This is a genomic window from Bradyrhizobium elkanii WSM2783 (assembly GCF_000472865.1).
Taxonomy (GTDB): Bacteria; Pseudomonadota; Alphaproteobacteria; order Rhizobiales; family Xanthobacteraceae; genus Bradyrhizobium; species Bradyrhizobium elkanii_A.
In genome coordinates this window covers 111,674-168,825 of sequence record NZ_AXAP01000009.1, presented here as the reverse complement: position 1 = coordinate 168,825, position 57,152 = coordinate 111,674, and the positions used below count along the sequence as shown (strand labels likewise).

General features: G+C 63.1%; 55 protein-coding genes and 1 tRNA gene (1 of these 56 cut by a window edge). 13 read left to right on the top strand and 43 right to left on the bottom strand.

All coding sequences use genetic code 11. The annotated features are described in order from the left end of the window. Positions 1–338: 338 nt before the first annotated feature. The 5 genes from YY7_RS0111425 to YY7_RS0111405 form a co-directional block, all read right to left on the bottom strand. The gene (locus YY7_RS0111425) at positions 339–1,208 is read right to left on the bottom strand and encodes a class II fructose-bisphosphate aldolase (RefSeq protein ID WP_028163346.1); all 870 of its coding nucleotides are present in this window, start codon (positions 1,206–1,208) and stop codon (positions 339–341) included. Between the two features lie 256 nt (positions 1,209–1,464). After that, the gene (locus tag YY7_RS0111420; protein WP_051396663.1) at positions 1,465–2,868 is read right to left on the bottom strand and encodes an adenylate/guanylate cyclase domain-containing protein; all 1,404 of its coding nucleotides are present in this window, start codon (positions 2,866–2,868) and stop codon (positions 1,465–1,467) included. A 507-nt stretch (positions 2,869–3,375) separates the two neighbouring features. Next, positions 3,376–4,287: a DMT family transporter gene (locus tag YY7_RS0111415; RefSeq protein WP_028163344.1), complete on the bottom strand. Its 912-nt coding sequence runs from the start codon at positions 4,285–4,287 to the stop codon at positions 3,376–3,378. 249 nt (positions 4,288–4,536) lie between these two features. Beyond that, on the bottom strand, positions 4,537–5,595 hold the full coding sequence (locus YY7_RS0111410; protein WP_028163343.1) for a phosphotransferase family protein: 1,059 nt from the start codon (positions 5,593–5,595) through the stop codon (positions 4,537–4,539). A 49-nt stretch (positions 5,596–5,644) separates the two neighbouring features. After that, the gene (locus YY7_RS0111405) at positions 5,645–6,877 is read right to left on the bottom strand and encodes an acyl-CoA dehydrogenase family protein (protein WP_028163342.1); all 1,233 of its coding nucleotides are present in this window, start codon (positions 6,875–6,877) and stop codon (positions 5,645–5,647) included. A 303-nt stretch (positions 6,878–7,180) separates the two neighbouring features. On the opposite strand from YY7_RS0111405, the gene YY7_RS0111400 reads away from it, so the two are divergent. Next, complete coding sequence (locus tag YY7_RS0111400) at positions 7,181–7,852, top strand: TetR/AcrR family transcriptional regulator (RefSeq protein ID WP_028163341.1); 672 nt, start codon at positions 7,181–7,183, stop codon at positions 7,850–7,852. 10 nt (positions 7,853–7,862) lie between these two features. Here YY7_RS0111400 and YY7_RS60235 read toward each other — a convergent pair whose 3' ends face one another. The 5 genes from YY7_RS60235 to YY7_RS0111375 form a co-directional block, all read right to left on the bottom strand. Beyond that, the gene (locus YY7_RS60235; protein ID WP_155255130.1) at positions 7,863–8,249 is read right to left on the bottom strand and encodes a hypothetical protein; all 387 of its coding nucleotides are present in this window, start codon (positions 8,247–8,249) and stop codon (positions 7,863–7,865) included. Between the two features lie 239 nt (positions 8,250–8,488). Beyond that, positions 8,489–9,718: a CaiB/BaiF CoA transferase family protein gene (locus YY7_RS0111390; protein ID WP_028163339.1), complete on the bottom strand. Its 1,230-nt coding sequence runs from the start codon at positions 9,716–9,718 to the stop codon at positions 8,489–8,491. A 308-nt stretch (positions 9,719–10,026) separates the two neighbouring features. Next, on the bottom strand, positions 10,027–10,989 hold the full coding sequence (locus tag YY7_RS0111385; protein WP_028163338.1) for a Bug family tripartite tricarboxylate transporter substrate binding protein: 963 nt from the start codon (positions 10,987–10,989) through the stop codon (positions 10,027–10,029). 38 nt (positions 10,990–11,027) lie between these two features. Further along, positions 11,028–11,477, bottom strand: coding sequence for a MaoC family dehydratase (locus tag YY7_RS0111380; RefSeq protein ID WP_028163337.1), 450 nt, complete (start codon positions 11,475–11,477; stop codon positions 11,028–11,030). A 13-nt stretch (positions 11,478–11,490) separates the two neighbouring features. After that, entirely contained in the window at positions 11,491–11,982 is a 492-nt protein-coding gene (locus YY7_RS0111375; RefSeq protein ID WP_028163336.1) for a MaoC family dehydratase, read from the bottom strand. Positions 11,983–12,086: 104 nt separating this feature from the next. On the opposite strand from YY7_RS0111375, the gene YY7_RS0111370 reads away from it, so the two are divergent. Beyond that, positions 12,087–12,857 carry an IclR family transcriptional regulator domain-containing protein gene (locus YY7_RS0111370; protein WP_028163335.1) on the top strand — a complete coding sequence of 257 codons (771 nt, stop codon included), beginning with the start codon at positions 12,087–12,089 and terminating at the stop codon, positions 12,855–12,857. 55 nt (positions 12,858–12,912) lie between these two features. Here the strand turns inward: YY7_RS0111370 and YY7_RS0111365 are convergent, their stop codons facing one another. From YY7_RS0111365 to YY7_RS0111325, 8 genes are all read right to left on the bottom strand, one after another. Next, positions 12,913–14,235, bottom strand: a complete 1,323-nt coding sequence (locus YY7_RS0111365; protein WP_028163334.1) for a glycosyltransferase — start codon at positions 14,233–14,235, stop codon at positions 12,913–12,915. Between the two features lie 213 nt (positions 14,236–14,448). Then, positions 14,449–15,771, bottom strand: coding sequence for a glycosyltransferase (locus tag YY7_RS0111355; RefSeq protein WP_028163333.1), 1,323 nt, complete (start codon positions 15,769–15,771; stop codon positions 14,449–14,451). Positions 15,772–15,927: 156 nt separating this feature from the next. Further along, positions 15,928–19,077 carry a multidrug efflux RND transporter permease subunit gene (locus tag YY7_RS0111350; protein ID WP_028163332.1) on the bottom strand — a complete coding sequence of 1,050 codons (3,150 nt, stop codon included), beginning with the start codon at positions 19,075–19,077 and terminating at the stop codon, positions 15,928–15,930. A 4-nt stretch (positions 19,078–19,081) separates the two neighbouring features. Beyond that, positions 19,082–20,278 carry an efflux RND transporter periplasmic adaptor subunit gene (locus tag YY7_RS51390; RefSeq protein WP_035689855.1) on the bottom strand — a complete coding sequence of 399 codons (1,197 nt, stop codon included), beginning with the start codon at positions 20,276–20,278 and terminating at the stop codon, positions 19,082–19,084. Positions 20,279–20,317: 39 nt separating this feature from the next. Beyond that, positions 20,318–20,875, bottom strand: coding sequence for a TetR/AcrR family transcriptional regulator (locus tag YY7_RS0111340; protein WP_028163331.1), 558 nt, complete (start codon positions 20,873–20,875; stop codon positions 20,318–20,320). A 264-nt stretch (positions 20,876–21,139) separates the two neighbouring features. Then, positions 21,140–21,400 carry a hypothetical protein gene (locus tag YY7_RS51385; RefSeq protein WP_080663670.1) on the bottom strand — a complete coding sequence of 87 codons (261 nt, stop codon included), beginning with the start codon at positions 21,398–21,400 and terminating at the stop codon, positions 21,140–21,142. A 51-nt stretch (positions 21,401–21,451) separates the two neighbouring features. Then, positions 21,452–21,679, bottom strand: coding sequence for a hypothetical protein (locus tag YY7_RS0111330; protein WP_028163330.1), 228 nt, complete (start codon positions 21,677–21,679; stop codon positions 21,452–21,454). 151 nt (positions 21,680–21,830) lie between these two features. Then, positions 21,831–22,787, bottom strand: a complete 957-nt coding sequence (locus YY7_RS0111325) for a helix-turn-helix transcriptional regulator (protein ID WP_028163329.1) — start codon at positions 22,785–22,787, stop codon at positions 21,831–21,833. Between the two features lie 307 nt (positions 22,788–23,094). Between YY7_RS0111325 and YY7_RS0111320 the strand changes: the two genes are divergently transcribed. Then, complete coding sequence (locus tag YY7_RS0111320) at positions 23,095–24,789, top strand: tetratricopeptide repeat protein (RefSeq protein ID WP_028163328.1); 1,695 nt, start codon at positions 23,095–23,097, stop codon at positions 24,787–24,789. A gap of 352 nt (positions 24,790–25,141) precedes the next feature. Continuing rightward, a tRNA-Gly gene (locus YY7_RS0111315) sits at positions 25,142–25,215 on the top strand. 541 nt (positions 25,216–25,756) lie between these two features. Here the strand turns inward: YY7_RS0111315 and YY7_RS0111310 are convergent. Continuing rightward, entirely contained in the window at positions 25,757–26,506 is a 750-nt protein-coding gene (locus tag YY7_RS0111310) for a hypothetical protein (protein ID WP_028163327.1), read from the bottom strand. Between the two features lie 199 nt (positions 26,507–26,705). Here YY7_RS0111310 and YY7_RS0111305 point away from each other — a divergent pair, with 199 nt between their 5' ends. Continuing rightward, entirely contained in the window at positions 26,706–27,107 is a 402-nt protein-coding gene (locus YY7_RS0111305; protein WP_028163326.1) for a YciI family protein, read from the top strand. Here YY7_RS0111305 and YY7_RS0111300 read toward each other — a convergent pair. Then, entirely contained in the window at positions 27,104–28,102 is a 999-nt protein-coding gene (locus YY7_RS0111300; protein WP_245287256.1) for a helix-turn-helix domain-containing protein, read from the bottom strand. The genes YY7_RS0111305 and YY7_RS0111300 overlap by 4 nt on opposite strands. 507 nt (positions 28,103–28,609) lie before the next feature. On the opposite strand from YY7_RS0111300, the gene YY7_RS0111290 reads away from it, so the two are divergent. Together YY7_RS0111290 and YY7_RS0111285 are read left to right on the top strand one after the other, a co-directional pair. Continuing rightward, complete coding sequence (locus YY7_RS0111290; RefSeq protein WP_245287255.1) at positions 28,610–28,999, top strand: hypothetical protein; 390 nt, start codon at positions 28,610–28,612, stop codon at positions 28,997–28,999. Positions 29,000–29,158: 159 nt separating this feature from the next. Further along, the gene (locus tag YY7_RS0111285) at positions 29,159–29,527 is read left to right on the top strand and encodes a BA14K family protein (RefSeq protein ID WP_028163322.1); all 369 of its coding nucleotides are present in this window, start codon (positions 29,159–29,161) and stop codon (positions 29,525–29,527) included. A gap of 167 nt (positions 29,528–29,694) precedes the next feature. Here the strand turns inward: YY7_RS0111285 and YY7_RS0111280 are convergent, their stop codons facing one another. The 3 genes from YY7_RS0111280 to YY7_RS0111270 are packed head-to-tail and all read right to left on the bottom strand — an operon-like array spanning position 29,695 to position 30,662. Further along, the gene (locus tag YY7_RS0111280; protein WP_130225636.1) at positions 29,695–29,919 is read right to left on the bottom strand and encodes a hypothetical protein; all 225 of its coding nucleotides are present in this window, start codon (positions 29,917–29,919) and stop codon (positions 29,695–29,697) included. 11 nt (positions 29,920–29,930) lie between these two features. Beyond that, complete coding sequence (locus tag YY7_RS51380) at positions 29,931–30,335, bottom strand: cupin domain-containing protein (RefSeq protein ID WP_035689852.1); 405 nt, start codon at positions 30,333–30,335, stop codon at positions 29,931–29,933. Between the two features lie 3 nt (positions 30,336–30,338). After that, positions 30,339–30,662: an ectoine synthase gene (locus YY7_RS0111270; protein WP_196237252.1), complete on the bottom strand. Its 324-nt coding sequence runs from the start codon at positions 30,660–30,662 to the stop codon at positions 30,339–30,341. Between the two features lie 182 nt (positions 30,663–30,844). Here YY7_RS0111270 and YY7_RS56470 point away from each other — a divergent pair, with 182 nt between their 5' ends. Beyond that, positions 30,845–31,465 (top strand): helix-turn-helix domain-containing protein, encoded by a 621-nt coding sequence (locus tag YY7_RS56470; RefSeq protein WP_028163319.1) that lies wholly within the window; start codon positions 30,845–30,847, stop codon positions 31,463–31,465. Positions 31,466–31,475: 10 nt separating this feature from the next. On the opposite strand, the gene YY7_RS0111260 is transcribed toward YY7_RS56470, so the two are convergent. The 5 genes from YY7_RS0111260 to YY7_RS0111240 form a co-directional block, all read right to left on the bottom strand. Beyond that, the gene (locus YY7_RS0111260; RefSeq protein WP_028163318.1) at positions 31,476–33,752 is read right to left on the bottom strand and encodes a xanthine dehydrogenase family protein molybdopterin-binding subunit; all 2,277 of its coding nucleotides are present in this window, start codon (positions 33,750–33,752) and stop codon (positions 31,476–31,478) included. Next, entirely contained in the window at positions 33,749–34,237 is a 489-nt protein-coding gene (locus YY7_RS0111255; protein ID WP_028163317.1) for a (2Fe-2S)-binding protein, read from the bottom strand. Before YY7_RS0111255 ends, YY7_RS0111260 begins: the two co-directional genes overlap by 4 nt. Then, entirely contained in the window at positions 34,230–36,545 is a 2,316-nt protein-coding gene (locus YY7_RS0111250) for a xanthine dehydrogenase family protein molybdopterin-binding subunit (RefSeq protein WP_051396661.1), read from the bottom strand. Before YY7_RS0111250 ends, YY7_RS0111255 begins: the two co-directional genes overlap by 8 nt. Next, complete coding sequence (locus tag YY7_RS0111245) at positions 36,542–37,405, bottom strand: FAD binding domain-containing protein (RefSeq protein ID WP_028163315.1); 864 nt, start codon at positions 37,403–37,405, stop codon at positions 36,542–36,544. The genes YY7_RS0111250 and YY7_RS0111245 overlap by 4 nt, the downstream gene beginning before the upstream one ends. Positions 37,406–37,572: 167 nt before the next feature. Beyond that, entirely contained in the window at positions 37,573–38,247 is a 675-nt protein-coding gene (locus tag YY7_RS0111240; RefSeq protein WP_028163314.1) for a cysteine hydrolase family protein, read from the bottom strand. Between the two features lie 399 nt (positions 38,248–38,646). Here YY7_RS0111240 and YY7_RS0111235 point away from each other — a divergent pair, with 399 nt between their 5' ends. Genes YY7_RS0111235 through YY7_RS0111220 form a run of 4 tightly spaced genes read left to right on the top strand, consistent with a single transcriptional unit; the run spans position 38,647 to position 43,290 of the window. Then, positions 38,647–39,726, top strand: coding sequence for a BMP family ABC transporter substrate-binding protein (locus YY7_RS0111235; protein WP_028163313.1), 1,080 nt, complete (start codon positions 38,647–38,649; stop codon positions 39,724–39,726). 16 nt (positions 39,727–39,742) lie between these two features. Next, positions 39,743–41,245: an ABC transporter ATP-binding protein gene (locus YY7_RS0111230; RefSeq protein ID WP_035689849.1), complete on the top strand. Its 1,503-nt coding sequence runs from the start codon at positions 39,743–39,745 to the stop codon at positions 41,243–41,245. Between the two features lie 22 nt (positions 41,246–41,267). After that, positions 41,268–42,344 carry an ABC transporter permease gene (locus YY7_RS0111225; protein ID WP_210164691.1) on the top strand — a complete coding sequence of 359 codons (1,077 nt, stop codon included), beginning with the start codon at positions 41,268–41,270 and terminating at the stop codon, positions 42,342–42,344. A 10-nt stretch (positions 42,345–42,354) separates the two neighbouring features. Further along, positions 42,355–43,290 (top strand): ABC transporter permease, encoded by a 936-nt coding sequence (locus YY7_RS0111220; protein WP_210164690.1) that lies wholly within the window; start codon positions 42,355–42,357, stop codon positions 43,288–43,290. A 107-nt stretch (positions 43,291–43,397) separates the two neighbouring features. On the opposite strand, the gene cutA is transcribed toward YY7_RS0111220, so the two are convergent. The 5 genes from cutA to YY7_RS0111195 form a co-directional block, all read right to left on the bottom strand. Then, positions 43,398–45,791: an aerobic carbon-monoxide dehydrogenase large subunit gene (gene cutA / locus YY7_RS0111215; RefSeq protein ID WP_028163309.1), complete on the bottom strand. Its 2,394-nt coding sequence runs from the start codon at positions 45,789–45,791 to the stop codon at positions 43,398–43,400. Then, on the bottom strand, positions 45,791–46,318 hold the full coding sequence (locus tag YY7_RS0111210) for a (2Fe-2S)-binding protein (RefSeq protein ID WP_245287254.1): 528 nt from the start codon (positions 46,316–46,318) through the stop codon (positions 45,791–45,793). The genes cutA and YY7_RS0111210 overlap by 1 nt, the downstream gene beginning before the upstream one ends. Further along, positions 46,318–47,196 (bottom strand): FAD binding domain-containing protein, encoded by an 879-nt coding sequence (locus YY7_RS0111205; RefSeq protein ID WP_028163307.1) that lies wholly within the window; start codon positions 47,194–47,196, stop codon positions 46,318–46,320. The genes YY7_RS0111210 and YY7_RS0111205 overlap by 1 nt, the downstream gene beginning before the upstream one ends. 138 nt (positions 47,197–47,334) lie before the next feature. Beyond that, positions 47,335–48,099, bottom strand: a complete 765-nt coding sequence (locus tag YY7_RS51370) for an alpha/beta fold hydrolase (protein WP_051396660.1) — start codon at positions 48,097–48,099, stop codon at positions 47,335–47,337. A gap of 12 nt (positions 48,100–48,111) precedes the next feature. Further along, positions 48,112–49,119, bottom strand: a complete 1,008-nt coding sequence (locus tag YY7_RS0111195; protein ID WP_080663669.1) for an isopenicillin N synthase family dioxygenase — start codon at positions 49,117–49,119, stop codon at positions 48,112–48,114. 315 nt (positions 49,120–49,434) lie between these two features. On the opposite strand from YY7_RS0111195, the gene YY7_RS0111190 reads away from it, so the two are divergent. Further along, complete coding sequence (locus tag YY7_RS0111190) at positions 49,435–49,812, top strand: BA14K family protein (protein WP_035689847.1); 378 nt, start codon at positions 49,435–49,437, stop codon at positions 49,810–49,812. Between the two features lie 68 nt (positions 49,813–49,880). On the opposite strand, the gene YY7_RS0111185 is transcribed toward YY7_RS0111190, so the two are convergent. From YY7_RS0111185 to YY7_RS0111140, 10 genes are all read right to left on the bottom strand, one after another. Continuing rightward, positions 49,881–50,093 carry a hypothetical protein gene (locus YY7_RS0111185; RefSeq protein ID WP_028163304.1) on the bottom strand — a complete coding sequence of 71 codons (213 nt, stop codon included), beginning with the start codon at positions 50,091–50,093 and terminating at the stop codon, positions 49,881–49,883. A gap of 206 nt (positions 50,094–50,299) precedes the next feature. Then, on the bottom strand, positions 50,300–50,467 hold the full coding sequence (locus YY7_RS61835; protein ID WP_196237251.1) for a hypothetical protein: 168 nt from the start codon (positions 50,465–50,467) through the stop codon (positions 50,300–50,302). A 118-nt stretch (positions 50,468–50,585) separates the two neighbouring features. Beyond that, the gene (locus YY7_RS60230; RefSeq protein WP_155255129.1) at positions 50,586–50,759 is read right to left on the bottom strand and encodes a hypothetical protein; all 174 of its coding nucleotides are present in this window, start codon (positions 50,757–50,759) and stop codon (positions 50,586–50,588) included. Positions 50,760–50,825: 66 nt separating this feature from the next. Beyond that, on the bottom strand, positions 50,826–51,272 hold the full coding sequence (locus tag YY7_RS0111170) for a host attachment protein (RefSeq protein WP_028163303.1): 447 nt from the start codon (positions 51,270–51,272) through the stop codon (positions 50,826–50,828). Between the two features lie 201 nt (positions 51,273–51,473). Further along, positions 51,474–51,665: a hypothetical protein gene (locus YY7_RS63025; RefSeq protein ID WP_028163302.1), complete on the bottom strand. Its 192-nt coding sequence runs from the start codon at positions 51,663–51,665 to the stop codon at positions 51,474–51,476. 70 nt (positions 51,666–51,735) lie between these two features. Further along, a complete protein-coding gene (locus YY7_RS0111160; RefSeq protein ID WP_028163301.1) occupies positions 51,736–52,686 on the bottom strand; it encodes a c-type cytochrome in 951 nt (316 codons plus the stop codon). 160 nt (positions 52,687–52,846) lie between these two features. Then, a complete protein-coding gene (locus YY7_RS0111155) occupies positions 52,847–54,124 on the bottom strand; it encodes a cystathionine gamma-synthase family protein (RefSeq protein ID WP_028163300.1) in 1,278 nt (425 codons plus the stop codon). Positions 54,125–54,288: 164 nt separating this feature from the next. Continuing rightward, positions 54,289–55,059, bottom strand: a complete 771-nt coding sequence (locus YY7_RS0111150; RefSeq protein ID WP_028163299.1) for an SDR family NAD(P)-dependent oxidoreductase — start codon at positions 55,057–55,059, stop codon at positions 54,289–54,291. Positions 55,060–55,108: 49 nt separating this feature from the next. Beyond that, on the bottom strand, positions 55,109–56,602 hold the full coding sequence (locus tag YY7_RS0111145; protein WP_035689895.1) for an aldehyde dehydrogenase: 1,494 nt from the start codon (positions 56,600–56,602) through the stop codon (positions 55,109–55,111). A 116-nt stretch (positions 56,603–56,718) separates the two neighbouring features. Further along, positions 56,719–57,152, bottom strand: partial view of an ABC transporter substrate-binding protein gene (locus tag YY7_RS0111140; protein ID WP_035689842.1) — the 3' portion only. It continues 787 nt past the right edge of the window; 434 of the gene's 1,221 nt are visible here — the last part of the coding sequence; its start codon lies beyond the right edge, outside the window; the stop codon is at positions 56,719–56,721.

The window sequence follows — 57,152 nt, the reverse complement described above, 5'->3', positions numbered from 1 at the left end:
CGTCCACCGCATCTCACCGCAACGTTCGTGACGATCGCGACCCGCCCCTCATCCGCCGTGAGACGCGCGGAGTTAAATCACTGATTTGCCCGACGGCGAAAGCGGAATGTTTTTCGCGCGATGGCTGGACACCCCAAATCAGCTTGAGATCATTCGACAAATTGGATTCCACGCGCGCCAGATTCCCGGGATCGCTTCGGATCTCCCTGCACCGACGCGAAGCAAGATCGCGACTTTGATTTGCCCGTCGGGCACTGGGCAAGCGACAAGCACCGATGCCAACCGGAGAACTTGAATGCGTTTCCCGTCCACCGTTCGGGCGGCGCAGCACACGACGGCTACTTATCGCCGTTGAATAGGCTCAAGCGTGAGCGAGCTACGTTTTTCACCGATCCCACTGCGAACGGCAGGATCTTATAAGGGACCACTTCGTGGGGCTGTTGGGCCAACCCCTCCTCCAAGCCGCGTCTCCAGGCCACCCGCAATTCAGTATTGATGTGGATGATATTGATCCCCGCGGCGATTGCCTTCCGCAAGTCTTCGTCGTCGGTTCCCGATCCGCCATGCAGGGTAAGCGGCACTCGGGCCGCGCTCTTGATCTCGGCGATTCTCTGGATATCCAGCCGCTTCCGTGTTTGTCCCTGCACCATGCTCTTTAGCATCCCATGCATGTTGCCCACGGCCGGAGCGAGGATGTCGACCGCTGTAGAGTCGACAAACTGTTTCGCTTCTGCAGGAGAGGTTAAGCCCCTCGACAAGTCGGGGGCTTCTTCATGTATCTCAGAACCGGTTCCAATGTCGCCGATCTCTCCCTCGACAAGGACGTCGGGATTGATTGCTTTGAGAGCTTCGACCGCTTCTTTTGTTTGCCGTACATTCTGCTCGAATGGCAGCGCGGAAAGATCGAAGACGATAGCGTCAAATCCGGCCCTGACCGCTTCGACGGCCTTTGCCAGGGAATGCGTATGATCTGCGTTAAGGAATATTGGGCAGTCGCATTCCTCACGCAACCTCCGCACCAGAGCCGCAATTTCCGCGAGTCCGAAAAACTCCCGCTCGCCCTCGGATACACCGACCACCACCGGGACCTTAAGTTCCTGCCCGGCTGCCGACACCGCCTTCAATAGAACCCAATCGCCGACGTTGAAATGGCCGATCGCGACACCGTCTTTCTGATTCTGCTCCAAAGCATCCCGCAAGCGTTGCATCGAGAGCCTCCTCATAGAAGTTGCTGCGTAGTGCTCTGCACCATACTCGCATAGCTGGGTCTCCTCTTGCCTCTCTCGACGCGAAGTCACGGGCATTTGAACGCAGGGGCGCTCAATCCATTTCGGCCGGTTACGCTGGGCCGGAAGCAGCCAGCTGTTTTCTGGGCTGATCAACATCGATCTCGTGGGATAGCAGTCTGGCTTCATGCGACCGAGGCTCCGCACGCGCCAAGCCTGTTGCGATCACCGCGATCTATCACTCCTCCGCGCGTGCCTGCGTCCAGACCGCGATCGGCTGCTCGAGCCCGCGGATGGTCTGCGGGACCTGGGCCATCAGTGGACGAAACACCGCTTCTGCACTGTCGAGTTCGATCCTGGCCTGCCTGACGAGATCGTCACTCGCTACCAGCGCGCAGCCGAGCGCGCGGGTCAAGGCTTCGAGCCGGCTGGCGGCGTTCACGGTCGAACCGATTACCGCGAATTCGAGACAAGTCACTCCGATGTCGCCGAGCACGACCGGCCCATAATGCAGGCCAAAACTGACGCGGATCGGAATCTCGCCGGCCGTTTTGCGCTGGTTGTTCCATCGATCCGCTGCCGCCATCATCGCCTGCGCGCAGCGTAGCGCGTTAATGGCGTCAGCCTTTCCGACAAACGGCGTGCCGAAGGTCGCCATCAGCCCGTCGCCGAGATATTTGTCCAGCGTGCCGCTGTGACGGAAAACCTCCTGCTCCATCAGTGCGTGGAATTCGCGCAAGGTGCGCACGACCTCGTCCGGCGCGCGCGCGTCGGCAAAGGCCGTGAAGCCGACGATGTCGACGAACAGCACCGCGACGTTTTGCGTGCGCACCTGCTTCAGTGGCTCGTCATGCCCTGACAATTCCTCGACTACGTTCGGCGAGAAGTAGCGCGCGAGATTGCCGCGTTCGCGCTCCACCGCGGCATGCCGGATCAGGAGATCATTGCTGCGGCGCACCGCCACGGCGAGCGTCACCGCGACGATCATGAACACGACGATCTCCTGGATGCGCTCGCCGAACACGATCGAGTTGGGCGAGATCAGTTGAAACAGCCTGTGATCGCTGCCGATCGCCGCGGCGATGCGGGCGGTCAGCGCGGGATCGCGATCAGGCTGCCACCACACCCAGGCAATGCCGATGATCCAGAGGGCGGAGGTCCATGTTCCGACCGCGATGACCGTTCGCCAGGAATAGGCCAGCGTCGCGCCCGATAGAATCACGAAAAAATAGATGAAGTTGCCGAAATGGAGTTGCATCGCCGCCGGCCAGTGCCCGGAGCCGAAGGGATTCGGCCCCACGATGACGAACGTCAGCAGCGCGAGGTCGCAGAACAGCAACGCGAGCTCCGGCCTCGACACGCCGACCCGCCCAACCTTGACCTGAGCCCAGCCGATCAGCGCGAACAGGCCCAGCAGCGCCACATAATATAGCTGCTCCCACGCCGGGTTGATAATCGGCAACAGGCAGGCGATTACGGCGAGCGCGACATAGCGCGCCCGCACCGCGAGCCGCAGGCCCTCCCGCTTAGCCGCCGCGAGCGCGGCCTGCGCAAACTGAACGGTGTCAGTTTCGGTGTTGCGCCGACTGCGCGCACGGAGCAACGCGGCGGGCAAGTCGAGGCGCTCGACAAGCGTAGTCACGGGCGGTCTCCTTCGAGCGGGCGGCTGCAGCACAATTACGGACGCAATCAACAATCAGTCTAGTGATACATGAGTTTCAGGTCATCAGCTAAGGCTGAAGACCGACTCGCGAGAACGGATATCCGCAATATGCTCGGTAACCGTATCAACCAGGCATCGCGGGAGGTGCGTTCCGGGTCAGCACGCGACCTCGACGAGAGACGCGCGGAGTTAGATCACTGATTTGCCCGACCGCGACAGCGGAATGTTTTTTGCGCGAGAGCTGGACATGTTTCTGCTGATTTGCCCGTCCCGTTGATTTGTCACACCCAAAGTCATTGCGAGCGCAGCGAAGCAATCCATAGCGCACCAAGTGGAGGGCTGGATTGCTTCGCTGCGCTCGCAATGACGGGGCTGTCATTCCGGGGCATCGCGAAGCGATGAGCCCGGAATCCATCCAGCCGCGGGTGCGGGTGGAGAAATGGATTCCGGGTTCGCGCTTCGCGCGCCCCGGAATGACGGCGGTTGTCACAATCCATCCGGCGGCGGGCCGGATGCGCCTGCGGCCACCGGGCGTTTGCGTTTGTGCTCGCGGTGGAAGGCGTAGAGCCCTGAGAGCACGATGATCGATGCGCCCGCGATCATCATGGCGTCGGGCACATCGCCGAAGATGAGATAGCCGAGCAGCATGGCCCATAGCAGCGCGAGATAGCGGAACGGCGCCACGGCGGAGATATCGCCGGTGCGCAGCGCCACGATGACGCACTGGTAGCCGATCAGGACAAGGACCGCAGCCATCGCCAGGAGGCCGAGCGCACCGGCGGATGGCGGGGTCCAACCGCCGAGCGGGACGAGGATGACGGCGCCGGTTGCGGTCACCGTGACTGTTGTCAGCAGCGTGACGAACAGCGATGGAATCTGCGCCGGTATCTGCCTGGTCGCGAGATCGCGCAGCGCGCAGAAGACCACCGAGATCAAGGCGAGCAGCGCGAACTGGTTGAAGCCCTCGGCGCCTGGCCGAACGATGATGAGAACGCCGACAAAGCCGGCGATGATCGCAAGCCAGCGCCGCCAGCCGACGGGCTCGCCGAATGCCAGCGCGGCGCCCAGCGTGACCAGCAGCGGCAGCGCCTGGAGGATCGCGGAGATATTCGCGAGCGGCAGATGCGAGAGTGCCGCAAGGTACGAGACCGTTCCCCCGACTTCGCCTGTTACCCGCAGCGCGACCGGCCCTACCAGGAGCGTCCGAAACGACCGCAGCGCGCCCCGATGGAATGCCAGCGCCGCGATCAGCGTAATAGCAACGATGCCCCGCACCAGCATCACTTGGCCGAAGTTCATCTCCGCTGACACGACCTTGGTGATCGCATCGTTGATCGTGAAGCCCGCCGTGGCCACCGCCATGAACAGGCTTCCGCGGACGTTGGGGGAAAGCGCCAAGGGAAAGAGCCAATTGGCTAATGGATGATGGGACTAAATCGAATCGGTGCCGCGTCGGAGGTCCCTACCTCTCCCCAGTGGGGAGAGGTCGAATTGCGCAGCAATTCGGGTGAGGGGATCTTGCTTTATCGAAGGACCGCAACCCCTCACCCGGCGCTGCGCGCCGACCTCTCCCTATGGGAGAGGTGAAGCGAAGCGCCTCTATTCAACGTGGCGTGGTCCGAAGGGATCGCACCACACTATCTTCTCTCACGTCGCGCCCGCCTTTTGCGCGTATTCCCAGGATGCCTTGGACAGCGGCACCGTGCGCTTGGCGGATTCGATGGCCTTCGCGTTCGCGGCGGTGCCGTCGCGGATGCGGCCGGCGATACCCTGCGTGATGCCCGCGAGGCGGAACAGGTTGTAGGCGAAGTACCAGTTGAGATCAGGCACCGCCATGTTGGTGACGTTGCAATAGATCTGCGCGGCCTCTTCCATGCTCGGAATGTTCAGCGCCTTGAGATCGGCGTCAGCAAGCCCCGACATGGTCCATTGCATCAACAGATAAGTGAAGTCGGCCATGGGATCGCCGAGCGTCGACAATTCCCAATCGAGCACCGCCAAGACGCGCGGCTCGGTCGGATGGAAGATCATGTTGTCGAGGCGGTAATCGCCGTGAACGATCGAGACCCGTTCCTGCTGCGGCACCGTCTTCGGCAGCCACTCGGCCACCTTCTCGAATTCTTCGATGTGCTGCGTCTCGGACGCGCGGTACTGCTTGGTCCAGCGATCGATCTGGCGCGCGAAATAATTGCCGGGCTTGCCGAAATCGCCAAGCCCGATCGCTTCGGGATTGAAGACGTGGAGTTTCGCCAGCGTCTCGATCTTGCTGGTGAAGATCTTGCGCCGATCCTCCGGCTGCTGGCTCGGCAACGTCGGATCCCAGAACACCCTGCCCTCTTCAAAGGACATGATGTAGAAGGTGGCGCCGATCACGGAATCGTCGGTGCAGAGCGCGTAGGCCTTGGCGACCGGAAAGCCCTGCTTGCCGAGCGCGGCGATCACGCGGAACTCGCGATCGACCGCGTGCGCGGACGGCAACAATTTACCGAACGGCTTGCGCCGCATCACGTAGGCGCGACCGGGCGTCTCGAGCTTGTAGGTCGGATTGGACTGACCACCCTTGAATTGCAGGACTTTCAGCGGTCCCTGAAAGCCGTCGACATGCTCCTGCATCCAGCGGGCAAGGCTCGCCTCGTCGATGCGATGCCGTTCCTCGACTTCCCGGGTCCCGGAAAATTCTTCGTCCTTCCTGACGCCGTCCGCCACGATGACGCTCCCTCACTCTTTTTGGGGAGCGCCATCGCGACGCTCCCGGTCAGTGTGTAGTGTTTGCATACTTCCGAAGTTCAAGTCTGGCAATGGCGCGGTTATGCACCTCGTCCGGACCGTCGGCCAGCCGCAGCGTGCGGATGCCCGCGTAGTCCTTCGCCAGCCCCGCATCATCGGACACGCCGCCGCCGCCATAGGCCTGGATCGCCTCGTCGATGATCTTCAGCGCCATGTTCGGCGCCGCAACCTTGATCATGGCGATCTCGAGCTGCGCGGTCTTGTTGCCGACCTTGTCCATCATGTCGGCGGCCTTGAGGCACAAGAGGCGCGTCATCTCGATATTGGTGCGGGCTTCGCCGATGCGCTGCTCCCACACCGAGTGCTCGATGATCTTCTTGCCGAAGGCGGTGCGCGACATCAGCCGCTTCACCATCTTCTCCAGCGCCTCCTCGGCCTTGCCGATGGTGCGCATGCAATGATGGATGCGGCCCGGGCCGAGGCGGCCCTGCGCGATCTCGAAGCCGCGGCCTTCGCCGAGCAAGAGGTTCGACGCCGGCACGCGCACGTTTTCGAGCAGCACCTGGGCGTGGCCGTGCGGCGCGTCATCGAAGCCGAACACCGGCAGCATCTTCTCGACCTTGATGCCGGGGGTGTCGAGCGGCACCAGGATCTGCGACTGCTGCTGGTGCCGGGCCGCCGAAGGATCGGTCTTGCCCATCAGGATCGCGATCTTGCAGCGGGGATCGCCGACGCCCGACGACCACCATTTGCGGCCGTTGATCACATAGTGATCGCCGTCGCGCTCGATGCGGGTCTCGATGTTGGTGGCATCGGACGAAGCCACCGCGGGCTCCGTCATCAGGAAGGCGGAGCGGATCTCGCCGTCGAGCAGCGGCCGCAGCCACTGCCGCTTCTGCTCCTTGCTGCCATAGCGGAACAGCACTTCCATGTTGCCGGTATCGGGCGCCGAGCAGTTGAAGACCTCGGACGCCCAGGTGATGTGGCCCATCTCCTCGGAGAGCAGCGCGTATTCGAGATTGGTCAATCCCGCGCCGTGAAATTCGTCGTCATCATGCGAGGACGGCGGCAGGAACATGTTCCAGAGACCCTCGGCCTTGGCCTTCTTCTTCAGCTCCTCGAGGATCGGGATCACCTTCCAGCGCGGCCCCTCCTCGTCCTGCTTCCTGTAGATCGGCACCGCCGGGCGAACATGCGTGGTCATGAACGACTGCACGCGGTTCAGCCATTCCCTCTGCTTGTCCGACATCGTGAAATCCATGGGACGCTCCTCGTTTCCTAGACTTTGGGCCGCACTGTCTTCCCGCCGCCCGCGCGCCGCAAGGCCCGACCGCGGACGACAACGACTGTGGTGTACCAGAACGCCATCGCGCATATCAGCGGATTGACATTTTCCAGCCTTCAAACGATAGTTTCATACAAATGTTTGAAATGCAACTCCCTCGAAGTCTCCCGTCATTCCGGGGCAGCCCGCGAGGGCTGAACCCGGAATCTGGAGATGCGCGGCGCGAGATTCCGGGTTCGCGGCTGTGCCGCGCCCCGGAATGACGGAGAGAGCAAAGCCATGGCCAGCGACCAGACCCGTACCGCCATCCTCGCCGCCGCCGAGCGGCTCTATGCCGACCGCGGCTTCGGCGACGTCACGCTGCGCGACATTGTCGCGGAGGCGAACGTCAACCTCGCCGCGGTGAACTATCACTTCGGCTCGAAGGATGAATTGATCGCGGAACTGTTCGTCACCCGCAGCATCCAGCTCAACCGCGAACGGCTCAGGCTGTTGCAGGCTGCCGAGGAAGCAGGCGATGGGCGCGCCTCGATCGACGCGATACTGCGCGCCCTCGTCGGCCCGACCTTGCGCGGCTGTCTGGGCCCGGAGAACCAGCGCTCGACCGCGGCACGTTTCATGATACGGGTCTCGATCGAGTCAGTGCCGCCGATCCGCCGCATCCGGAACCGCGAGATCGATCATTTGCGCAAATTCATCACGGCGATGCGCCGATCGCTCCCGGGACACAGCGATGTCGAACTCTATTGGGGCCTGCACTTCGCGCTCGCCATGGCGCAGCAGACCGTGCGCGACAGCGAGCGGCTGACGAAGCTGTCGGAGGGCAAATGCGACGTCGACGACGTCGAAGGGATCATCGAGCGCGTGGTCTCGGTCGCAGCGATGGCGCTGACGACGGGTGATGCCGCGAGCAAGACGCCGGCGCGCATGCTCGCACGCGACGCGCGCTAGCTGCTATCAGCTAATTCAACACGGAGGCAGTCTCAGACGCGATCGGACCCGTGCCACTGGCCTGGGCCATGCCGTACGCTGCAAACGCAACCGCGGCGTTGGCCTGGATCATCACCAGATCCGGTTTCTTGTTGCCCATGAACGTGATCCGGAAATGGTAGAACGGAATCTGCTGCGCTCCGACCGTTTGATAGGCCAGCACGGCCTGAACGTCGGCGACGTTATTCCCTGCGTAGTTGGCCGCCAAAATCGAAAACCGGCAGGTGCCGTCGGGATTGTTGGTGGGACAAGTATAGTGCCAGTTATAAACCGCAGATCCTGGCGGAAAGGATTGCGCAATGGCTGGACTTGCAAGAAGCGCCGCAAGTAAAGGTAAAGCGGAGCGAGCGAGCTGCATCAGTCATTCTCCCCTCACAATTACAGATACAAAGGCGGCTTATTAGATACCCTTCGACGAAATCTGTCTTTCAATTTCGCGGCACAATATGGCGTTTGCCCAGGCCAGCAACGGGCGCGCACCGCTCCCAGCGGCCGTAGCCCGGGTGGAGCGAAGCGTAACCCGGGGAAAGCCTGCGCGATGCCCGACAGATCCCGGGTTGCGCTTCGCTCCAGCCGGGCTACGCTCTGCCGTAACGCCTAAACGATCCCCTTCGCCTTCAAGCCCTCGATCCTGGCTTCGTCATAGCCGAGCTTGCCCGACAGCACTTCCTTGGTGTTCGCGCCGAGCAGCGGCGGTGCGCGGTAGTCCTTGATCGGCGTGCCTGAGAACGTCAGCGCGTTGCGGATCAGCGACAGCGAATGCTCGAAGGGGTGGTCGACCTTGACCTCCATGCCGCGCGAGCGGACATGCTCGTCGGCAAACACCTGCGCGAAATCGTTGACGGGGCCGGACGGCACGCCGGCCTTCTCCAGCTCTTCCAACCAGTAGGCGACCGGCTTCTTGAGGAACAGGCCGGCGAAGATCGCCATGATCTCCTTGCCGTGCACGACGCGGTTGTTGTTCTTGATAAAGCGCGGGTCCTTGGCTAGCTCGGGCTCGCCGAGCACGGCGCAGGTGCGTTGGAATTGCGCGTCGTTGCCGACCACCAGCATCAGTTCACCGTCGGTGCAACGGAACACGCCGGCCGGCATGCCGCCATTGCCCCAGGTGCCGCGGCGCGGCGGCGTCTTGCCGTTGACGAGATAGATCTGCGCGTAGTGCGAGAGCGAGGCGATCACGGTGTCGAACAGGCAGACGTCGACATGCTGCCCCTCCCCGCCCCTGGCATCGCGATGGTAGAGCGCGGACAGGATTCCGATCGAAGTGTTCATGCCGGTCATGTAGTCGACGATGGAGGGGCCGACTTTCATGGGGCCGGCGCCGGGCTCGCCATCCATATGGCCGGTGACGCTCATCAGCCCGCCCATCGCCTGAAAGATCGCGTCATAGCCGGCGCGCGGCGCATAGGGGCCGGTCTGGCCGAAGCCGGTCACCGAGCAATAGATGATGCGCGGGTTGATCTTCTTGATCGATTCGTAATCGAGCCCGTAGCGCTTGAGATCGCCGACCTTGTAGTTCTCCATCATCACGTCGACGCCTTTGGCGAGCTCACGGATGATCTCCTGCCCTTCCGGTTTGGCGATATTGACCGTGACCGATTTCTTGTTGCGGTTGGCGCAGAGATAGAACGAGTTGTTGTTGTTCTCCTTGCCATCGGGGTCCTCCAGATAAGGCGGACCGAAGGCGCGCGCGTCGTCGCCGGTGCCGGGACGCTCGATCTTGATCACCTCGGCGCCGAGATCGCCCAGCATCTGCGCCGACAAGGGACCCGCGAGCACACGCGTCAGGTCGAGAATCTTGATGCCCGAGAGTGGCAGAGCCGACATGAAAACTTCCTCCGCAGAAACTTATGCTCTTGTGGCGCGGGAACGTAAGGTTCGGCCGCGCTGTCGAACAGCGGATACACTATTTTCCAACGGCGAGTACTGCGCTCTCGGCATGAAGCTATCCGCCTATCTTCAGGCGACCAGCGCGATCCGCGTCCTGCGTGATAAATTTTTCGTGTATTTTCAATAGCTTGAAAGCAGAGGACGCATGCGGCGGGATCGGCTGACACAGGGCCGGGAGGCCGGCGCAGGCCTTGACGTGCGAGCAGGGTCGCCGCGGACGTGGCACGGTCTCGCCGCGGGTTTGACTATTCCGGCTGCAGATTGGCGGCCGCAACCACGCGCCCCCATTTCGTGATTTCGGCATCAACGAATTTTGCGAATTCGCTGCCGAACAGTTTGCCCGGCTCGACACCCTGGCTTGCGAACTTTTCCTTGATGGCGGGATCGGCAAGCACATCCCGGATCACGGTCACCAGCCTGCCGTAGACGGCGGATTCGCCCGCTTGCGGCATGTAGAGGCCGAACCAGGCCGTGGCCTCGAAACCCTTCAGGCCTGCTTCATCGAGCGTCGGCACGTCCGGCAGCGTCGCCGCGCGCTCCCTGCCCGTCACCGCGAGCACGCGCAGCGTTCCGGCCGCAGCTCCAGGGATCACCGTCGGCAACGTGTCGAACATGATCGGCACATGGCCGCCGATCAGATCGTTCATCGCGGGGGCCGCTCCCTTGTAGGGAACGTGCACGATATCGACGCCCGCCATCTGCTTGAACAATTCGCCCGAGAGGTGGTTGGCGCCGCCTACGCCGGAGGAAGCAAATGACAGCTTGCCCGGCTGCGCCTTCGCCATCGCGATCAATTCGCCGACGTTTTTGGCCGCGAAATCCCGACCGACCACCAATGCATTTGGCGCGGTCGCGATGACGGCGACGGCCGAGAATGCGGTGCGGGTATCGTAAGGCAAACTCTTCCGCAGGCTCGGGTTGATGACGTGATGTGTCGCGGTGAGCAAAAGCACGCTGCCGTCGGGCGGCGCCGCCGCGACCGACTGCGAGCCGATCACGCCCGATGCCCCGGCGCGGTTATCGACGATCACGGTGATGCCGTGCCTGATCTCGAGCGATTGCGCCACATAGCGCGCGAGAATGTCGGTCGTCCCTCCCGCCGGGAACGGCACGACGATCTTGATCGATCTTGGCAGATCCTGCGCCGATGCCGTAGGCGCAAGGCCAAGGAAAAGCAGCGAGCAAGCGATCGCGACCAGCCTTCTCATCGTCCTATCCTCGCGCGCATTCGCGCAAGCCGCCGGCATCAGGCTGCCGCGGTTGCGACCGGAAACTCCACCATGGCTTCGCCGATGGCGACCTGCTCGCCATTCTGGTTCTTCACCATGACATCGATGAGTACCCAGCGGGATTTGGTCGTGACCTGTTTGGATTTGATGATGCCGGTGGGCTGGATCGTATCGCCGGGCCGCACCGGCTTGAGCCAGCGGGTCTCGAGGCGACGATGAATAGCGCTCGGCGGCGTTGCCCAATCGGTCAGCATGCGCGTGAGCAGGCCGAAATTGTTCATGCCATGCATGATGATGCCGCCGAAATTGGTCTTGCCGAAATTGCCCTTCATATATTCGTCGTCGAGGTGCAGCGGATTGTAATCGAGCGAGCCGTCGCAGAATAACCGGATCGACTCCCGCGACACCGCGAACCTCGGACCGTCGATGCCGTCGCCGGCCTTGAGCTGATCGAAACTGACTGTCATCGCTTGCCGCTCCTCACATCGGACGAATGGTCTGGCCGCGACCCGAACAGATCACGTCGCCATGCTGATTGAAGAAGACATTGTCGTGCACCACGAACAGCCGCTCGCGCCGGATGAACTTGTCGAGCGCGCGCGCCTGCAACGTGATGGTGTCACCCGGCCGTGCCGGAATGTTGTAGCTCCACGACTGCCCGGCATTCACTGTGCCCGGGCTGCGCATCCAGTCGTCGGTGGGCGTGCAGGCGAACATCAAGAGGATGTGGATCGAAGGCGGTGCGACCAGGCCGCCATAAGGGCCGGCCTTCGCCGCGGCCTCGTCGAGATAGAGCGGATTGGTCTCGCCGACGGCCTTGCAGAACAGAGCGATCGCCTCCTGTGTCAGCTTGTACGGCAAGGTCTTGCGCGGCTCGCCGGGCACAATCTCGTCCCAGACCTTGCGCGATGTCGCGTCCTTCCAGAAATCGGTCTCGAAGTCCGCGCTTTGCGCGCTTGAGGCTTGCGCCATCCGCTCCACTCCCCTATTGTTCGCCTAGCGAACTGTTCGTTCGTTATACGAACCATCCCTAAACCACCCGGCCGAACCTGGCAAGGGCCAACCACGCATGCGCCATGAGCAAGGACAGTGATGAATTCGTGCGCTCGATCGCGCGCGGCTTCTCGATCGTCGAAGCGCTCGGAAAACCTCCGGGCCGCCACACCCTCGCCGAAGCCGCGCAGATCGCCGGCCTCAGCCGGGCGACCGCGCGACGGATATTGGCGACCCTCGTCACGCTGAACTATTGCGCGTCCGACGGCCGCTATTTCTCGCTCAAGCCACGGGCATTGGGACTGGGCCTGTCGTATCTCAACGCGCTGCCCTATTGGGGCTACGCCCAGCGCGCGCTGGAGGATTTGCGCAACGAGATCGGCGAATCCTGCGCGCTGGCGGTGCTCGACGAACGCGAGATCGTCTATGCGCTGCGGCTGCCTGCGCGGCGGATTCTGTCCACCAATCTCGGCATCGGCAGTCGCCTGCCCGCGCATCTCGTCTCGCTCGGCCGGGTGCTGCTCGCAGCGCTTCCACCGGAGAAACGCGCCGCCTATCTTGCGAGCGGCGACTTCAAGCCGGTGACACCGCGCACGGAGACCGATCCGCAGCGGATCAGCGCGATCCTCGGCCGCGTCGAGAAAGAAGGCTATGCCTGGGTCGAAGGCGAACTTGACCCGGCCATCTGCGGCATCGCGGTGCCGCTCCGCGACCAGATCGGCGCAGTCGTGGCCGCCATCAGCATCAACATGATCTCGGGCACGATGAGCGAGGCCGCCGCCAAGAAGAAATACCTGATCCCGCTGAAGAAGACCGCGCAGGACATTCGCAGCCAGATGGTTTCCGCGCGGTAGCGAGGGATCAACGATTGGCGTTGATCCCTCGCGGCGATATCGAACGGATGCGAAGTTAGGCCGCCGCGGCGTTGCGGCGCGCGGGCGCTTTTTTCCCCGTCGCCGCTTCGTTGATGATGCGAACGATCAGCGATCGCGTATCCCGCTTGGCGAACTCATCGGCCAACGAGGAGGCCCGCATGCGGTAGCCTGGCTTCTCGAGCACCGTCCGAACCGCCTCGCGCAGGACCCGCGGATCCGGCTGATTGGTCGCCAGGTTGATACCGACGCCGGACCACGCGACGCGCGCGTTCACATCGGCCTTGTCTTCGGTCAGCCCGGCGCTGACGATCGGAATTCCATAGCTCATGGCCTGATTGACGCTGCCGTAGCCGCCATTGGTGACGAACACATCCGCCTTGCGCAGGATCCACTCGAACGGCAGGTAGCTGGCGACGCGGGCATTGGACGGAATCGGGCCGGGAATCGTATCGACCGGACGACCGCCGGTGGTCGCCACCACCAGCAGATCCGGCTCGTTCGCAAGGGCCTGGAGCGTCGGCGCGACGAGAAGACCGAAATTGTGATTGGCGACCGTCCCCTGCGTGACCAGCACCACCTTGCGCGAGCCATCGAGGTCGGCGGCCCACGGCGGCACCGGCGCCTGGTTCGGGATGATCGGAGGCGTACCCACGAAATGAACCGTGGGCGGGAGCTTGCGCGGGAACTCGAAGCTCGGCACCGACAATTGCAGATAGGCATCGGCGAGCGCGACAACGGATTCGAACATCGGCATGGACAGCGGCCCCACGCCAAACTTCGCCAATACACCGTTCAGGCGCTCCGCCACGGGCTCGTTGACGATCCCGTCGAATTCCTGCGCGATGACGGCATACTTGTCGCGGTCAGCCTGGGTGGCAGCGGGCGGCAGCCCAAGAAACAGTGGCGCGCCATCATCGCGGGTCCAGTGCAGGATCGAAGTCCCGCAGAGAACGACGGGAGGCCGGTTTGCCCGCTGACCGAGCAGCATCGGAAGCACGCCGAAGATCATGTCATCGCCCACGACGACGTCGGGCCGGACGTCGCGCAACGCGAGCTGCAATCCGGCATGTTGCGCCGGTATGGCGTCCACGAACAGCCGTTCCATGGCGATGCGAAGCCATTGCGGTCCCGGCGCGATAGTCTTGAGCTCGGGAACGACCTCATCCATCACGCGCAGATCGAAGTCGGCACCGGCGGGAAGCGCCCGGAAGCCGGCACCGATGGCCTCTACCCGCGGCCGCAGCACGCTGCCGGTCAGGAATGTAACCTCGTGTTGCTCGTCGATGAGGCCGCGGGCGACTGCAAGCAGCGGATTGAGATGGCCGGTTGCAGGCGTCGAAGCGATGAGAACTTTCATTGTGATCCTCCAGCATGAACATCGGCGCGGAAGACCATCTCGCCTTGAGAAGGCCCGGCCGGCTCAAGGAGGACTCTGGCGAAGCATCGCTACGCTTCGACTTCGAACGGCGAGAGAATGGTTACGGCTGAAATAGGATTGAGTCAGCGGAGGGCAACTCACGTCGCATTCGCGAGCGCCCCCCGAGCGATATCGAACGGATGCGGCGCGAGGTTACGCAGCCGCCGCCTTGCGGCGCGCAGGCGCTTTGCTTCCGGTCGCCGCTTCGTTGATGATGCGGACGATCAGCGATCGCGTATCGCGCTTGTCGAACTCAGCGGCCATCGACGCGGCCCGCGTGCGGTAGCCCGGCTGTTCGAGCACGGCCCGGACCGCCTCGCGCACGGCCTTCGGCTCCGGCTGATTGGTCGCCAAATTGATACCGACGCCGGACCACGCGATGCGTGCATTCACATCGGCCTTGTCCTCGGTCAGCCCGGCGCCCACGATCGGAATTCCATAGCTCATGGCCTGATTGACGCTGCCATAGCCGCCATTGGTGACGAGTACATCCGCCTTGCGCAGGATCCACTCGAATGGCAGGTAGCTGGCGACGCGGGCATTGGAGGGAATCGCGCCGGGGATCGTGTCGACGGGACGACCGCCGGTGGTCACCACCACCAGCAGATCCGGCTCGTCGGCAAGGGCTTTGAGCGTCGGCGCGACGAGAAGCCCGAAATCGAAATTGGCGAACGTTCCCTGCGTGACCAGCACCACCTTGCGCGAGCGGTCGAGTTCACCGGCCCATGACGGCACCGGCGCCTGGTTCGGAATGATCGGGGGCGTACCGACGAAATGGACCGTGGGCGGCAGCTTGCGCGGAAACTCGAAGCTCGGCACCGACAGTTGCAGGTAGGCGTCCGCCAACACGACGACGGACTCGAAGAGAGGCATCGACAGCAGCCCAGCGCCCAGTCCGGCCAAGAGCTCATTTATGCGGCGCGTCGCGGGCTCGTTGACCACGCTGTCATACTCCTTGGCGATGACGGCATAGCTGTCACGATCGGCCTGTGTGGCTGCAGGTGGCAGTCCAAGGAAGAGAGGCGCACCGTCCTCACGAGTGGCGTGCAGGATCGAGGTTCCGCATAGCACCACGGGAGGACGGCTTGCGCGCGGACCGAGCAGCATCGGAAGCACACCAAAGAACATGTCGTCGGCCACGACGACATCGGCCTGGATTTCGTCCACGAGCTGCTGCAACCCGGCAAGTTGCGCCGGCATGGTGTCGACAAAAAAGCGCTGAAGGGCGATGCTCAACCATTGCAGCCCCGGCTCGACATTCTTGAGCTCCGGCACGGCCGCATCCATGTCCCGAAGATCGAGGTCGGCGTCGGCAGGAAGCGCCCGGAATCTTGCACCGATGGCCTCCACTCGCGGCTGCAACATGCTGCCGGTCAGGAATGTAACGTCGTGTCGTTCGTCGATAAGGCCGTGGGCCACGGCCAGCAGCGGATTGAGATGGCCGGTTGCGGGCGTGCAGGCGATGAGAACTTTCATGTGATCCTCCAGCGTGAACGATCGGCACGGTGGGACCTTCTCGCCTCGAGAAGGCCCGGCCGACTCACGGAGGACTTTGGCGAAGCGTCGCTACGCTTCGGCTTCGAACGGCGACCGAATGGTTACGGCTGAAATGAAGTTGCACCGCGCTGACCGCTACGCTTCGGAAGGCTTCGCAAGTGGAGCTTCGGCTGCCGCTTCATCGTTCGCGGCCGGCCTTCTGGTCCGCAGCAGGCGCAGAACGAACACGAAGAAGGCCGGGACGAAGAAGATCGCGAGAATCGTCGCGGAGATCATGCCACCGAGAACGCCGGTGCCGATGGCGTTCTGGCTGGCCGCGCTGGCGCCTGATGCGATGGCGAGCGGCACCACGCCGAGCGTGAAGGCGAGCGACGTCATGATGATCGGCCGGAAGCGGACGCGAGCGGCGTCGACCGCGGCATCAGCCAGCGATCTGCCTTCCGCGTAGTAGTCCTTGGCGAACTCGACGATCAGGATGGCGTTCTTCGCCGACAGGCCGATGATCGCGATCAGCCCGACCTTGAAGTAGAGGTCGTTTGGCATTCCCCGGAGCATCACGGCCAGGACGCAGCCGATCACGCCGAGCGGCACGACGAGCATGACCGAGAGCGGGATCGACCAGCTTTCATAGAGGCCGGCGAGCAGCAGGAAGACGAAGAGGATGCTGAGGCCGAACAGAATCGGCGCCTGCGAACCCGATTTGATCTCTTCCAGCGACTGACCGGTCCATTCGGAGCCGATGCCGTTCGGCAGCTCCGAAGCGAGGCGCTCCATCTCGGCGATCGCCGCGCCCGACGAATTGCCTGGAGCCGGCTCGCCGGCGATGCGCACCGTGGGGTAGCCGTTGTAGCCAACGATCTGCGGCGATCCCTTCTGCCACTGGGCCATGGCAAACGAGGACAGCGGCACCATGCCGCCGCCCGCATTGCGGACGTTGAGCTTCAAGAGATCCTCCACCCGCAGGCGGCCGTGATCCCGCGCCTGGATGATGACCCGCTGCATACGGCCGGCGTTCGGAAAGTCGTTGATGTAGGACGATCCGAGGTTGGCCGTGATCGTGTTGTTGATGTCGGCGAAGGTCACGCCGAAGGTGTTGGCCTTCTCGCGATCAATAACAAGAAGAACCTGCGCCGCATCCGACAACCCTTCAATGCGAAGGCCCGCGAGCACCGGGCTCTTGCCGGCCTTCTCCATCAGCTCGGCCGCCGCGTCCGTGAGCGCCGCCTGACCGAGGCCATTGCGATCCTGAAGACGGAAGGCGAAGCCGCCTGTCGTGCCGAAGCCGTCGATCGGCGGCGGCGAAAGCGCGAAGCTGGTGGCGTCCTTCAGCGCAAACAATTGCCCGTTGGCGCGATCGGCGATCGCCTGGGCGGATTGGCCCGCGCTGCGCTCGCTCCAGTCCTTGAGGGTGACGAACATCAAGGCGGCATTGGCGCCGTTGCCCGAGAAGCTGAAGCCCTGAATGGCCACGATATCGCGCACGGCAGGCTCGGTCTTGAAAATCTCCTCGATCTGCTTGATCGACGCCAGTGTCCGGTTGGCGCTGGCTTCGGGCGGGCCCTGGATATCAACGACCAGAAAGCCCTGATCCTCGTTCGGGAGGAAGGCGGTGGGGAGGCTGACGAAGAAGTAACCGAGGCCAACGACGAGGGCGAGATAGATCACCATCATGCGCCCGGCGCGCCGTACGATGCCGCCGGCAGCGTCGGTGTAGCGATCGGTCAATGCTTCGAATTTGCGATTGAACCAGCCACCAATCCCCTTCTTCTCATGATGACCAGGCTTGATCGGTTTGAGGAAGGTCGCGCAAAGCGCCGGGGTCAGCGACAGCGCCAGAAATGCCGAGAACAGGATCGAAACCACCATGGTCAGGCTGAACTGGCGATAGATGATGCCTGTCGAACCAGGGAAGAACGCCATCGGGATGAAGACGGAAGAAAGAACGAGCGTGATCCCGAGGATGGCGCCCGTGATCTGTTTCATGGCCTTCCTGGTGGCGTCCTTCGGTGAAAGCCCCTCCTCCGCCATGATGCGCTCGACGTTCTCGACGACGACGATGGCGTCATCGACGAGGATGCCGATCGCCAGCACCATCGCGAACATGGTCAGGACGTTGATCGAAAAGCCCGCCGCCAGCATGACCGCGCCGGTGCCGAGCAATGCGATCGGCACCACCAGCGTCGGGATCAGCGTGTAGCGGAAGTTCTGCAGGAAGACGAACATCACCACGAAGACGAGCACGACCGCTTCGAGCAGCGTCTCCAGGACCTTCTTGATCGAGGCAGACACGAAGGGACTGGTGTCGTACGGCACCGAATATTTCACGCCCTGCGGGAAGAACCGCGACAATTCCTCCATCTTCGCCTGGACCGCACGCGACGTCGCGACTGCGTTGCCGGTTGCGGAAAGCTGGACGCCCACAGCGGCGCTCGGCTGACCGTTCAGGCGGCTGGAGAAGTTGTAGTTCTCCGCGCCGAGCTCGAGGCGGGCAACATCCTTGAGCCGAACCGTGCTGCCATCAGGGTTTGCCCGCAGCACGATGTTGCCGAATTCTTTGGTATTGGCGAGCTGTCCCTTGACGAGTACGGTCGCCGTCAGGTCGGTGGTGACCGGATTGGGCGATGCGCCGATCTGCCCGGCCGCGACCTGCGCGTTCTGCGCCATGATTGCGCCGTTGATGTCGGCGGCGGTCAGCCCGAGGCCGACCATCTTGTCCGGATCGATCCAGACGCGCATCGCGCGCTGAGCGGCAAACAACTGCGCGCGCCCTACTCCGCCAAGACGGCGCAGTTCGCCAAGCACGTTGCGACTGAAGTAGTCGCCGAGCGCGACTTCATCGAGCTTGCCATCGGTGGACGTGAGCGACACGATCATGAGGAAGCCGGCCGAAGCCTCTTCCACGGTCACGCCCTGCGCGGCCACCGCCGCCGGCAGTCGCGATTGAATTCGCCGCAGCCTGTTCTGCACGTCGACCGACGCCTGCTCGATGCTGGTGCCGGCTTCGAAAGATACGTTGATGCTGATCGAGCCAGACGTGTCCGACGTCGATTCGAAATACATCAATCTGGCGGCGCCATTCAGTTCCTCCTCGATCAGGCGCGTGACGCCCTGATAGATTTCCTGCGGCGAGGCCCCTGGATACGACGTCGAAATCGTCAGTTGCGGCGGCGCGACCTTGGGGTACTGCGCGACCGGCAGCAGCGGAATCGCGATGACACCGGCAATGCAGATGAACAGGGCGAAGACCCAGGCAAGGACCGGCCGCCTGATGAAAAACTGAGCCATCGGATCACCTCGCCCGGCTGGTCGGCTGGTCGGCGGAGATTTCTGCTTCCCGATCGGCAGGCTTCCATGGCTCCGGGACAACCTTGCCGCCCACCCGCACCTTCTGCACGCCATCGACGACGACGCGCTCGCCTTCCTTCAGGCCGGACTCGACGATCCATTCCGAACCGAGTGCCTGTCCAAGTTCGACGTCACGCGTCTCCGCAATCCCGCCTTCCGATACGAGGTAGACCTGCGCCTTGCCGTCGCGCGCCCGGGTCACGGCACGCTGAGGTATGGTGATGGCGCCCTCGCGAACCGCCTGCGCAATGCGCACGCGAACATACATCCCCGGTAACAGGTCGTGTTTCGGGTTCGGGAATTCGGCGCGCAGAGTGACCTGCCCGGTGGTGGAATCGACGCTGGCGCTGGCGAACAGCAATCGCCCCGCTTCGGCATAGAGACCGCCATCGTCGAAAACGAGTTCGACCCGAGCCTCTCCCGGCGCCGGGCTGGCGAGCTTGCCTTCGTCAACGGCGCGCTTGAGCGTGAGCAGGTCCTGCGCCGATTGCGTGAAGTCGACATAGACGGAATCCACCTGCTGGATCAGTGCCAGATTCTGCGTTCCATCGGCGGTGACGAGCGCGCCCTCGGTGACCAGGGCGCCGCCGATGATGCCGCTGATGGGTGCGCGAACCTCGGTGTAATCGAGATTGATCTTCGCCTCGGCGAGCGCGGCTTCGGCCAATGCGACGTCGGCATCGGCCTGGGCAAGGGTCGCAGTTGCCGCATCCAGGTTCACGCCGCTGGTGGCGTCGCGGTCGTGAAGGGTCTTCTGGCGCTCGAACTGCTGTTTCGCATTTTGCTGAACGGCCTTGGCACGCCGCAGCGAGGCTTCGGCGCTCGTCACGCGCACCTGAAAGAGCTTCGGATCGATGCGGTACAGGACGTCGCCTTCCTTGACCGGAGTGCCCTGCGTGAACACGCGCGCCTGAAGGATGCCGGAGACACGCGCGCGAACCTCGGAGATGCGCGTCGCAGCGATGCGGCCCGGAAGCTCGTTCACGACCGGAACAGGATGCGCCTTGAGTTCGATCACGCTGACCGCAGGCGGCGGCAGTTCCGCGCCTTGCTGCGCGGCAACGCCACCGATCGTTAGCGCAAGGAATGCCGCCGCTACCAGATACGTCCTCACGCGCGGCAGGGGTCTGCTGCTGTCCATGTCTTGATTTCCTTGAGTGTCAGCCAATTGTGGGCGGCATCAGCTTTCGCCGGGATAGGACGTGTAGATCGTCCTGATGCCCGCCAGGATTTCGGATCGCTCGGCTGCGTCCCACTGGTGGAAGCCGAGGAGTTCGGTGACGTAGAAGCCGGTCAGCGCCAGATAGGCCATCAGCGCCGCTTTGGGCCGCGCGCCCGCAGCCATCGCGCGCAGGTCCTTCATCGTCCAGTCGCGCATCTGCTGCTGGATCTTCTCTTCGCTCGACATCGAGGCGCTGATCGCGACCGCGATCGCCTTGTCCCGATCGTCGGGAATCCGCTCGGCGTCCGCGATCCGGCCGAACAGTTCGGGATGCGGCGTACCGGCGTTCTCCGCCACGGCCTGTTCGATGCGCTCAAGCTCCGCCTTGACGCGGCGGTCGATCAACGCCTCCAGCAGCGCGCTCTTGGACCTATGGTCGTAGACGACCCGCGACTTGCTGACGCCAGCCTCCTGGGCCACCGCATCGATCGAAAGCCCCGCGGCCCCGAGACGGACAACCACCCGCTCCGCGGCATCGAGGATATCGTCGGTCGTGATCTTGCGTGTCCTGGACAATTGGCGCCCTTCATCGGAGGCCGATCCAATACGAACGTTCGTGTTTTAATTCAAGTAACGATTTCCTGATGTCGGTTCATTTCATGAGGTATCGATTGTCGCACCGGCGGCCGAAAATGGCCGCCGCAAATCACGCAGAACCGATTGAAATGTTTGTGTATTCCATCGATCGCCTGGCGTTCTCGCGGGCACCATCTACTCGATCGGACGCCGCGATGGGCTGCGCGGGCGGGCGCGCTCGCGACGCTGTGCCACGGGCCGAAGTCAGTTCTTTTTCTTTTTGACCGGCTTTGCCGGCGGCATTTCTTTCGCGGCCTTCATCGATCGCGCATAACTGTCAGCCGCATTCTCCGCCGTGATCTGCAGCCGCCTCGCCGCCGCCGCCGCGGAGGCGAGCGTGTTCTTGGCAAGGTGCTTATGGCGGTCCCTGGTCTCCTTGTCCTTGGCCTTGGCGGCCATTCCCATGAGACGGCCATGCTGTTTCTTGGCGGCATCGGTTAGGGCCTTGACCTGCTTCTTGGCCATCGACCGAATCAGAACGTCCAAATCCCCTGCCGCCATTTCTCTTCCCTGCGCTCAGATCTCGTGCAGCTTGATACACTGGCCTTCCTTTTCGATCAATTTACGCCGCACAGCAGCGCATAACGGATTGCGAGGCGGCCGGATCGCGCGAATTCGCGAAGCGGCATCGATCGCCATTGAAAGATCTCCGATGTCCGCCGCAGGCAATAAATTTAAAAATATTTTGGTGATGAAAACCTTGATGGTCGGCAAGCAGTAAGAGCCGCTGAGCGGCTCGGCCAATTCCTCTCCGGGGAATGATCCGAAAATCCAAATGCCTGCGGGCGTTTACAGAAACGGTGGCGGGCTGTCTTCTCAATGCGCGCACGCGCTCGATTTGATGCGCAACCGCCACCGTAACTCCGCGCGGTTGCAGCGAAATCGCCACAGCCGCTCACTCGCAGTTCGCACGAACGCGCATGTCGCGCGGCGTCATGCCGTAGGAGTTTCGGAAGGCGCGATAAAATGTTGCAAGGCTATCGAAGCCACAGGCATAGGCGACATCCGCGACGGGCCGTGACGGCGCCATTGCCAGCAGTTCACCCGCTTTGCGCACCCGCAGGGCCGTCAGCGTGCGCGAGAACGAGAGCCCCGTCGGCTCGAACAGCACATGAACCTGCCGCAGCGATATTCCGAGTTCTTGCGCGACGGCCGCGGGCGACAAGCCCGGCTGGTGCAGATCGCGGACGAGAATGTCGCGCGCGGCATAGTAGAAGCCCGAGCGCAGCGCCGCGCGACACTCGGGCATGCCAGGCAAAAGACGGCCCCGCGCCAGCATGGCCAATCTTGCGACATGCGTGATCTCTGCCGACGGATCGGCGACATCAAGCGGCTCCTGCGTCAACGCATGAAACAGCGCCGAGAGTGCCCTGAAGAACGGGCTCTTCTGCAACAGCGTCGCCGCGAAAAGATCATGGGCCGGCGCGCCCAGCAGAACGTCGCCCCCCAGGGGGATCTTCAGCATCAGGAAGTCGAACCCGTCGGAACGCTCCGGCGTCCCCTCGAACGGAGTGTCGGAATGGTTGATGACGATGTCGCCGTCGGCCACACGATGCCCCCGCCCCCGGCCGACATCCATCCAGCCGGCCCCGCGCATCTGCCACGCAATGCACAGGCTGTCGGCCGGCATCCGCGCGATATCGCCCTCGGTTCGGCTGACCCGATAGGACGAGGCATGCATCCGCGAGACGACCGCTCCTCCGATATCGATCGCGGAAAACCGCCCATGAAAATCGTTGCGGCGCTCGGCCGGCAGCTCGATCGTGACACCGAACAGGCTTTTCCCGCGCACCTCGCGCCAGTGATCGAAGCGATGCTCGGGGTCGATGTCGTCGGTCGTAAAGCTGAGCACAGGGGTCTCATCGAAAAGGAATGAAAAAACGTCTTTGTCCCAAAGCGGGGCGAGATCGGTGTGCCGGGTACCCGGGGGCCCCGAACCGATCCCTTGCTTTCCGGAACACCGCCTCTCCCCGCCCCGCCCGCCGGCGCGCAGCCCCACGGAGCCGAGAAGGCGGGCCGCATTCGTCCCATGATGGCGGCCAGGCGTCCTGATGCGGCGCCCGTAGCGTTCTGAAGTTTTTCTGATATTTTCTGAATGTGCCGCCAAGGGACGGATTTTCCGCCATTTTTAGCGGGGTTGGGGCAGTTTCGGGGGCTGGGTGTTTCGTTTTGCCGGATTTGAGCTCGATCGGGAGCGCGCCGAACTGCGCGGTCCGGATGGCGAGGTGGTCAAGCTCAGGCCGAAAGCGCTTGAGATGCTGCAGCTGTTCGCCGCCAATCCGGGCCGGGTCCTCAGCAAGGAAGTGCTGATGGAGGCGGTCTGGCCGAACGTCCATGTCGGCGAAGACAGCCTGTTCCAATGCATCCGCGAGATTCGCACCGCGCTGGGCGATGACCGGCGCCAGACGATCAAGCTCGTGTCCGGCCGCGGCTACCTGTTCGCCGCCGAGGTGTCGGTTAAACCGCCAGCACCTGGCGTTCCCGTGCAGGCAAGCGCCGAGCCAATCGCAGGCGCGGAACCCGCGAGCGAGATTGCAACACCCGGGCGACTATTCGGCCTGCGCCGGCCGGTGGCTGCGGCCGCCGCAGCGGGCCTTTGCGTGATTGTCGGGTTTGCGGTGGCCGCTCCGACCTTCCGTCCCGATCTCATGTTCAAGCGGCCGCCTCCGACCATTGCGCTAACGCCGATCGTCGATGCGAGCAACGACCCCCGAGGGGCCGGCGTGGCGGCGGCTGTAACCGACCGCCTGACCGATGGCTTGGCCAGGATCGACAATATCCGCGTGGTCGCCCCTGGGGCCGTCGCAGTGGCAGCGGCGCCGACGTCCACGTCCTCGGCACAGTCGGACTTCGTGCTGAATGGCGAACTGGAGAGAGGCCCGCAATCGTGGATCTTGCGGGCACGCATGATCCAGACCAACACCGGCGAGGTCCAGGCGGTCGCTACGGCTTCGGTCGACGCCACCGAATTGGACATGCAGTTGCAGCAATCGCGGCTCGCCGCGGGAGCAGGTCATGCGCTGGCACGGCGCCTTAACGCACTTCTGGAATCCGGCGCCCATCCAGCCGCGACCGGCGACGCCAAAGTTGCGATCGAGCAAGCCACAGCCTCGATCAATCGAACGACACGCGAACGTTTTGCCGCCGCGCAGACGATGCTGGAAAAAGCGCTCGCCGCCGAGCCCGTCAATACCGAGCTGCAGATCGCGCTGGCCGCGCTTCAGTTGCGCGGGATTCAGATGACGTGGTACGCGCCGGCCGAACGTGCGGCGGCGGAGCGCAACGCCGGATCGCTGCTGGAGCGCGCGCGGCAGACGACGCCACGTTACATTCCGGTGCTGGAAGCCTATTGCCGCTTCCTGACCGCGACCAACGAGTTCGTTGAAAGTCTGGTGGCTTGCGCGAAAGCATTGAGTTTTGATCCGTGGAACGGGCTCGTTCTCTACCACATCGGCCTGGCGCAGCTTCAATTGGGGCGCTTCGAGGACGCGCTGGCAACGTTCAAGCAGGCCGATCGCTTCGACACGCCGGAAGTTTCGCGCTGGACCTGGATGCTCGGGGCGGGATGGACCGCCCTACTCATGGGCCGCAACGAGGAAGCGGTGTCCTGGCTGCAGCGGTCGATCGCCATCACGCCGGCGTCGGGACGCCCCTATATGCTGCTGGCCGTAGCCTATCAGCGCCTGGGCCAGCCGGACGAGGCAAGGACGGCGATGGCAAAGGCCATGGCGTTGAGGCCCGATTCGACGGCGCTCAACATCGGACTGCCAACTCGGAATGCCAGCCCGGCTTTTCTCGCGATGGGCGAGCAAACCATGCAGACACTGCTCGAGCTCGGGTTGCCGGAACGCTGACGAGAGCGCAAGCGTTGTCGTCGGTGTCTTTCCGTGGTCTGGCGCGACAATCCAGCAATAATAAAGACGCGGCGGAATCGCTCCCGCCGCGCCCGATTCTCGTGCTCGCTGGTCCAGGGCTGAGAGCGCCCCGATGCCAAGCTTTGGACTGCTTAGCGGGCGATCCCAGCGAGGTGACAGCGCTTGAGATAAGACACTGGATCACCTCCTTTCATTGTTGATGGGACACGCAATATAGGGAGCCGATCGGCGCCTGTTAAGGCCGCAAGGCGGACCGGCCGGAACCCGGCTGTTCGTAACGCCTCACGGTGGTTGAGGCAGCCCTTCCGGCGTGATAGTGGATCGTTCATATGCGGGTGTAGCTCAATGGTAGAGCAGCAGCCTTCCAAGCTGAATACGAGGGTTCGATTCCCTTCACCCGCTCCATCGCTCAGCACCAAAAATCACGATAAAACAACGCGTTGCATGTACTTTCGCATGCGGTCAAATCCGCAGGCGGCGTAGCTATTGGGCTTTCTGCAAACGGACCCGGAGCGGAAATCCTTGGTTCGACATTTGCCGCTTTGGCATAGCGCAGCACTCCATTTGCGATCATTTTTCCGAGGATCAGCTACGGGAGTGGACAAGCTACGGAGGCAAAAATGAAGCGATCGATTGCCTTGTCGGCGTCGCTGATTATTGGTTTCTCGGCTGCGAGCACTGGAAGCGCGAGCGCCGTAATTTACTGCCAATCCGTTGGCTATCCCGCCAATTGTGTCGTTCGGCCCGGCGTCATCGTCGCGCCAACCCGTGACCTCCGCAGAATGCCACCATCAATCAATGCCTACCCGAGCGGCATTTTAAGGCAGGACTTGTTCGACAGGAATAACCCGAACAACCTGCGATCGGATTGGCCCAGTCCACCCGCTCAACCGGCCCAGTTCTGAAAGCAGCGCCGCAGCGCCGTCGTGGCTGTACACGGCCCAGATCAGAAGCCGACATCCTCGTTCATGTAGAAGGTGTTGAGGATGGATATCCGAGGCCGATCGGTCTCAATGGGCGGCCGGCCGTGCCAGCTCATCTTTGTCAGCGAGTGATAAGCCTTCAGGACCACGAACGCATAGCCGACATTGGGCAGGAAGGAGATGGTTTTCACAGGCTCAAGGCAATAGGAGCCGACGTGAAACAGGCCTCTGAGGGAAGCCCGATAAAGCGTCGTGCCGAGCACTTCCTGGCTGCTGTCGGCCGGGCAATAGAGCTGCATTGTCACAACCTTTTTGCGTGTGTCCGGATGCGGCTTGATCTGGTAGCCGTCCCGGTCCCAGTAGAGCACCGGCTTCGCGACCAGCTTCAAATCATCGGGGCGAGGCACCTTGTCGCCGCGAGCACGAATTTCGAGCCCGTCATCCAGTCTGTCCCGTACAGCATGCTCGACCTCCATCGAGGTCAACATGACCGATACCGCAGCCCATGCGGGTCGCAGTGACGGATCGATCTTCTCTACGTTCTCGCCATAGAGCCGCAGCGCCATGCGGGTGCCCGTGCCAGTGATCGGATCATATCCATCAGTGGGAATGCTCCGCACCAGATCCCGGTAAAAATCTGCGGGAAAGAAATCGCGGAAGACGATATGGGGGAAGGGAAAAGAGAAATGGTCCGCCGTCTCGATGCTGGCCACCGCGTGGGCGGTGAGCTCGTCGACCAGATCAGAAGGAGCTGTCTCCGCAAGTGCCACCATAAGGACACCTCAGAACACGCTTACACTTTAACTTGCTTGTTGAATTCCCGTCTTGCGGCCAAAACAAGGCGCGAGCGGCCATCGTGCACAAAAATGAAGGACGCGGCGGCTCAGAATGGGTAGCCCGGCCACGACGATTTGTCGGATTCAGTCTGCCGCAAGCGTCCTTTACCCGGCCATCTAGCAACGAGAGGTACCGATGCTCTACGCCATTCTCGCCTATCACGTCGAAACGGAGGTCATGTCCTGGACGCCGGAGGAAGATGCCGCACTGATGGTCGATCTGCACAAGGTCCATGACCGCTTGACCAAGGAAGGCCGCCTCGGGCCGGCGGCGCGGCTCGGCGAGACCGGGAAAGCCCGCACCTTGCGCGGTCCGGGCGCCGGCGTCGTGATCGACGGCCCCTTTGCCGAGACCAAGGAGCAACTGCTTGGTTTTTACGTCGTCGACTGCGCCAGCGACGAGGCTGCGATCGAAGCCGCGCGCGACCTGCGTCGGGTGAATCCAACGGCGGTCTACGAGATCCGGCCGATCACGCTCTATCTTCCGGGCACAGCCTTTCCACTGACGGAGGCCGCTGACGACAGCGAACCCTCTTAGTCGCAGAACCCTCGCGCTCGCCGGACTGTATCGGACGGATACAGGCCAAATGCGGAGTGGTACAACGATGCAAAACGGCCCATGTGAGTAAAACCCCACTTCAGTGCAACTTCGCTTACCGGAAGCAGGTTCTCTGGTCGCGATAGCTCATCGTGGATCGCTTCAAGTCGAATTCTTCGCAAATAGGCGACAGGCGTCATACCGTGGATTCTACGAAATCCCAATTGTAGCGATCGACTGCTAACACCAACCGTCCCAGCAATATCGGCCATCGTAAGCGGCAGATGAAGATTGGCCCGCATATACTCGATAGCCCGCCTGATGTAACGAGGAGGTGCATCCAGTGGGTAGCGGCTCAACCGGTCGATCAGCCGATGGGGGACATTTTCAAGTATGAGCTGTATCGCAGCTTCTGAGAGCAGAGCGCTGGCTTTCGGAGAGCGTGCCAGGATCCCGTCATACAAGCCAGTCATGCTGGCACGAACAAGCTGAAAAAGGATCTGCCCGGCGCCCGTAGACAAATCGACTGTTGGTGTCAAATTGAGATCTTCCAGTGCCGTGCTCCCGAACGTCGCAGACAGCGCCTTTGTAACCATACCCGTATGCAACGTTAGCGTTACACTTGAGTATCTCCCATCCACCGCTTCGACCCTCTGCTCTTGCAACGTCGGAAGCGATACGATGGCGATTTCAGAGGGTGTTCGTTGCACGTTCCTTCCTGCAATGAGCATTTCGGCCTTGCCGGCATTCAGTAAGCTTATCGCAAGCTCTCCCGATGAATTCTCGTATGAATAGCGCCAATCCCAACCAGCAGAAAGTTCCGCCCTTACGACGTCAATTCCTGCTCCAACTGCAACATCCGCATGCCAACGAAATGATTTGCTAGGCCTCGGCGAGGAGCGGGCATTGATCCCGTGAGGTTGGAGTATTTCAAGCAACTCTTGAAACGAAGATCCTGATCGCGTGGGAGGTGCGGCGAGTACATCTTCGTTCATGCAAATCCTGACCATTGGACTTTTGCTGGACGCGAACCGATCTCACCCGCCAGACCGAGTATCCATCGTTCGGGGCGTCCGCCGGAGGCACAGACCCGCGTCACCACGCTAGCACAGCTTTGGCAAACTCAGGTCGAGGCCTCTTTCTATCAATTCTTTCTCTCAATATCCAATCGTCGAGCGAAACATCCAGATCGCGCAACCGAGTCGCGAAAGATAACATTCGATTTAATTCGTGGGGCCTCTATTCCGAAAAAGCGCCGATCCATTCCCGCAGCGCTCGTTGAAGGCGGGCTCCGCCTGCGGGTGAACGTAGCAAGGCGAGCGTCGGCGTTTGCTACGTCGGCCAGATCGCCGATCGCTTGCAGGATCACTCCGTGCACTAGCCAAAATCCGAATGCCTCCATCCAGAATGCGAAGGCATCCATGGACTCACGGCGCGTTTGGTCTCAATCCTCCCGACTTACTCCAACAGGTTATGAAAGCATGCTTACAAGAATAACTTGCGTGTTCACGCTCATGGCTCTGTCGTCTATGCCCGCACTGGCCGATGGCTGCGCAGAGCACTTCCAGAGCACCGGCGTTCCGATGGTGACGGGCATGACCCACAAGACTTGGATGATTTTCCCATCAGTCAATCCCAGTGTCGCCCTTGACAAGGTTTCCCGGGCCGTTCTGGCAGAGGGCTTTGTCGGTGTGAACGTGGACAAAAAGCTTGGCACGCTGACCACTCAGCAAGAAACAACCGGATCCGGCCGACCACAAACGTTGCAAGTCGTCGTCCGCAAGGAAGGCAGAGGTAGCCGCGTCGATGCGGTCTTCGTCTTGCCGCCCGGACAATTGGCTCCGGGTGTCAGCAATAACCTGTGCCGCGTCGTGGACGCAGCCGGCCAATAAACACCGCCCATCTGTGAACTTAAGCTGACGCGCGAATTGTAACCGGCCGTGCGTGTACGGTCTCGCGCCCGGGCCGAGGCCAGGCGAGCCCGTAATCCATGTTCAGGAATCGGGAGGCAGGCGCCGGCCTGCGCCCACAGGAATGAAGCAGGAGATTCGATGCGCATCGATCACATTTTGAAAGTCGTTTTGATGGCCACCACCGGTGCCGTGGCGCTTTCAGCGTCCGCGATTTCGGCTCCGTTACCGACCGGCACGGGTCTTGCGGCCGCGGTCCCGGCATTCACCCAGAAGGTCTGGTGCCGTTACGGACAGTGCTATGACAACGGCGCCGGTGTTGGCGGACTGGTCGGCGGCCTCATCGGCGGCGCCATCGCGGCCGGTGCGGCCACTGCCGCCGCGCAGCAGGAAGCCGCCGCTGCCGCCGCCGCCCAGCAGCACGCGGCCTCTTGCGCGCAGCGCTACCGCTCCTACGATCCAGCGACGAATACGTACGTGGCAAAGGGCCGGCGGTATCCCTGCCAGTAAGTTTCTTTGAGATGCAGTCGCGACTGCATCTGGTTTCGGGGCTGCGGTGTGACACCGCCGCCCCTTTTTGTTTTGCTGGGGCCTGCGATAAGAGATTGGCGGTTCGCCGAGCAGGCGGAGAGGTCTGGCCGAGCGCTTCGTTCCGAGCACACGTCGACGCGATCATCTCATCCGCGCTTCTGCTCGGAAGCGACCGCAAGGAGAAACTCCGCGAGTGCCTGCTTTCCAGCCTCTTCCGCCGCGCGCTGGGACGAATATCCATCTCCGGTTACTCTGACGCCCATCGGCGCGCCTCTGCGCTTGATTTCCCAGCGCCACGCGGAGCGACATTCGTCGCTGAGGGTCACGATGTAGTATTCGCGCTGGAACACGAGGTGGCTGGTGTCGTGCAAAGCCGGCCCCGTTACGCCGATAGCGGCGGCGTCGCATCCGCCGGCAGCGCACCAACCTTTTTCAGCAGCGGAACGTCAGCCGGACAGGGACCGCCGACACTGACGATATGGCTGCCACGATCGGCTGCGACCGCATGCTTGACGCCCACGGGCACATGGACGACGCAGCCGGCATGGAAGGGCAGCGAGATGTTGTTGGTATAGTCGTGAATCGTCCCCTCGCCTTCGAGGATGAAGATCGTGTCCTCCGACTGGGCATGGACGTGGGGGACGTTGGCCTCGCCGGGTTCGAGGCAGACATAGTTGAGATTCGCCTGCCAGGCGCCGACGCCGGGCCAGATCACGAAGCGCGCGTCCTTGGAGATCAGCGGCAGACGCAGCGTCGGATGGTCGCGATGAAACAGGCGAATGGCCATGGTCTAGCTCGCTGCGATCGTTGAGTTGGGATTGGCATCCGCCGGGCACGGCCCGCCGATCACCTTGATGCCGGCTGCGCCCGCCTCGATACGATAGCGATCGCCGGCGTCGATATGGACCATGTGCCCTTCGGCCACCTCATACCGCGAGCCGCCGGCCGTATCGACGATCGCGCCCTCGCCCGCGATCACGTAGTACACGCAGTCGGACGCATGGCGGAGGTCGATGGTGCGCGCATTCTGCTGCAGCGACACCAGCTGAAAACTGCGGAACGCGGCGCCATTGTGCGGCGACAGCACAACCTTCGCGTTGCCCTCGCCCTCCACGATCGGTATTTCTGGACATCCGGCGGCGCTGTCGATGACTCGAACCTGGGAAAACCTGAGATTGGCCATCGCCGCCTATTTTTTGATCCAAACTAAAGTATTTTTAGTATATTCAAAATCACAGGACCACGCAACGTCTTCTTTGCGAAGACCAGGACGAACGGCGCCGGGAGCGTCAGCACATGAGCCAATCCGAGACCGACACGAATGCCGATCTTGCCCATCTGTCGGAGGAAATCGCCGAAACCACCGCGAACACGCTTGCGGCGATCGGCGTGCGCATCCGCGAATTGCGGCAGGCGCGCGGACTGACGCTGCAGGAGCTCGCCGACGTCTCCGGCCTCAGCACCTCCATGCTCAGCCTGGTCGAGCGCGGACGCGCCTCGCCCTCGATCGGATCGCTGATCGTGATCGCGAGCGCGCTCGGCGTCACGATGTCGGATCTGCTCGTCAGCGGCAGCCTTGCCGAGGAGAAGATCGTGGTGCGCGCGTCCGAGGCGCGCGTGGTCGAGACCGCGCAGCATGTCGTGCGGCGGCTGATGCGGGAAGACCGCAGCCGCGGGGTCTCCGTCGCCGTCAACGAATATGCCCCGCATACCGGCAGCGCCGAGCATCCGATCACCCATGACGGATTCGAATATGGCTTCGTGCTGCAGGGAGAACTAACGGTCGAGGTCGACGGCATCAAGCACGTGCTGCGGCAAGGCGATCTCATCGCCTATAGCTCGCGCCGCAAGCACAAGCTCTGGAACCACGGCAAGACCAAGGTCCGCACGCTCTGGTTCAACCTCGATCGCGATTGAGGCCCCCTTATCATCGGCCTCCGCGCAGGATGGCGTGCAGGCGGCCGGGCGTGATCGGAAGCTGCGCGACTGCGCCGGGCTTTTGAATCGCAGCGTCGATGGCCCCCGCGAGTGCAGCGCCGGCCGCGTTGATGCCGCCCTCGCCCGCGCCCTTGACGCCGAGCGGGTTGAGCGGCGACGGCGCATCCTCGCGCAGGAGCACTTCGACCTCCGGCACCTCGTGACAGGTCGGCATCAGGTAGTCGGCGAAGCTCGCCGCCAGCGGCTGGCCGTTCTCGTCATAAACGAACTCTTCCAGGAACGCGCCGCCGACGCCCTGCGCCACGCCGCCCACGATCTGCCCCTCGATCAGCATCGGATTGACGGCGCGCCCGACGTCGTAGGCGACGACATAGCGCTCGATGGTGACGGCACAAGTTGCGGGATCGACACGTACCTGTGCGGCGTGGATGCCATATGGATATGTCATATGCGAGGAGGCGAAACGCCCCTCTCCCGTCAAGCCGCCCGTCTCTTCGAGATGTGCGGCAACATCGCCAAGCGGCAGTGAGGCGCTGCCATTGACGGTTTCGATCATGCCGTTCGACAGACGCAGCGCCTGCGGCGTGGTCTGCAACAGCCTTGCCGCTACTTCCAGCGCGGTAGCGCGCAGTGCTTCGGCGGCGATCTTCACGGCCGAGCCCGCCATGACGGTGACGCGCGAGGCAAAGGCGCCGAAGCCGATTTCGATCCGGTCGGTCTGGCCATGGATCACCCGGATGCGCTCGATCGGCACCTGCAGCGTCTCCGCGCAGATCTGCGCCAGCGCAGTCTCGACACCCTGCCCGACCGAGGCAACGCCGGTGACGATCTCGATATCGCCGCGCATGTCGAGCCTCATCCGCACCAGGTCCTGCGGACCGAGACCGCTCTTCTCGACGAAATAGCCGAGGCCCAGGCCGACCAGCTCGCCGCGGCTCCGACGCTCGGTGAGCTGCTGCTGCAGCCGGTCATAATCGAGATGCGCCAGCACGCGCTCGAGCAGATCGGCGTACTTGCCGGAGTCGTAGACGACCCTGGTTCCGAGCGTCTCGAAGCCGCGATCGAAGGGCATCGCGGCCTCGCCGATCAGGTTCACGCGGCGCACTTCGACCGGCGAAAGCCCCAACTCGATGGCGATCGCGTCGATCAGCCGCTCGCGCGCGAACGTCGATTCGTAGCGGCCGGGCGCGCGATAGGTGCCGGCCGGCGTCTTGTTGGTGAGCCGGATATGGCCCGCGACATCATAGGCGGGAATGACGTAGGGACCCGGCAGCAAACCAGCCGAGAGATCGGTGACGGTGGTGCCGTGGGTGCGCACATAGGCGCCTTGGTCGGTGAAGAAATCCGCCTTCAGGCCAAGGATGAATCCGCGCGAGTCGACGGCGGCCTTGAGCCGATAGACCTGGTCGCGCGAATGGTTGGCCGCGAGCAGATGCTCCCTGCGATCCTCGATCCATTTCACCGGCCGCTTCAGCCGCAGCGCCGCGGCGCAGACCAGCACGTCCTCGGGATAGAGCTCGCCGCGGATACCGAAGCCGCCGCCGACATGGCCTTCGCTGAGTTCGAGCCGCCCCGGCGCAAGCCCCAGCATCCTGCTGATAGCGTCGCGATTGTAGTGCGGCACCTTGGCGGCGCCGTAGAGCCGCAACGTATCCTTCTCAGTGTCGTAGACACACAACCCGCCGCGGGTCTCCATCGGCACACCGGTGTGGCGTCCGATCTTCACCTCCAGCTCGACAACCCTGCGCGCACAGGCAAAAGCCGCGTCGAGATCGCCATAGCCGCGGCGGATCACCGCCGGCTCGGACATCAATCCGGGGTGAACATCGGGCATGAACGCCACGGGCTCGGCAGTGGCATCGAGCTGCGGCTCCAGTTCCTCGATATCGCAAAACACCAGATCGGCCGCATCCTCGGCGATATAGGGATCGACAGCAACGACCACGGCCACGGGCTCGCCGACATAACGCACATAGTCGCGCGCCAGCACGAATTGCCGGTAGGGCGCGAGCCGCTCCAGCCCCATCTGGCGGAAATCGATCGGCGGCAGGTCGTCGAGTTCGGCGATGGTCCAGATCGCGACGACGCCCTCGAGCGCAGTGGCCTCTTCGGTCTCGACGCCGAGAATGCGGCCGAAAGCGACCGGCGAGCGCACCACGCGCATGTGAAGCTGGCCGGGCCAGTTGCAGTCGGCGGCGAACGCGCCCTGGCCCATCAGCAGCGGACGGTCCTCGATCCGCCGGAGCGAGCGGCCGACAAAGCTCATGCCCGCGTTCTCGCCCGCATTTCGCGCGCGGCCAGCCGCACCGCTTTGACGATGTTCTGATAGCCGGTGCAGCGGCAGAGATTCGACGACAGCACGTCCTTGATGTCGTCGTCGGACATATCCGGATTTTCCTGCAGCGCGCCGGCGGCGAGCATCAGGAAGCCCGGCGTGCAGAAGCCGCATTGCAGGCCGTGATTTTCCCAGAACGCCTGCTGCAGCGGATGCAGCGTGTCGCCATCGGCCAATCCCTCGACGGTGCGCACCACCTTGCCCTCGGCCTGCACGCCGAACATCAGGCAGGAGCGGACCGGCTTGTCGTTCACCAGCACCGTGCAGGCGCCGCAGACGCCGTGCTCGCAGCCGAGATGCGTGCCTGTGAGGCCGCAATCGTCACGCAGGACGTCGGCGAGGCTCCGTCGTGGCTCGATCGATACCGCGTAGGTCTTGCCGTTCACGGCAAGGGTGACGTCGCGCTTGTCAGGCATAGGTCGCCACTCCGGCCCGGCGCAGCGCCTCGCGGATGCGCTGCGGGGTTGCAGGCAGTTCGAACAGTTCGATGCCGAAGGGAGACAGCGCATCGCAGATCGCGTTGACGATCGCCGCCGGCGCGCCGATCGCCCCGCCCTCGCCGACGCCCTTCGCCTTGGTCACGCTCTCGGGCGAGACGGTTTCCATGTGCATGATCTCGATCTCCGGGATCTCCGCCGCGGTCGGCGGCAGATAGTCGGCAAAGGACGCGGTCAGGAGGTTGCCGGTGTCGTCGTAGACGATCTCCTCGAACAGCGCGTTGGCGATGCCCTGCGCGACGCCTCCGGTGATCTGGCCGTCGACGATCATCGGATTGATCAGGACGCCGGCGTCCTCGGCGACGAGAAAGCGCTCGATCCTGACGCCGCCGGTCTCGATGTCGACCTCGACCATCGCGACGTGACAGGCATTGGAGAATGTGCCGCCGGGATCGTAGACCGCGCTCTCATGCAGTCCGGGCAATAGCCCCTTGAAGCGGTGGCTCTGGTGATAGGCAGCCCGCGCCAGCGCACCGATCTCCATGGCCTGGTTGGAATGGCTGACCCGTGCCCAACCGTCTTTCAACTCGATGTTGTCCGGTGACGTTTCCATCAGCGTTGCCGCGATCGTCTTGAGCTTCACCGCAACCTTCCCCGCCGCGAGCTTCGATGCGCCGCCGGCGATCACCATCGAACGGCTGGCGAAGGTGCCCCAGCCATAGGGCGTCGCGTCGGTATCGCCGGAGATGATCCGGATGCGCTGCGGCTCGATGCCGAGTTCGTCGGACACCAGTTGCGCAAGGCTCGTCTTCAGGCCCTGGCCGTGCGGCGACGAGCCGATGCGCAGTACGACATCGCCGGAAGGGTCCATGCTGCAATCGACGATCTCGTAGCCGGGCACGATCTCCATGCCCCGCGCGGCATAAGCCGGCGTGCCGTAGCCGGTGCGTTCGCTGAACACGGAAAGGCCGACGCCGAGATATTGTCCGCGCTCGCGCATCGCGGCCTGCCGTTCGCGGAACGCCGGCAGGTCGGCAGCATCGAGCGCCACCTCCATCGCCTGCAGATAGCTTCCTTCATCATAGACAAGGCCGGTCGGCGAGCGATGCGGGAACGTCTTGATCAGGTTGCGGCGGCGGATCTCGGCGGCATCGATGCCGAGCCGTTTCGCTGCGACATCCATCATCCGCTCCATGGAGAAGGTCAGCGTCGGCCGCGACACGCCGCGATACGGCGCCATCATGCAGGTGTTGGTGGTCACGCCGCGCGAGCGGACGCCGTATTCGGCGAAATCATATGGGCCCGGCAGTTCGGCAAAAGCCATCAATGGCTCGACGCCGCAGGTCACGGGATAGCAGGAGAACGCGCCGATGTTGGAACGCAAATCCGCATCCAGCCCAAGCAGCCTGCCGTCGCCGGCAAAGGCCCCGCGCAGGCTGAAGGCCTGATCGCGGCCATGGGCGGAGGCGAGCAGGTTTTCGCGGCGATCTTCGATCCAGGCGACGCTTCGCTTGAGCTTTCGCGCCAGCCACACCAGCACGACATATTCGGGGAATAGCGACATCTTCTGCCCGAAGCCGCCGCCGACATCTGGCGCGATCACGCGCAAATCCGACTCTGGCATGCCGAGCGTGTCGGCGATGCCGGTTCTGAGCATATGCGGCATCTGCACCGACGCGGTTAGCGTGACGCGCCCCGACGCGGCATCATATTCGGCGAGCCCGCCACGGTTCTCCATTGGCGCCGCCGATTGCCGGTGCGAGCGCACGTCCAGCGTGACGATCTCGGCGGCATCCGCAAAGGCCTTATCGAGTCCTTGCGTCCTCATGCGCCCTTCGACCAGCACATTGGATGCAGCGTCGGGATGCACCGGCGTTGCATCGAGGGCCAGCGCGGCCTCGAAATCGATGATCGCATCCGCGACGTCGATATCGACGAACACCTGCTCGGCGACATCTTCCGCTAGCGCCGGATCGTCGGCGACGACGACCGCGATCGCCTGCCCGCAGAAGCTGACGCGATCGACCGGCAGCACGGGCTGTCCAATCGCGACGTAATCGGGCCGATGCAGAATGGGGCGGATCGGTTTCACGTCGACGAGGTCCCGCCCGGTGAAGATGATTCCATCCGATGGAATCTCAATATCGACGATCGTCCCGCGCGCCACCGGACTGCGCACGAAGCAGACGGCAGCCGCCTTGCTCGCACGATCGGCCACATAGCTACCGCCGCCTTTCAATAGCGCCGGATCTTCCAGCCGTGGCAGCCGTCGGCCGATCCAGTTCATGCCAGCGCCTCGGTCAATGCGCGCTTGACAGAAGCGGCGATCAGATCGCGCCGATATTCGGGAGACGCATGAATGTCTCCGCTCGGCTCGATCATGCCGCGCGCCTCGCGCGCGATACGGTCGATACTGTCGATGACATCAGACGACGCAGGCGTCCCCACAAGCTGATCTTCCAGCGCCCCAAGGCGGATCGCGCGATCGCCGACACCGCCGACACCAAGCCGGGCCTCGCGGATCGTGCCATCTTCAACCTTTGCCGCCGCCACCGCCATGCCCAGCGCAAAGTCGCCGGCCCGCCGCGAGAACTCGTAAAAGCCCACGCGCCAATCCGGCGTCATGATTGGAAGGCGGATCTCGGCCAGGATTTCGTCGGGTTCGAGCGCGGTCGTGAACGTGCCGTGGAAGAAATCGCTTGCTGCAATCACCCGCTCGCCGCGCGCGCTCTTTGCGACCATCTCGGCACGAAGGGTCGTGGCGACCAGGCACCATTCCGAGGCGGGATCGGCGTGCGACAGGCTTCCCGCAAAGGTGCCGCGCTGGCGGATCGGATAATGCGCGATGTGGCGCACGACCTTTGCGAGAAGCGTGCCGAGCGGCCCCTCGACCACCGGCCGATGGAACGCGGCGTGCCGCGTCAGCGCACCGATCTTCAACTGGCCGGCGTCCGCGCGCAGGTGATCCAATTCGTCGAGGTCGTTGATATCGATGAGGATAGCGGGCCGCGCGAGGCGGAAATTCATCGCCGGAACCAGGCTCTGGCCGCCGGCCAGGATCTTGCAATCGTCCTTATGTGTCGCGAGCAGCGCGAGCGCTTCGCCGAGACTTGCCGGCCTGAGATAGTCGAACGCTGCAGCCTTCACATTTCAACCTTGCTCAATTTTATTTAGTCTGATTAACATGCCCCCATTGCGGTGTCTACTGTTCGGGGCGGTGAGTCTGCATGGATTGGACCAGGGCCGAAGGGCAAAAGCGCGGAGCGGCCAGCGGCCGTTCTCTCCTTTCTCCCGACGCGCCATGCCGTTTCCGCTCAACGGGCGCGCCATTCCGCAAGCAGGTCGGCGGCGTCAGTGACGACGCCAAGATGCAGCGACACCATCTTCAGCGCGGCGTCTTCCATCTCCTCATTGGTGCCGCGCACGAGGTCGCGCAAGACAACGACGCGGTAGCTGAGATTGCTGGCATCGAACGCCGCGTTGAGGATGCAGCAATCGGTCATGCCGCCGTCGAGCACCACGGTGCGAACGTTCATCTGCCGCAGCAGGAAATCGAGATCGGTAGCGAAGAACGGCGACAGCCGCTTCTTGCCGGCGACGACCAGATCCTGTGGCTCGACATGGGTGACGAATTCGGTCCAGCGCGAGCCTTCGATCGCATGCGCATCGGAGTTCGGGATCGCGCCGACATAGAGCGGAAAGGTGCGCCGCCATGCCGACGGAATGCCGGCGATGTCGTCGACCCCGCCCTTGCGCAGCACCGACTTGACGTGGATCACCGGCACGCCGATCGCGCGCGCGGCGGCATGGAACTGATCGATCGGCGCCACGATCTCTCGCGCGCGCGGCGCGGGACAAGGACAATCCGGCGTATCGGCGAGATGTCCCTGGTGCATGTCGACGGAGATGATCGCGGTCCGCGAGGCCTGCGTGAAATCCTCGAACCCCTGCGGCAGCTCGCGCTTCGCACCGTACACATAAGCCTTCATCATTTCTCCTATCGCCGAAGCAGTTTTCCGTTCCGCGCCAACGCGCGCATCGATCACAGCGCATCGGCGCTCGCCAAGCAATATTCAAGCCGCGACGAGGCGCTCGCGCAAACGCGCCAACATCAATCACACACCAATTTTCGGTTGCGCCTTGCGCGTAACCGGATGCCGCCGGGCAACACACTGGAATGTGCGGGCCGAAAGCAAGCTCGCTTCGCTCATTCCTGCGCGCGACCGCACGCGGTCGCGCGACGAAGAGAATGCAAGGGGGACTGCCCATCGATTGGCTCGACGGTGACTAAACAATTGGCGTGCTATTTTTTCCAACAATGCGAAGATTTTTTCGGAACCCGTCCTGAACGGTCGACAAATTTTCGCACATCGAGAGGATTTTGCGTGATGCGCTGGACTACAATCCCTGTTCTTGCCGCTGCCCTGACAGGCGGCGCGGCAGCCGCCTATGCCGCCGGGTTCACACTCCCGGCGCCGGCCAAGATTGCGTTCCTCTATTTCGCCGAGAAGAACGATGGCGGCTGGACGCAGGCCTATGACGAAGCCCGCCCGAAGATCGAGAAGGAAGTCGGCATGCAGATTCCCTTCGTCGAAAATGTGCCTGAAGTTGCAGGACAGATCACGCCGGCTGCGGAGCGTTTCATCCAGCGCGGCTACAATGTGATCATCGGCACCGCGTTCGGCTATTCCGACACCTTCAAGGAGCTGTCGCAGAAATATCCGAAAGTCGCGTTCCTCAACGGCTCCGGCACCACCAACGGCCCGAACCTCGAATCCTTCTACGGCCGCACCTATGAGAGCCAGTATCTTTGCGGCATGATCGCGGGCGCGATGTCGAAGTCCGGCAAGCTCGGATTCGTCGCCGCGCATCCGATCGGCCCGGTGAACTGGACCATCAATGCCTATGAATTGGGCGCGCAGAAGATGAATCCGAAGGCCACCGTGACCGTGGTCTTCACCGGCGCCTGGAACGATCCGGTCAAGGAACGCGCCGCGGCGCAGGCGATGGCCGACCAGGGCATCGACGTGATCGGCCAGCACGTCGACACCCCGACGCCGCAGATCGTCGCGCAAGAGCGCGGCATCTACGGCACCGGCCATCACCGCGATCTCCGCGAGTTCGCGCCGAAGGCAACGCTGTGCTCCTCGGCCTGGACCTGGGAAAAATTTCTCGGGCCCGAACTGAAGAAGATCGCGGCGGGCAATTGGGAGCCCAATCCCTACGGCGCCTTCCCCGGCATCAAGGATGGTGGCACCGACATCGCCTGCTGCAACAGCGTGGTGCCGAAGGAGGTCGTCGACAAGGTGATGGCCGAGCGCGACGCCATCATCGCCGGCAAGCAGATCTTCGCCGGTCCGATCAAGGACACCGCCGGCACCGTCCGCGTCGCCGAGGGCAAGTCGCTCGACGACGCCGGCTTCTGGAAGATGGACTGGTTCGTCCCTGGTGTCATCACTCAGAAATAGGCGAGCATAGCTTCTGATGAATGCGGCCCTGCAACTTGCCGGGATCAGGAAATCCTTTGACGGGGCTCTGGCTCTCGATGGCGCGTCCTTCGAGAGCCGCTCCGGCGAGGTCCATGCCCTGCTCGGCGAAAACGGCGCCGGCAAATCGTCGCTGATGAATGTCGCCGCCGGCCTCTACGCGCCGGATGCCGGATCGATCTCCATCAATGGCGCACCGATCTCGCTGAGCGGGCCGGCCTTGGCCCGCTCTCACGGGATCGGCATGGTGCACCAACACTTCAAGCTGGTCAGACCTTTCACCGTGGCCGAGAACGTGCTGCTCGCCAATCCGAAGGCCCATTTTGCTTCCGGCCTGCGCGACATCCGCGATGCCATCAAGAAGCAGGTCGATGCGCTCAAATTCTCCATCGATCCCGATCGCCGCATCGACACCATGACGGTGGCCGAGCAGCAGCAGGCCGAGATCGTCAAGGTGCTGGTCGGCGGCGCCAGGATCCTGATCCTCGACGAGCCGACCGCGGTGCTGACCGACGCCGAAGCTATCGGCCTGCTCGAGATCGTGCAGCGGCTGGCGCGATCCGGCACCGCGGTCGTGCTGGTGACGCACAAGCTGCAGGACGTGAAGCGCTACGCCGATGTCGTGACCATCATGCGCGGCGGCAAGACAGTCGCGACCCTCGATCCGCGCCATTCGACCGCGGAAGAATTGACCGAGCTCACGGTGGGCCAGACCTCGGCGCTCCCGGAGCGAACGCCGCACCAGGGTGGTCCGACCCGGCTCAACGTCGGCGCCCTCACCTATACGCGCGCCGACGGCCGCACCATGCTGAACAACACGAGCTTCTATGTCCGCGCCGGCGAGATCTACGGCATCGCCGGCGTCAGCGGCAACGGCCAGGCCGAGCTTGCGGAAGCGCTGATCGGCGCGATCGATCCCTCCTTGGGCGAGATCTGGGTGGATGGCGCCGGCGACATCAGCCATGCCGGCCCGTCCAAGCGGCGGGAAGCTGCGATCGCCGCGATCCCCGCCGACCGCTATGCCTATGCGCTTGCCGGCAGCCTGCCGATCCAAGACAATCTCGCGGTGGCGCAGATCCGCTCCGGGCGCTACGGCAGCATTGTCAGGCTCGATCGCGCGGCGATGCGCCGCGACGCCATCGCGGCGGTGAAGGACTACGATGTGCAGGGCGTGCGCAGCGTCAAGCAGAAGGCCTCGCTCCTGTCCGGTGGAAATGCGCAGAAGCTCGTCATCGCCCGCGAATTCAGCCGCGAGCCTGATGTCGTGGTCGCACACAGCCCGAGCCGCGGGCTCGATGCGCGCGCCTGTGCCGCCGTGCACCAGCGCCTGATCGCGGCGCGCGAACGCGGCGCCGCCATCGTGCTGATCAGTGAAGACCTCGATGAGATCCTGAGCCTGTCCGATCGGATCGGCGTGATGACCCGCGGCGCGATCGTCGCCGAATTCGAACGCCCTGCGGACCGTCAGGCGATTGGTCGGGCCATGGTCGACCATGCATGACATCCTGCGCCGAGCCGAACCATTGACCCCTCCTGTCCCCGCTGCATCGCGCGGCTTCGGCCGCTTGACGCTCGACGTGCGCCAGAACCTGCCGGCATGGAAACAGGCGGTGTTCGTGGGATCATCGCTGATCCTCGGCCTTGCGATTTCGGTCGCGATCCTCGCGGTGGCCGGCATCCCGCCCCTGACGCTCGCCAGCGAGCTCGCCGGCGTGCTGACGGCGGAGAATCTGCGCGGCGTCCTGATCCAGGCCGCGCCGTTGATCCTGGTCGGCCTGGGCGCAAGCCTCGCCTTCCGCATCGGCTTCTGGAATCTCGGCATCGAGGGACAGATGATCTTCGGCGGCATCTTTGCCGCCGCGATCTCGATCTATGACATCGGCCCGCCCGCCACGCGACTGCTGCTGATGGGAATGGCCGCCGCGCTCGGCGGTGGGCTCTGGGTGCTCCTCGTCGTGTTCCTGAAGCTGCGCTTCCGGGTCAACGAGATCATCGCGACATTGCTCCTGAATTACGTGGCGATGTATTTCCTGTTCCACCTGCTCTACGGCGCCTGGCAGGACTCCAAGACCGCGTTCCCGCAATCGACACCGTTCCGTCCCTTCGAGCGGCTGACCGATATCGGCTATGGCGTCAACAGCGGCCTGTTGATCGCAATCGCCGGCGTGCTCGCGGCGGGCTGGATGATCCATCTCAGCCGCATCGGCTTCTACACCCGGTTCATCGCCGCCAATCCGAGAATGGCGAAAGTGGTTGGCGTTCCCGTGCGGACGGCGACGATCTGGATCATCGCGATCTCCGGGGCCTGCTCAGGGCTCGCCGGCTTCGTCAATGTCGCCAGCCAGGAGGGCCGGCTGACGCAATCCTTCGCCAACGGCTACGTGTTCTCCGGCGTGCTGATCGCGTTCCTGTCGCGCAATGATCCGATCGTGGTCGCGATCGTCGGCTTCCTGATCGCGGTGCTCTTCATCACCGGCCAGACGCTGCAGGTGTTCTACCAGATCCCCTTCACCATGGTGCAGATGATCGAGGCGATCATCGTCATGGCGGTCGCGTCGTCGGAATTCCTGATCCGCCACCGCATCCGCTGGATACGTTGAGGAAACTGTCGTGATCGATTTCCTCGTCAACTGGCTGGCCAACGCTCCCGTCACCGCGGTACCTTACGCGCTGGCAGCGCTCGGCCTGATCATCGCCGAGCGTTCCGGCGTATTGAACCTCACCGCGGAAGGCTTGATGCTGGTCGGCGCGCTCGCCGGCGCCGGCACCTGCCTCATGCTCGGCGGCTATCCGGCGGTGGCGCTGGTTGCCGCGATGGTGGCGGCGAGCGCGGTCTCGCTGCTGTTTGCGGTGCTGGTGGTGGTGCTGCGCATCAACCAGGTGATCGCCGGCCTGTCGGTCGTGTTCTTCTGCCAGGGTTTTACCGGCCTCGTCGGCACGCTGGCGAAATGGCAGAACAAGCAACTGACGGGGCTCGCGCCGCTGAAAATCTGGCCGCTGTCGGAAATCCCCGGCATCGGGCGGATCTTCTTCCAGCAGGACCCGATCGTCTATCTCACCATCCTGATCTTCTTCGCTGTCAACTTCCTGCTGTTCCGAACCATGCTCGGCCTGCGCATCCGCTCGGTCGGCGAGAATCCGGGCGCTGCAGACGCCGCCGGCGTCAGCGTCACGCTGCATCGCATCTTTGCGATCGTCGCCGGCTCCTCACTGATTGGCCTTGCCGGCGGCTACATCTCGGTTGTCAGCGTCAAACTGTGGGTGACAGGGATGACCGGCGGCCGCGGCTGGATCGCGGTGGCGCTGGTCGTGTTCGCGCGCTGGGCGCCGTGGCCCGCACTCGCCGGCGCGCTCCTGTTCGGCTGCATCGAGGCACTGATCCCGCAGATCGCAGCGGCCGGCATCCGCGTTCCGCAATATCTGATGCTGATGACGCCGTATCTGGCGACCATCGCCGTCATGATCTGGGTCGGCACCAAGGATTCCGGCATCACGCAGGAGCCCGGCGCGCTGGGCCAGCCACACGTGCGCGAGGAGCGGCGGTAGCCGTCTCGCGCCTGTCTTTCCACGTCATTGCGAGCGTAGCGAAGCAATCCATGTCTCCACAAGCGGTGAGATGGATTGCTTCGCTGCGCTCGCAATGACGGCGGGCGTCAATATCCAGCAGTTTCCAGGGCGTATGAGATCATGTTCGGCGACAGCGGCACCTGGTGGAATTTCAGCGCGCCGAACGGCCGCAGCGCATCTTCGACGCCTGATGCGACGACCGCGCCGACCGCGATGCAGCCGGCCTCGCCGACGCCCTTGACGCCGAGCGGATTCAGCGGCGTCGGCGTCTCCAGGTGCAGGATCGAGACATTGGGAATCTCGGTCGCGTAAGGCACCAGGAAATCCATCAGGCTGGCATTGGCGAGATTGCCGTCGGCCTGGTAGTCGAGATGTTCATAGAGCGCACCGCCGATCCCCTGCGCGATGCCGCCGAGCACCTGCCCCTCCACGATCATCGGATTGATCATGTTGCCGCAATCGTGGATGCAGACGTACTTCCTGATCTTCACGGTGCACAGGCCCGGGTCGACCTCGATGATCGCGCCGTGCACGCCATAGGCCCAGGTGGATTGGGATGGACTGTAATAGTCGGTGGCCTCCAGTCCCGGCGCCTGGCCGTCCGCGAGCGGCGGCCCGTCATGCTTGCTCGCCCGCGCGAACTGCGTTGCCGCCTGCGCCGCCTTGTTGAAGGCGTAACGCAGCGGATTGCTCGCGGTCGCGATCGCCGCCAGCGGCGCAAAGCGGTTCGAGCCTTTCACCCAGGCCGCAGAATCGCGCAGCTCGATCTGGTCGGGATCGACGTCGAGCATGTTGGCAGCGGCTTCGATCACCTTCTTGCGCACGGTGAGCGCCGTCTTGTGGATCGCGTTGCCGCTGACCACGGCGGCGCGGCTGGCAAAGGTCGCCACGCCCCAGTCGAACGCCTTGGTGTCGCCCTCGACCACGATAACGTCCTGCGGACTGACGCCGAGCTGATCGGCGACGATCTGCGCGAACACCGTGTCGTGCCCCTGCCCCTGCGTGCTGAGCCCGGTGTTGACGTAGACCTTGCCGGTGATCGGGTGGATCTTGACGTGGCCTCCCTCGTAAGGACCGAGGCCCGTGCCCTCGACGTAGCAAGCGAGCCCGAGCCCGAGATAACGTCCCTCGGCGCGCGCCTTCGCCTGCTCGGCGGCGAAACTCTCCGCGCCAAGCTCGGCTGCGGCCATCGCCAGCGCCTTGCCATACTGGCCGCTGTCGAGCGTCACCTTGAGCCCGTCGGCGAACAGCAACCCCTCGCGCTCATAGGGAAACTCCTTCTCGGCGATCAGGTTACGGCGGCGAATTTCGAAACGGTCGAGCCCGAGTTCCTCGGCGAGCTGATCCATCGCGCGTTCGAGGGCAAAGCAGGCCTGCGGCCGGCCACAGCCGCGATATGGCGTCACCTGTACGGTCGGCGTATAGACCGCCTTGAACTCCACGAATATGTTGGGGATGCGATACGGGCCCGCGATCGAGGTGGAAGCGACCTGCGCCACGGCGATGCCATAGGGAATGAAGGCACCGGTGTCGTGCAAAAAGAAATCGCGCAGGCCGATCACCTCGCCGGTCCTGAGCGCGGCCAGCTCGATGGTGTGGATCTGCGTCCGCTCCTGCGAGGAGCCCAGGAAATTCTCGCGGCGGTCCTCGATATATTTCACGGGACGCCCGAGCCGCATCGCCGCCATCGGCACCAGGAGTTCGTCCGGATAGAACAGCAGCACCTTCTGCCCGAAGCCGCCGCCGACGTCAGGGGCGATGACGCGGACCTTGTCCTCATCGAGCTCGAACACGGATGCAAGCCCGCCGCGCACCGAGATCGGCGCCTGTGTGCCGTCCCACACTGTGAGTTCACCGGATACCGCATCCCAGCGCGCCGCAACCGCGCGGCATTCCATCGGCGCTGCGGTCGAACGGTCGACCTGCACGGTGATCTTGGTGACGTGCTCGGCGCGCGCAAAAGCGTCGTCCGGATTGCCGCTGGTCTGGATGAAATGCGCCGCCAGATTGTTCGGCACGTCGGCATGCACAAGTGGCGCATCGTCCGTCAGCGCTTTTGCCAGGTCCATCTCGAGCGGCAGTGGTTCGTACTCGACCTCGATCAGCGCTGCAGCATCTTCGGCGGTATAGCGATCGACGGCGACCACCATCGCCACGGTCTGCCCGACATAGTGGACATCGCCGCGCGCTAGCGGACGCTGGGTCTTCGGATTCTTCATCGAGGGATGCGGAATCAAGAGCGGCATCTCGACATCGAGAGTGCCGATATCGTCGCTGGTATAGATAGCCGCGACGCCCGGATGGCGCTTCGCTGCCGATGCGTCGATGGAGACGATCCGCGCCCGCGCATGCGGGCTGCGCAGGAAAGCGACGTGCAGCGCGTCCGGCAGCGGAATGTCGTCGACGAAGGCCCCCTCGCCCCGCAGCAGCTTGGGATCGATGTTGCGCTCGACGCGCGCTCCGAACTGGCGTGTCGACATCAGGCCCGTCCGAGCAGCTCAGCGGCACGGCGCACCGCGGCGATGATGTTGAGATAGCCAGTGCAACGGCAGAGATTGCCCGAGAGCAAATCCCTGATGCCTTCGTCGGTGAGATCAAGCTTTCCCGGCTCCTCGAAGCGGGCGACGATGTTCATCACCATGCCGGGCGTGCAATAGCCGCATTGCAGGCCATGGCACTCCTTGAACGCCTGCTGCACCGGATGCAGCGTGCCGTCAGCTGATGCGACCGACTCGATGGTGCGGATATCGTAACCATTCGCCTGCACCGCCAACGTCAGGCAGGAGCGGCCGGCCCTGCCGTTAAGGAGGACCGTGCAGCAGCCGCAGACGCCGTGCTCACAGCCGACATGGGTGCCGGTCAGCCTCAGCTCGTGCCGCAGGAAGTCGCTCAGCAGCATCCGGACGCTGACGCTGCGGCTGACGGCCTCGCCGTTGACCGTCATCGACACGTCGACCTCGGCATCGGCGGAGCGGTCCGGAATCGCGGCCTTCATCGTTCGCGCCATCAGGCGGTCTCCATCTGCGTGGCACGTTGCGCGGCCATCGTCACGATCCTGCGGATCAGCGTGCCAAGCGCCCTGCGGCGATAGGTATGGGACACATGTATCTCGTCGGGCTGCGTCACGGCCGCACCGGAGGCCGCCACCGCGGCGTCGAGATCGGACGCACCGAGCGTGGTGCCTGTGAGGATATTCTCCGCCTCCTTCAAGCGCACTGGCGTATCCGCGATGCCGCAGGCCGCAAGCTGCACGCGCGACGCACGGCCGCGATCGTCAAGCGACAGCACGCAGCCGACGCCCGCGATCGCGTAATCGCCATGACGCCGCGTCACCTCGTCGAAGGCCCACCCGGCGCCTTTCGGCAGCACCGGAAAGCGCGCCTCGGTGATGATCTCGTCCCGCTCTCGGGCCGTGGTGAGGAACGACTGAAAGAAATCCTCGGCCGCAATCTCGCGCCGCCCCGACGGCCCCTGCGCGATCACGGAGCCGCCGAGCAGCACCAGCAGCATCGGCATTTCGGCGGAGGGATCGGCGTGGCAAAGGCTGCCAACCACCGTGCCGCGGTTGCGGATCGGCACATGGGCAACATGCTGCATGACCTCAGCGACCAGCGGATTGACGCGCGCAACCGCCGCATCGAGTTCGAATTCGCGGTGGCGGGTCATCGCCTTCACGATGATGATTTCGGTGCCGACCTCGATGCCGCGGAGATCAGCCACATGCTGGATGTCCACCAGCGTGGACGGATTGGCAGCGCGAAAGTTCATCGCGGGCAACAATGTCTGCCCGCCGGCGAGCACGACCGCATCGGGGTCGCCGGCCAGAATGCTGATTGCCTCTTCGATTGATGCTGGCGCCTGGTAGCCAAAGAGGGAGGGCTTCATCTGATCTGTTCAGCTCGCCAAAACTGCGGTCAGGATAGGTTGCGCGAAAACCCTGTCAACGAAGTGAAATGAGCACCGTTTGCCCACAAATGAAGCATCGATCTAGCCGCCGCGATTGAAGCGCGGTCGCACGCTCCGTCACAGCGTCCGGGCGTGCGCGGCGACCGCCTTCATGAAGAGTGCAACCAGCTCATCCGGCTGCGAGAGCTGCGGCGCGTGGTCGCTGTCGAGGCCGTAGACTTCGAGGCACGGCGACAATTCCTGCATCTTCCGCTGCAGCGGCAGGTGCACTGAGCGATCCTCGCGCGCCTCGATATAGACGCGCGGCACAGTGCCGAAGCGATCGGCCGACAACTTCAGTTGCGAGCGGCGGCCGCCTTCAGGCTGCGGCGTCAGGCGACGCGCCGCAGCCTCGGCCAACGCGCGATCCGCCTTCTGGTAGAACACCTCGACCGCGGAAGCCGGATCGATGCGCGACAAGAGACCTGCCTCATCATAGGTGACACGCGCATGCGCGCCGCGCATCCATGGCTCCAGATAGCGCTCATAGAACTGCAGCACGGACATCCCGTCAGGCAGCATGAATGCGCAGAGGAAGATCGCGAGCGCAATCCGTTCCGGGCGCATTTCGCTGGCCTGCGCAGCCGCCGTGCCGCCCATGCTGTGCCCGATCATGATGATCGGACCTTCCGTCCTATCTATGATGTCGACAACATGCGCAGCGTAGCGCTCGAGATTGACCTGTTCGGGCGGCAGCGGATTGTGGCCGTTGCCCGGCAGGTCGACGGCGATAGCCTCGTGGCCGAGCGCCTTCAGGCGCGGGACGATGGTCTCCCAGGCCCAGGCGCCCTGCCAGGCGCCGTGGATCAGGATAAAGGTGTAGCACGGGGATGGAGCAGTCATGGCGGCGACGGACTACTTGTAGGTCCGCTTGTACATGGCGCGCATATGCTCCTCGACCGTGATCGGCGGATATTTCGGTTGTTCACCCGGTGCAAGGCAGGTCGGGATGCATTCGACCTTGTGGGCGTAGTTGCCGGTGTAGAAGAACGGCACCGAATAGCGCTCGCGGCCAGACACGTTGACGACACGATGCAGCGTCGAGCGGTATTTGTCGTTGGTCCAGCGCGCGATCATGTCGCCGAGATTGACGACATAGGTGCCGGGCACCGGGTCGGCGTGGATCCAGCCGCCGGAGGCCTGGTCCCAGACCTGCAGGCCGCCGACATCGCCCTGGCGCAACAGCGTCAGCCCGCCGAAATCGGTGTGCGCGCCGGCGCCCTTCTGGTCCGGATTGCCGCCAGCAGGCTGCGGCGGATAGTGCAGCAGCCGCACGGTCGCCATCGCGTCGGTGCAATAACCCCTAAAATAATCTTCCGGCAGATCGAGCGACAGCGCGATGCCACCCATCATCCGGGCCGACAGCTCCAGCATCACGTTGAGATAGGATTCCATCACCGGCTTGAAGTTCGGCCGCGACGACGGCCACTGGTTGGCGCCGTGATTGAACATGCCGGCGAGCACGCGCGGATCGTCAGGCGCATGTTCGGGCCCGACATAGTAGCCTTCCTTGAGATCGGGCGGCGCGCCGGGCTCCAGCGTCTGGCCCTGCAGCGGCTCATAGCCGCGATTGGCTTTCGAGCGCGACTTGTCGACCTCGGCCTTTATCTCCGGCGATAGATCGAAGAACGCAGCAGCCTCGGCGAAGACATCGGCGACGAGCTTTTCGTCGACGCCATGATTCGAGATGTAGAAAAAGCCGTTGTACAGACAGGCGGCGCGCAGCTTGGCAGCAACCGCCTTGCGATCCGACAGGCTTGACGACGACAAGCCGGAGATATCGATCACCGGCAGACTGGACTGCGAAACCCGTGCCGCTTCGAGCATGTTGGTTACCCTCCTTCGCGCGTCCGCCTCGACCATGAAGCGCTTCCCTCGCCCGCTTTTAGGTAGCGCGGCGAGCGCGATCACGCGCGCTGAAAGTTTCGGCAAAAACTGGCGGTTTCGGCCCAAAAAAGCATCCGAATCCGAATCGGATCACACGGCAGAGATGTAACGGAGTTCTTCATATTCGCGCATGAGGGCCGACTGATCTTGTGATGACCGCAAGGGCGGAATCTTGTACTGGGGCTTGACGCTTCGCCGGCTCTCTGAGGTCGCGAGCGGAAGTCCCGGGAACCGTTCGGCAGCACGGCCGTTCTGTTCCCAACTTAACAAGAAAAGGAGCAAGCCGTGAACATGCGTAGGATTTTCTTGATGGCCGCCGCCACAGCGCTGACGATATCGGCATCCCTACCTGTTCGAGCCGCGCCCATGACGCCGTCTCCCGTGGCACAGGAGTCTTCGGTACAGCAGGTGCAATACCGTCGCTACCATGGTGGTCCCGGCTACCGCCACTACGGTTATCGGCGCGGGTATGGACATGGACGTGGATACGGAACCGGCGCCGCAGTGCTTGGCGGACTCGCCGCCGGCGCCATCATCGGCGGTGCCATTGCATCCAGCCAGGCACAAGCGGCAAATGCACAAGCTTACTGCGCGCAGCGCTTCCGCTCCTATGATCCCGCCTCAGGCACCTATCTCGGCACCGACGGCTACCGTCATCCCTGCCCGTAACGAGTCCTAGCCGAGCGCAAGCGTCATTCCGGGATGCGTGCGCAGCACGCAGCCCGGTATCTCCCTGCCTATGACGGAAAGTCGGCCGGCTTCACCTCCAGCCGATCGGCGTGCAGGGTCCAATCACGAACCCCGTGTATCTCGCAGAATTTCTGCTTGGCGGCGTCTACTGCTTGCGCGTCGTCGGGCACGTCGAGATCCACCGTGCACTGGCAGACATCGCCGACCTGGCCGTTCTCACCGAGCACATTTTTGTAGAATCGGGCAATGAAGCGCGCCATCCGCGTAGCTCCTCTTTTCCTCTGCTAGCTGAGCCAGCCCGCGAGACCTCGCGTTGATCTCGCGCAAGCCGAATAGGCGATGAGCTGATTTGAAATTGCAACGCCGATCCCCAGCTTAGCGCGGAACCATCGGACGCGGTCTTCCATGCCCAAACTTTCCGCAGCAGCGCCAAAGCGCGATGTGATTTTCGGAAAATTGCGTTGGATCAGAACGGTTTGCGATCCGCTCGGGTGGAACGCAGCAGCGGACCCTCCTTCGCTTCCTCGTCCGCCAACAGCTTGAGAATGACGTCGCGCTCCGGCTCGCTGATATGAGGATCGTTCAGCTTCTTCTTGAACAGCGCGAGGTTCTGATTGTGAATGAATTTCTCCACGGGACCAACCTCCATCCGCGGGATCGAGCATCACAACAATTGTTGCGTCTTACCGCATGGAGGTCTGAGAGACCAGACGATTTCGAGCGACGCTTAGCCACACTGCATCACATGCACATCACTCCTCGAATGCTGGCGAGGCCGGCGCATCAGGGGAATCGCGTTCGACCGGCTCATTCTCGCCGAGCGGCTCATCGCGCTCGACATCAACCTGATCCTGATCGATCAAGCCGGGCGCTTCATCGGCCTGATCAGCCGGTTCGGCGCCCCGCTTCCGAGGAACAGCGGACATCATTGTCTCCCGCAGAGACGCGTGAGAACACGTTATGCATCAAGATCGGCGGGCATCGCCCGCGGATCATCCAACCAGATGCCTTTCGATTTCGCCGACAGGATGCTTGGTGAGATCCTTGTCGAACTCGGCCAGGATATGCCGTTTCACGTCAGCATGAAAGGCAACTCGAAGCTCTGCCAGGGTTCGCGGCGGGGCCACGACGACGAGGGCCTTTGCCTTGCTGCTGCGGATGACCTGCTCGGCGGCGGCCGCCACCTGTCGCGCGAACCGATGCTCTTCGAGATCATGCCAGTCTACCGGCTCGACCGTACTTCGCTGCCCCGAACCGGGCTTCCTCGTGCGTCCGGGCCGCTCGCTGCCCTGATCATGGGTCGAGGAATTTTGCTGCTCAAAGACCTGCTCGGTCTTCAGATTGGGGAATTTCTCATCGCCTTCGTTGCGGAGGAACAGCGCTTTCCGCCCGTCGCCAACGAATACGATGGCGTCATGCGGAATCTTGAGTTTAGCCATGATGGACCTCCGGTACCTGTCTGCAATCTGCCGAACGGCGCGGAACGAGGCCGTAGCCGCGCACAATTCAACAACGACGACAGGCTATCTCGGAGCTTTTCTCCGCCGTTTGTTCTGGATCAAACCATCCGGATAGATCGCGCGCCATATGACGGTACCGGCCGTGGAGGCGTTTCGCCTCCGCGGGGCCAAAACCTTGCGCTAGATCAAATCGTCCGATTCCAGATCTTCGACAAAGAGCGGATGAGACATTTCATCTTCGTCTGCCCCAATACCCATCTCAACGTTCAGCACAGCCTGGACGAGGATGATAATACCGATCAGAACGAATTCACAGCGGTAAGCTGCCCTGCCTGCACGCGACTGCATTTTCTCAGCCGCAAGACCGGCCAACTGCTGGGCGCGGATTCAACCCCGAAAAGCTAGCCCTCATTCTAAGGATGCGAGCGCCGCACGGAATTGTTCAGGCTGCGGGCAGATGCGTTAGATACTCATAGACAGCGCGAAGGTCTTCATCTTCCATCCTGCCGATCGGCTGCCACGGCATCCGATTGCCGAGGGTGTGACCGTTCGGATCGACACCAGTGCGCATGGTGGCGACGAATTCCTGGAATTTCCACCCCTTGACGACATTGAGATCGGGCCCTAGCGGGGCGAGCTGGCCGGGTTTGCCACCGGTCAGATCTTTGCCATGGCATTCACGGCAATCCTGATACGAAATGAGATATTCGCCGTATCGTGACGTGGGGCCTTTTGGTGGCGCGGTCACATGGTCTGTTGAGACGGGCTTGCCTGCCGGCAGCATGCCAGCGCCCAACATCGCGATGCCCAGCATCGTGAGACGATCGGCCGGATTTCTCGTCTTTTCTCCTGCAGCAGGCAGACTGCGGAGATAGGCAATCACCGCCTTGGTGTCCTCGTCGCTCAGCTTTCCGGCGTTGGTGTAGGACATGATGACCAGCCAATACCCTTCAGGGTCGACCCCGTTGCGAATGGCGCGAAAAATATCGCCGTCCGACCACCGGCTTAATTGCCCGACCGGCGTGAGGTTGGCGGCTATAAACGAACCGATCGGCAACGAGATATCCTTACCGAGATCCGCGCCGCCGGTGAGCGTGTCGGTCCTGGTATGGCAGCCGCTGCAAAAGCTGTCCGCGATCGTCTGGCCGCGCCGGATTTGCTCCGCGGTCCCTGCAACCTTCACGTCCACGCTTGGCGCGCTGCGCGCGTGCAGCTTGAATAGCCCGATGGTCAGCAGCACGCTGATCGAGAAAGCAATGACGGAAGCCAAAGCCGCCAAACCTGCTCCGCCCCATTTGACAATTGGTTTCTTCGATCGCCAGTTACGAATACCTGAGCATGCCAGCAATCCCGCTATGACGATCAACGCCGCGGGCTCGAGCCATTCGAACATTCTGTATTGCCCCCGAACCAATGCGTTCGACGATGAAATGTCGACCGCTGCAGACGCTATGGGGCGCGCGATACGAAATAATTTCGAGACCGGCCTATCGTGTTACAGGCGTAACGTGCACGGCATCGCTGCTGAGCCAGCGCCTCCCGTTGCGTCGCACCTATGCCGCGATCAAAGCTTGCGCGATATCCGCGATCAGATCGGAAGGATGCTCGATGCCAACAGACAACCGGATTGTGGAGTCGAGCACGCCTATCCTTTGACGGATGTCGGACGGGACGCCCGAGTGGGTCATGGTAGCGGGATGGCTTGCAAGCGACTCGGTGCCACCCAGGCTCACCGCCAGTTTCAGGATTTGCAGCGCATTCAGGAATTTGAATGCAGCCGTCTGGCCGCCGACAATATCGAATGAGAACGTGGAGCCTGCTCCGCTGCATTGCCTCGCGAACAGACGGCCGGCCGCGGAATCCTCGGCGTGGTGGGCAAGATAATGGACGCGTTCCACTTTGGGATGATCGCGCAGATAATCCGCCACAAGGTGCGCATTTCTGTCAGCCTTTTCCATCCGCAGGCTCAGGGTTTCGAGCGACCGGCTGATCATCCAGCAGGAATGGGGATCCAGTTGGGTGCCGATGGCGCCTCGCAACGCCCTGATGTCCTTCATCAAAGCTTTTGAACCGAGCGCAGCACCGGCGATCAGGTCGGAATGGCCTCCGACATATTTGGTCAGCGAGTACAGGGAGAGATCAGCACCATGCTCGATCGGCCGCTGAAACAACGGCCCGAGCAGCGTATTGTCGCATGCGACGATCGGCGTGTGGCCCTGGACCACGCCGATCAGCTCGGCGATACGGCGGATCATCGCGATATCGACCAGGCCATTGGTGGGATTTGCCGGGGTTTCGATGAAGATCATCGTCACTCGGCCCCTGCGCATGGCGTCCTCCGCCGCGTGCCTGATCGCGGCCTCATCGAGGCCATCGGCGAAGCCCACGGCACCGATGGAGAGCTTCGCAAGCGTGTTCGCAAACAGCGTTTCCGTCCCGCCATACAGCGGTTGGGAATGGAGGATCACATCGCCAGGGCGTGCGAAGGCCAGGATCGTCGTCGAAATCGCGGCCATGCCGGACGAGAACAGCGCACAATTCTCTGTGCGCTCATAGACGGCGAGCCTGTCCTCCACGATCTCGCTGTTGGGATGATTGAACCGCGAGTAGACCAGGCCCGCGCCCATCCCCTCCGGAGGTTCGCGCCGGCCCGCGACGAAATCGAAGAAGTCCTTGCCATCTTCCGCCGTCTTGAAGACGAAGGTCGAGGTCAGGAAGACCGGGGGTTTGACGGCTCCCTCCGACAATTGGGGATCGTAGCCGTAGTTCAGCATCAGCGTTTCCGGGTGCAGGGTGTGGTTGCCAATGCGCGTCTTCGTCGGTTTCACCATGGCTCGCTCCTTTGAGGGAACACCTTACCCGGCGCCTGTCTACGGCGGTATGAAGTCTCCTATGGCTATAACGCCAGAATGGCCAGATCGAGCCCGTCGATGCGGGCATAATTCGGCGGATGGCACAATCGAAAGCCATCCGCCCTCGTTCTGATCGTCAGCACTCAGCGAGCCGTGAATCCGCCATCGATCGGAAGCGCAACGCCGGTCACGAACGACGCTTCATCCGATGCCAGCCAAAGCGCCGCATGCGCGACTTCCTCCGCCTTGCAGAGCCGTCCCATCGGAACGGACGCGAGCAGGCGCGCCTGATTGGCGGCGGCCTCGGCAGGATCACCCGAACGCCCCGTGAAGCCGGTCTTCATCGGTGTATCCGCAAGACCGGGGCAAACGACGTTGACGCGCACGTTGTCCGCGGCAAAGCGTTGCGCCAACGATTTGGTCAGCCCTACCACCGCGAATTTCGCCGCTGAATAGACCGGGCTGAACATCGAGCCGACCAGTCCCGAGACGGATGCCGTGAAGATCAGCGATCCCCCACCCCGCTTGCGCATATGCCCGATCACTTCGCCCGCCGCCAATGTGGCGGACGTGACGTTGAGCGCCATCGCGGCTTCATAGGCCGCCAGATCGAGATTCTCCACGCCGGCCGGGCCGGGAATTCCGGCATGGGCCCACATCACGTCGATGCCGCCCAATAGCGCCGCCGCATCGTTCACCGACCGTCGCGTTTCTTCCGGCCGTGACAGATCCGCCTGAAGCGTTTCGATGGTGTAGCCCTTGGCACGCATGTCCGCGGAGAGCTGTGCCAGCGCATCGCGGTTGATATCGACGGCGACGACCTTGGCCCCTTCCCTCAGGAAAACCTCGACACCGGCACGTCCCATCCCGGATGCGGCGGCCGTTACCACCGCGAGCTTGTTTGCCAAACGCATGATCGTCTTCTCTTCTTGTTGGATTTAACGAGAGGTGCTGTGCTTGATTTTAGTTGGCGTAGGCGTTCGGAAAACGCCCGGTCGTGCTGACCACCGTGGTGCGGGTTTCGAGATAGGAATCGAGCGCTTCGATACCATTCTCCCGGCCCCAACCGCTGCCCTTGAAACCGCCATAGGGCGTAGACCAGCGAATGAAACGGTAGGTGTTCACCCACACCATGCCTGCACGAATCCGGCTGGAAACGCGATGGCCGCGTCCGATATCCTGCGTCCAAAGGCCGGCCGTCAGTCCGTACGGGGTGTCATTCGCGATTGCGATCGCCTGCTCCTCGCCCTCGAACGGAATCAGCGCGGCCACGGGGCCAAAAATCTCCTCGCGAGCGATCCGCATCTCGTTGGAGACGTTGGCAAAGACGGTTGGCTGGACGAAGTAGCCGTCGCCATGCACGCCGCCGCTCAGCCGACCTCCGCCGGTCACCACTTCAGCGCCGTCGGCCCGTCCGATATCGATGTAGGACAGTGTCTTGGCGAGTTGCTCCTCGTGCGCCTGGGGACCCATATGCGTGGCTTCATCCAGCGGAGGACCGACCCGCACCTGAGCCGCGCGGCGCGCAAATTCTGCGACGACCTGATCGTAGATCGGCCTCTGAACCAGGACCCGTGAGCCGAGCGCACAGCTCTGTCCGCACAGCGTCCATGCGGAATTGGTGGCCGCGTTCAGCGCCTGTTCGAGATCGGCGTCGGCGAAAATGATATGGGGCGACTTGCCGCCAAGCTCGAAAGTGAAGCGCTTCATCGTGTCCGCGCCTGCACGCAGGATGACCTTCGCCGTCGCGCCCTCGCCGGTGAATGCGATCTTGTCGACGCCCGGGTGGGTGACGAGCCGCTCACCAGCGCCATCCTTCCCGTATCCGGGAACGATGTTGACTACCCCAGCCGGAAAGCCGGCTTCGTCGAACAATTTTCCGAGCTCGAGCGAGGTGACCGGCGTCTGCTCTGCCGGCTTCAACACGACGGTGCAACCGGCGGCAAGTGCCGGACCGAGCTTCCATGCCGCGGCCATGAGCGGCACGTTCCATGGCGTAATCGCGCCGACCACGCCGACCGGCACGCGGGTCGTAAATGCGTGCACACTGTCGTCGAATGGAATGGTGCGGCCGGAATGCTTGTCCGCCAATGATGCCCACCAGTGATAGCCATAGGTGTGGCCGCTAATATCGGCACGTGACTCCCGCAGCGCGCGGCCGGAATCCGTTGTTTCCAGAACCGCAAGATCAGCGGCGCGCTTCGCATAGAGGTCAGCGAACTTGCGCAGCAGCGCCGCGCGCTCGTGCCCGGGCATGCGCCCCCACGGACCGTTCAGTGCTTGTCGCGCCGCCGCGACGGCACGGTCGATATCACCGGGGCCGCCGAAGGCGACGCGAGCCCAGGGGCGCGCTGTGGAGGGATCGATGCTTTCGAGAAAACCGCCGTCTTCAGGCGCGACCCACGAGCCGCCAATATAGAGATGATCGTAGCGGGTGAGACGATCGGATTTCAGCACGGATTGATCCTCCACAGGTCAACGCAAAATCTCGGAGCAGCCCGCCATGCGGCTCGCAAGGCAGGCGCGGCTCTCTCTAGAATTCCGGCTCGCTCGCGTTCGACCGAGCCGGACACTCACTTCACAAGGGGGCAACCGCCGTCCTTGAGCGGACGGAATGCCGCTTCGGCGGGAATGGTCGAAACGATCTTGTAGTAGTCGTAGGGCTTCTTCGATTCGCCGGGCGTCTTGACCTGGATCAGCATCATGTCGTGAAGAACGCGACCGTCCTCGCGCAGCGACGTCTTTCCGAACAGAGGATCGTCAAACGTGCCCACCTCGCGCATCGCCTTGACGACGGCGGCGCCATCACGCGGCGATCCCACCTTTGCGACGGCGGTCAGATAGGCCAGCGTCGCGGAATATGCTCCAGCCTGGTTCATCGACGGATAGCGCCCGTTGTTCCGCGCCGCGAAGCGCTCGCCAAAGCTCCTCGTCTTGTCGTTCAGGTCCCAATAGAACGCGGTGGTCAGTTGGAGGCCTTGCGCCGTCTTCAGGCCAAGCGAGTGAA

Excerpts from the sequence above, each read along its gene's own strand:
- YY7_RS0111205 (WP_028163307.1), bottom strand. The coding sequence starts at position 47,196 with ATGAAGCCCTCCCTCTTTGGCTACCAGGCGCCAGCATCAATCGAAGAG.
- YY7_RS0111170 (WP_028163303.1), bottom strand. The coding sequence starts at position 51,272 with ATGGCTAAACTCAAGATTCCGCATGACGCCATCGTATTCGTTGGCGAC.
- YY7_RS0111400 (WP_028163341.1), top strand. The coding sequence starts at position 7,181 with ATGGCCAGCGACCAGACCCGTACCGCCATCCTCGCCGCCGCCGAGCGG.
- YY7_RS0111300 (WP_245287256.1), bottom strand. The coding sequence starts at position 28,102 with ATGAACGAAGATGTACTCGCCGCACCTCCCACGCGATCAGGATCTTCG.
- YY7_RS0111355 (WP_028163333.1), bottom strand. The coding sequence starts at position 15,771 with ATGAAAGTTCTCATCGCCTGCACGCCCGCAACCGGCCATCTCAATCCG.
- YY7_RS0111230 (WP_035689849.1), top strand. The coding sequence starts at position 39,743 with ATGAATGCGGCCCTGCAACTTGCCGGGATCAGGAAATCCTTTGACGGG.
- YY7_RS0111425 (WP_028163346.1), bottom strand. The coding sequence starts at position 1,208 with ATGCAACGCTTGCGGGATGCTTTGGAGCAGAATCAGAAAGACGGTGTC.
- YY7_RS0111255 (WP_028163317.1), bottom strand. The coding sequence starts at position 34,237 with ATGCCTGACAAGCGCGACGTCACCCTTGCCGTGAACGGCAAGACCTAC.
- YY7_RS0111250 (WP_051396661.1), bottom strand. The coding sequence starts at position 36,545 with ATGAACTGGATCGGCCGACGGCTGCCACGGCTGGAAGATCCGGCGCTA.
- YY7_RS51380 (WP_035689852.1), bottom strand. The coding sequence starts at position 30,335 with ATGGCCATTCGCCTGTTTCATCGCGACCATCCGACGCTGCGTCTGCCG.
- YY7_RS0111375 (WP_028163336.1), bottom strand. The coding sequence starts at position 11,982 with ATGGCGCAAGCCTCAAGCGCGCAAAGCGCGGACTTCGAGACCGATTTC.
- YY7_RS0111195 (WP_080663669.1), bottom strand. The coding sequence starts at position 49,119 with ATGGTCGAGGCGGACGCGCGAAGGAGGGTAACCAACATGCTCGAAGCG.
- cutA (WP_028163309.1), bottom strand. The coding sequence starts at position 45,791 with ATGTCGACACGCCAGTTCGGAGCGCGCGTCGAGCGCAACATCGATCCC.
- YY7_RS0111210 (WP_245287254.1), bottom strand. The coding sequence starts at position 46,318 with ATGGCGCGAACGATGAAGGCCGCGATTCCGGACCGCTCCGCCGATGCC.
- YY7_RS0111370 (WP_028163335.1), top strand. The coding sequence starts at position 12,087 with ATGAGCAAGGACAGTGATGAATTCGTGCGCTCGATCGCGCGCGGCTTC.
- YY7_RS0111305 (WP_028163326.1), top strand. The coding sequence starts at position 26,706 with ATGCTCTACGCCATTCTCGCCTATCACGTCGAAACGGAGGTCATGTCC.
- YY7_RS0111155 (WP_028163300.1), bottom strand. The coding sequence starts at position 54,124 with ATGGTGAAACCGACGAAGACGCGCATTGGCAACCACACCCTGCACCCG.
- YY7_RS0111380 (WP_028163337.1), bottom strand. The coding sequence starts at position 11,477 with ATGACAGTCAGTTTCGATCAGCTCAAGGCCGGCGACGGCATCGACGGT.
- YY7_RS0111150 (WP_028163299.1), bottom strand. The coding sequence starts at position 55,059 with ATGCGTTTGGCAAACAAGCTCGCGGTGGTAACGGCCGCCGCATCCGGG.
- YY7_RS0111350 (WP_028163332.1), bottom strand. The coding sequence starts at position 19,077 with ATGGCTCAGTTTTTCATCAGGCGGCCGGTCCTTGCCTGGGTCTTCGCC.
- YY7_RS0111365 (WP_028163334.1), bottom strand. The coding sequence starts at position 14,235 with ATGAAAGTTCTCATCGCTTCGACGCCTGCAACCGGCCATCTCAATCCG.
- YY7_RS51390 (WP_035689855.1), bottom strand. The coding sequence starts at position 20,278 with ATGGACAGCAGCAGACCCCTGCCGCGCGTGAGGACGTATCTGGTAGCG.
- YY7_RS60230 (WP_155255129.1), bottom strand. The coding sequence starts at position 50,759 with ATGTCCGCTGTTCCTCGGAAGCGGGGCGCCGAACCGGCTGATCAGGCC.
- YY7_RS51385 (WP_080663670.1), bottom strand. The coding sequence starts at position 21,400 with ATGGCCAAGAAGCAGGTCAAGGCCCTAACCGATGCCGCCAAGAAACAG.
- YY7_RS0111405 (WP_028163342.1), bottom strand. The coding sequence starts at position 6,877 with ATGGATTTCACGATGTCGGACAAGCAGAGGGAATGGCTGAACCGCGTG.
- YY7_RS56470 (WP_028163319.1), top strand. The coding sequence starts at position 30,845 with ATGAGCCAATCCGAGACCGACACGAATGCCGATCTTGCCCATCTGTCG.
- YY7_RS0111190 (WP_035689847.1), top strand. The coding sequence starts at position 49,435 with ATGCGTAGGATTTTCTTGATGGCCGCCGCCACAGCGCTGACGATATCG.
- YY7_RS0111235 (WP_028163313.1), top strand. The coding sequence starts at position 38,647 with ATGCGCTGGACTACAATCCCTGTTCTTGCCGCTGCCCTGACAGGCGGC.
- YY7_RS0111240 (WP_028163314.1), bottom strand. The coding sequence starts at position 38,247 with ATGAAGGCTTATGTGTACGGTGCGAAGCGCGAGCTGCCGCAGGGGTTC.
- YY7_RS0111160 (WP_028163301.1), bottom strand. The coding sequence starts at position 52,686 with ATGTTCGAATGGCTCGAGCCCGCGGCGTTGATCGTCATAGCGGGATTG.
- YY7_RS0111260 (WP_028163318.1), bottom strand. The coding sequence starts at position 33,752 with ATGAGCTTTGTCGGCCGCTCGCTCCGGCGGATCGAGGACCGTCCGCTG.
- YY7_RS51370 (WP_051396660.1), bottom strand. The coding sequence starts at position 48,099 with ATGACTGCTCCATCCCCGTGCTACACCTTTATCCTGATCCACGGCGCC.
- YY7_RS0111385 (WP_028163338.1), bottom strand. The coding sequence starts at position 10,989 with ATGAGAAGGCTGGTCGCGATCGCTTGCTCGCTGCTTTTCCTTGGCCTT.
- YY7_RS0111185 (WP_028163304.1), bottom strand. The coding sequence starts at position 50,093 with ATGGCGCGCTTCATTGCCCGATTCTACAAAAATGTGCTCGGTGAGAAC.
- YY7_RS0111310 (WP_028163327.1), bottom strand. The coding sequence starts at position 26,506 with ATGGTGGCACTTGCGGAGACAGCTCCTTCTGATCTGGTCGACGAGCTC.
- YY7_RS60235 (WP_155255130.1), bottom strand. The coding sequence starts at position 8,249 with ATGCAGCTCGCTCGCTCCGCTTTACCTTTACTTGCGGCGCTTCTTGCA.
- YY7_RS0111285 (WP_028163322.1), top strand. The coding sequence starts at position 29,159 with ATGCGCATCGATCACATTTTGAAAGTCGTTTTGATGGCCACCACCGGT.
- YY7_RS0111390 (WP_028163339.1), bottom strand. The coding sequence starts at position 9,718 with ATGTCGGCTCTGCCACTCTCGGGCATCAAGATTCTCGACCTGACGCGT.